At 66.4% G+C, this 57671-nt stretch carries 44 protein-coding genes (1 of these 44 running past the window's edge); 24 read left to right on the forward strand and 20 right to left on the reverse strand.

All coding sequences use genetic code 11. The annotated features are described in order from the left end of the window. Positions 1-245 precede the first annotated feature (245 nt). Entirely contained in the window at positions 246-905 is a 660-nt protein-coding gene (locus DWA33_RS09885; protein ID WP_244601242.1) for a transglutaminase-like cysteine peptidase, read from the reverse strand. 210 nt (positions 906-1115) lie between these two features. Here DWA33_RS09885 and DWA33_RS09890 point away from each other — a divergent pair, with 210 nt between their 5' ends. Continuing rightward, a complete protein-coding gene (locus DWA33_RS09890; RefSeq protein WP_244601253.1) occupies positions 1116-1775 on the forward strand; it encodes a prepilin peptidase in 660 nt (219 codons plus the stop codon). A gap of 18 nt (positions 1776-1793) precedes the next feature. On the opposite strand, the gene DWA33_RS09895 is transcribed toward DWA33_RS09890, so the two are convergent. Further along, a complete protein-coding gene (locus tag DWA33_RS09895) occupies positions 1794-2285 on the reverse strand; it encodes a tetratricopeptide repeat protein (RefSeq protein WP_114357931.1) in 492 nt (163 codons plus the stop codon). A 39-nt stretch (positions 2286-2324) separates the two neighbouring features. After that, entirely contained in the window at positions 2325-4730 is a 2406-nt protein-coding gene (gene gspD, locus DWA33_RS09900; RefSeq protein ID WP_114357932.1) for a type II secretion system secretin GspD, read from the reverse strand. Between the two features lie 287 nt (positions 4731-5017). Here gspD and DWA33_RS09905 point away from each other — a divergent pair, with 287 nt between their 5' ends. The 11 genes from DWA33_RS09905 (at position 5018) to DWA33_RS09955 (ending at position 26900) form a co-directional block, all read left to right on the forward strand. Further along, positions 5018-6706, forward strand: coding sequence for a GspE/PulE family protein (locus DWA33_RS09905; protein ID WP_114357933.1), 1689 nt, complete (start codon positions 5018-5020; stop codon positions 6704-6706). Positions 6707-6709: 3 nt separating this feature from the next. After that, positions 6710-7921 (forward strand): type II secretion system F family protein, encoded by a 1212-nt coding sequence (locus DWA33_RS09910; RefSeq protein WP_114357934.1) that lies wholly within the window; start codon positions 6710-6712, stop codon positions 7919-7921. A 16-nt stretch (positions 7922-7937) separates the two neighbouring features. Next, entirely contained in the window at positions 7938-8408 is a 471-nt protein-coding gene (gspG, locus tag DWA33_RS09915; protein ID WP_244601244.1) for a type II secretion system major pseudopilin GspG, read from the forward strand. A gap of 37 nt (positions 8409-8445) precedes the next feature. After that, positions 8446-8862 (forward strand): type II secretion system protein GspH, encoded by a 417-nt coding sequence (locus DWA33_RS09920; RefSeq protein WP_244601254.1) that lies wholly within the window; start codon positions 8446-8448, stop codon positions 8860-8862. After that, entirely contained in the window at positions 8843-9235 is a 393-nt protein-coding gene (locus DWA33_RS09925; RefSeq protein ID WP_244601245.1) for a prepilin-type N-terminal cleavage/methylation domain-containing protein, read from the forward strand. The genes DWA33_RS09920 and DWA33_RS09925 overlap by 20 nt, the downstream gene beginning before the upstream one ends. Further along, a complete protein-coding gene (locus tag DWA33_RS09930; protein WP_114357936.1) occupies positions 9235-9924 on the forward strand; it encodes a prepilin-type N-terminal cleavage/methylation domain-containing protein in 690 nt (229 codons plus the stop codon). Before DWA33_RS09925 ends, DWA33_RS09930 begins: the two co-directional genes overlap by 1 nt. 1 nt (position 9925) lies before the next feature. Then, entirely contained in the window at positions 9926-10858 is a 933-nt protein-coding gene (locus DWA33_RS09935; RefSeq protein ID WP_114357937.1) for a type II secretion system minor pseudopilin, read from the forward strand. After that, on the forward strand, positions 10855-11940 hold the full coding sequence (locus tag DWA33_RS09940; protein ID WP_114357938.1) for a PilN domain-containing protein: 1086 nt from the start codon (positions 10855-10857) through the stop codon (positions 11938-11940). The genes DWA33_RS09935 and DWA33_RS09940 overlap by 4 nt, the downstream gene beginning before the upstream one ends. Positions 11941-11942: 2 nt before the next feature. Beyond that, positions 11943-12491, forward strand: a complete 549-nt coding sequence (gene gspM, locus DWA33_RS09945; protein WP_167443173.1) for a type II secretion system protein GspM — start codon at positions 11943-11945, stop codon at positions 12489-12491. Then, positions 12488-13273, forward strand: a complete 786-nt coding sequence (locus DWA33_RS09950) for a hypothetical protein (protein ID WP_114357940.1) — start codon at positions 12488-12490, stop codon at positions 13271-13273. The genes gspM and DWA33_RS09950 overlap by 4 nt, the downstream gene beginning before the upstream one ends. Before the next feature lie 193 nt (positions 13274-13466). Next, positions 13467-26900 (forward strand): filamentous hemagglutinin family protein, encoded by a 13434-nt coding sequence (locus tag DWA33_RS09955; RefSeq protein WP_147270233.1) that lies wholly within the window; start codon positions 13467-13469, stop codon positions 26898-26900. 193 nt (positions 26901-27093) lie between these two features. Here DWA33_RS09955 and DWA33_RS09960 read toward each other — a convergent pair whose 3' ends face one another. From DWA33_RS09960 to DWA33_RS09975, 4 genes are all read right to left on the reverse strand, one after another. Further along, positions 27094-27795 (reverse strand): FkbM family methyltransferase, encoded by a 702-nt coding sequence (locus DWA33_RS09960; RefSeq protein ID WP_114357942.1) that lies wholly within the window; start codon positions 27793-27795, stop codon positions 27094-27096. A 159-nt stretch (positions 27796-27954) separates the two neighbouring features. Continuing rightward, positions 27955-29274 carry an acyltransferase family protein gene (locus DWA33_RS09965; protein WP_167443174.1) on the reverse strand — a complete coding sequence of 440 codons (1320 nt, stop codon included), beginning with the start codon at positions 29272-29274 and terminating at the stop codon, positions 27955-27957. Positions 29275-29320: 46 nt separating this feature from the next. Next, positions 29321-30577: a glycosyltransferase family 4 protein gene (locus DWA33_RS09970; RefSeq protein ID WP_114357944.1), complete on the reverse strand. Its 1257-nt coding sequence runs from the start codon at positions 30575-30577 to the stop codon at positions 29321-29323. A 44-nt stretch (positions 30578-30621) separates the two neighbouring features. Then, positions 30622-31608 carry an NAD-dependent epimerase/dehydratase family protein gene (locus tag DWA33_RS09975; protein ID WP_114357945.1) on the reverse strand — a complete coding sequence of 329 codons (987 nt, stop codon included), beginning with the start codon at positions 31606-31608 and terminating at the stop codon, positions 30622-30624. Positions 31609-31921: 313 nt separating this feature from the next. Between DWA33_RS09975 and DWA33_RS09980 the strand changes: the two genes are divergently transcribed. Both DWA33_RS09980 and DWA33_RS09985 read left to right on the forward strand, forming a co-directional pair. Then, complete coding sequence (locus tag DWA33_RS09980) at positions 31922-33271, forward strand: polysaccharide biosynthesis protein (RefSeq protein ID WP_114357946.1); 1350 nt, start codon at positions 31922-31924, stop codon at positions 33269-33271. Positions 33272-33284: 13 nt separating this feature from the next. Next, positions 33285-34046 carry a class I SAM-dependent methyltransferase gene (locus DWA33_RS09985; protein WP_116080212.1) on the forward strand — a complete coding sequence of 254 codons (762 nt, stop codon included), beginning with the start codon at positions 33285-33287 and terminating at the stop codon, positions 34044-34046. A gap of 128 nt (positions 34047-34174) precedes the next feature. Here DWA33_RS09985 and DWA33_RS09990 read toward each other — a convergent pair whose 3' ends face one another. The 5 genes from DWA33_RS09990 to DWA33_RS10005 form a co-directional block, all read right to left on the reverse strand. After that, the gene (locus DWA33_RS09990; protein WP_114357948.1) at positions 34175-36016 is read right to left on the reverse strand and encodes a carbamoyltransferase family protein; all 1842 of its coding nucleotides are present in this window, start codon (positions 36014-36016) and stop codon (positions 34175-34177) included. Between the two features lie 13 nt (positions 36017-36029). Continuing rightward, positions 36030-36182: a DUF5989 family protein gene (locus DWA33_RS25155; RefSeq protein ID WP_165825180.1), complete on the reverse strand. Its 153-nt coding sequence runs from the start codon at positions 36180-36182 to the stop codon at positions 36030-36032. 7 nt (positions 36183-36189) lie between these two features. Beyond that, positions 36190-36624, reverse strand: a complete 435-nt coding sequence (locus DWA33_RS09995; protein ID WP_114357949.1) for an SxtJ family membrane protein — start codon at positions 36622-36624, stop codon at positions 36190-36192. Beyond that, entirely contained in the window at positions 36621-37676 is a 1056-nt protein-coding gene (locus DWA33_RS10000) for an SGNH/GDSL hydrolase family protein (protein ID WP_114357950.1), read from the reverse strand. Before DWA33_RS10000 ends, DWA33_RS09995 begins: the two co-directional genes overlap by 4 nt. Before the next feature lie 171 nt (positions 37677-37847). Then, the gene (locus DWA33_RS10005; protein WP_167443175.1) at positions 37848-40052 is read right to left on the reverse strand and encodes a glycosyl hydrolase family 28-related protein; all 2205 of its coding nucleotides are present in this window, start codon (positions 40050-40052) and stop codon (positions 37848-37850) included. 277 nt (positions 40053-40329) lie between these two features. On the opposite strand from DWA33_RS10005, the gene DWA33_RS10010 reads away from it, so the two are divergent. The 3 genes from DWA33_RS10010 (at position 40330) to DWA33_RS10020 (ending at position 44369) form a co-directional block, all read left to right on the forward strand. Next, positions 40330-41268, forward strand: coding sequence for a peptidylprolyl isomerase (locus tag DWA33_RS10010; RefSeq protein WP_167443176.1), 939 nt, complete (start codon positions 40330-40332; stop codon positions 41266-41268). Positions 41269-41611: 343 nt separating this feature from the next. Next, positions 41612-43180, forward strand: coding sequence for a substrate-binding domain-containing protein (locus DWA33_RS10015; protein WP_114357953.1), 1569 nt, complete (start codon positions 41612-41614; stop codon positions 43178-43180). Positions 43181-43424: 244 nt separating this feature from the next. Next, positions 43425-44369 carry a hypothetical protein gene (locus DWA33_RS10020; RefSeq protein WP_114357954.1) on the forward strand — a complete coding sequence of 315 codons (945 nt, stop codon included), beginning with the start codon at positions 43425-43427 and terminating at the stop codon, positions 44367-44369. A 105-nt stretch (positions 44370-44474) separates the two neighbouring features. Here the strand turns inward: DWA33_RS10020 and DWA33_RS10025 are convergent, their stop codons facing one another. From DWA33_RS10025 to DWA33_RS10045, 5 genes are all read right to left on the reverse strand, one after another. Further along, positions 44475-45332, reverse strand: coding sequence for a class I SAM-dependent methyltransferase (locus DWA33_RS10025; protein ID WP_114357955.1), 858 nt, complete (start codon positions 45330-45332; stop codon positions 44475-44477). 24 nt (positions 45333-45356) lie between these two features. Continuing rightward, the gene (locus DWA33_RS10030) at positions 45357-46274 is read right to left on the reverse strand and encodes a glycosyltransferase family 2 protein (protein ID WP_114357956.1); all 918 of its coding nucleotides are present in this window, start codon (positions 46272-46274) and stop codon (positions 45357-45359) included. A gap of 5 nt (positions 46275-46279) precedes the next feature. Beyond that, complete coding sequence (locus DWA33_RS10035; protein ID WP_114357957.1) at positions 46280-47452, reverse strand: glycosyltransferase; 1173 nt, start codon at positions 47450-47452, stop codon at positions 46280-46282. Between the two features lie 75 nt (positions 47453-47527). After that, on the reverse strand, positions 47528-48610 hold the full coding sequence (locus DWA33_RS10040; RefSeq protein WP_116080215.1) for an O-antigen ligase family protein: 1083 nt from the start codon (positions 48608-48610) through the stop codon (positions 47528-47530). Positions 48611-48989: 379 nt separating this feature from the next. Continuing rightward, a complete protein-coding gene (locus tag DWA33_RS10045) occupies positions 48990-49274 on the reverse strand; it encodes a hypothetical protein (protein WP_147270235.1) in 285 nt (94 codons plus the stop codon). 166 nt (positions 49275-49440) lie between these two features. Here DWA33_RS10045 and DWA33_RS10050 point away from each other — a divergent pair, with 166 nt between their 5' ends. Both DWA33_RS10050 and DWA33_RS10055 read left to right on the forward strand, forming a co-directional pair. Then, positions 49441-49656, forward strand: a complete 216-nt coding sequence (locus tag DWA33_RS10050; RefSeq protein WP_114357960.1) for a hypothetical protein — start codon at positions 49441-49443, stop codon at positions 49654-49656. Between the two features lie 357 nt (positions 49657-50013). Beyond that, positions 50014-51123 (forward strand): polysaccharide biosynthesis/export family protein, encoded by a 1110-nt coding sequence (locus DWA33_RS10055; protein ID WP_114358077.1) that lies wholly within the window; start codon positions 50014-50016, stop codon positions 51121-51123. 25 nt (positions 51124-51148) lie between these two features. Here DWA33_RS10055 and DWA33_RS10060 read toward each other — a convergent pair whose 3' ends face one another. After that, on the reverse strand, positions 51149-51430 hold the full coding sequence (locus DWA33_RS10060) for a hypothetical protein (RefSeq protein ID WP_114357961.1): 282 nt from the start codon (positions 51428-51430) through the stop codon (positions 51149-51151). 418 nt (positions 51431-51848) lie between these two features. On the opposite strand from DWA33_RS10060, the gene DWA33_RS10065 reads away from it, so the two are divergent. The 3 genes from DWA33_RS10065 (at position 51849) to DWA33_RS10075 (ending at position 54058) form a co-directional block, all read left to right on the forward strand. After that, the gene (locus DWA33_RS10065; RefSeq protein ID WP_244601246.1) at positions 51849-52130 is read left to right on the forward strand and encodes a hypothetical protein; all 282 of its coding nucleotides are present in this window, start codon (positions 51849-51851) and stop codon (positions 52128-52130) included. Between the two features lie 20 nt (positions 52131-52150). After that, positions 52151-53056 carry a lytic transglycosylase domain-containing protein gene (locus DWA33_RS10070; protein WP_347337890.1) on the forward strand — a complete coding sequence of 302 codons (906 nt, stop codon included), beginning with the start codon at positions 52151-52153 and terminating at the stop codon, positions 53054-53056. Between the two features lie 231 nt (positions 53057-53287). Then, the gene (locus DWA33_RS10075) at positions 53288-54058 is read left to right on the forward strand and encodes a Hint domain-containing protein (protein WP_114357963.1); all 771 of its coding nucleotides are present in this window, start codon (positions 53288-53290) and stop codon (positions 54056-54058) included. Positions 54059-54216: 158 nt separating this feature from the next. Here the strand turns inward: DWA33_RS10075 and DWA33_RS25645 are convergent, their stop codons facing one another. Both DWA33_RS25645 and DWA33_RS10085 read right to left on the reverse strand, forming a co-directional pair. After that, complete coding sequence (locus DWA33_RS25645; protein WP_347337891.1) at positions 54217-54510, reverse strand: FecR/PupR family sigma factor regulator; 294 nt, start codon at positions 54508-54510, stop codon at positions 54217-54219. Then, entirely contained in the window at positions 54461-55114 is a 654-nt protein-coding gene (locus DWA33_RS10085; RefSeq protein WP_114357965.1) for an RNA polymerase sigma factor, read from the reverse strand. The genes DWA33_RS25645 and DWA33_RS10085 overlap by 50 nt, the downstream gene beginning before the upstream one ends. Before the next feature lie 392 nt (positions 55115-55506). Here DWA33_RS10085 and DWA33_RS10090 point away from each other — a divergent pair, with 392 nt between their 5' ends. Both DWA33_RS10090 and DWA33_RS10095 read left to right on the forward strand, forming a co-directional pair. Further along, entirely contained in the window at positions 55507-57147 is a 1641-nt protein-coding gene (locus DWA33_RS10090; RefSeq protein WP_114358079.1) for a ShlB/FhaC/HecB family hemolysin secretion/activation protein, read from the forward strand. Then, a protein-coding gene (locus tag DWA33_RS10095; protein ID WP_114357966.1) for a DUF2341 domain-containing protein crosses the window boundary here: on the forward strand, positions 57147-57671 show its 5' portion. It continues 1503 nt past the right edge of the window; 525 of the gene's 2028 nt are visible here — the first part of the coding sequence; the start codon lies at positions 57147-57149; its stop codon lies off the right edge, out of view. Before DWA33_RS10090 ends, DWA33_RS10095 begins: the two co-directional genes overlap by 1 nt.

The raw sequence follows: 57671 nt of genomic DNA on the forward strand, positions 1-57671 counted from the left end.
GCCGATGTGATGTCGCACAGCGCCCAGGTCGGCGGCAGCGTGGTGGTGACGCTCGACGCCGACAACAGCATCACGCTGGCCAACGTCCAGATGAGCTCGCTGACCGCGGACGACTTCCGCTTCGTCTGACGCGGCGGTTCGACACAAAACAAAGGGGAGCGCCCGGCCGGGCGCTCCCTCCTTAGCCTTTCAGGTCTGATGTTCGGGCAGCAACGGGCCGCGCTACCGGCAGCGAGACGCGCGTATCAGCGCTGCGCCAGCACCGGCCCCGGCAACGCCTTGGGATCGACCAGCGACACCCACAGGTTGGGATCGGACGCGCTTTGCCGCGACAGGAAGCGGTAGTCGGTCTCGTACCAGAACAGAATTTCCGGCGACTGATTGTCCAGGATGAACTCGCCGCGGTCGGTGCGCACGGTCAGCACGGCGTGCAGGCTGCCGGTGAGCTTGGGGTCCTCGACCGTGGTGATCAGCAGTGCGCCGACCGGCCAGCCGGCCTGCTCCAGCATCCGCCGCTTCAACAGCACGATGTCCTCGCAGTCGCCGCGGTCGAGCGGCATCGCCCAGCGCTCGGCCTTGCCGTAGCGATCGAGATCGCTGGTCCACTTCACCCGATCGTTGACGAAGGCATTGATGGTAAAAAGCTGCTGAAGCAGGTCGGGCGTCAGCTTGACGTCCTGCTGCGGCTCCGGCGAGGCGCGGCATTCCGCAGGATTCTCCGAGCAGAATTGCAGCCAGCCGCTCGGGGCTTTGGTCACGCTGCCGACCGAGGCGAAGATCACCGGTCGCGCCAGGAAGGCCTGCGCCGGCACTGCCGTGATCAGCAGCGTCAGCACCGGCAGCAGCCGCGCCAGGGTCGAGACCATCGCCGTGCGAGGCCCGTTGGTCTTGTGAACTGTCGCCATAACATTCCCCCACATCCAACCGGGGGAAGTCTCGCAGCGAGAGTTCGAAATACCGCTAAGCCACTCGTTCAACTTGTATCGATCTGGCCGAAAGAGCCTGGGAAACCGGCTCGAGCGATACTTGATGGCCGGTACGGTATCATTTTTGTTATCGAGCGGCGAGTATCGTCCGCCCGCGTATGCGTTCACAGCCGAGATCATGTGGCCGTCATGATGCAGGGTGAAAATGATGCGAATGCGGACTGCGCGCCGCCGCCACGATATGTCGCCGATCGGGGGCGGAACCCTGTTTTGAACCGACGCTCCCTCTCACTGCCGACGGATGATGGACCGCGGATCGCGGCGGTGATCGCCCTCGGCGCCATCGGTGTCACCGCGAGCCTCGCCGCCGAGGCTGGGGTCGCCGGCTGGCTCGGCTCAGGCCTCGCCCTCACGATGCTCGGCATCGCGATCATCGATGCGCGCAGCTTCATCATTCCGAACTGGTTGAATGCTGTGGCGTTCGGGCTCGGCCTGATCGCGGCAGCGGTGACGGCCGCGACGGGTCAGCTCTGGCTGACGTGGTTGGAGGCGGGGGGGCGCGCGGTTGTGCTGGTGCTGCTGTTCGGGGCGCTCCGGGCGGGGTATTTCCGGCTGCGCGGCCGTCACGGCATCGGACTCGGCGACGTCAAGCTCGCCGCCGTGGCGGGCTGCTGGCTGGGGTGGAGCATGATCCCGGTCGCGATCGAGATCGCTGCGCTGTCCGCGCTGGCGGTACAGATGCTGCGCGGCCGGGTGCGGCCGACCACCCGGCTACCGTTCGGCCTGTATCTGGCGCCGTCGATCTGGATCGGCTGGCTGCTGCAGGCGACGGTCTTTCGCGGCTGGTGAATGCCCACCCCGCGCAGATCAGCGGCGCGGCGCCGCCGCCCAATCCAGCGCCTGCCATTGACCCTCGGCGATCTGCCGGCGGTTCATCTTCGAGGCCACCGCGTCGCGCAACCGCAGGTATTTGTCGCGCAGCGGTTTCGGCGCGCTGGCTGCGGCCAGATTGAGCCATTTGTAGGCGGCGACCTCGTCGAGCGGAACGCCGTGGCCCTTGTCGTACATCAGGCCGAGCAGATACTGCGCCGTGCTGTCGCCCTGTTCGGCGGAAAGCCGATACCAGTAGGCGGCGGCGTCATAGGCCTGCGTGACGCCCTGGCCGGTGGCATACATGAAACCCAGCATCGCCTGCGCCCGCCGGTCGCCGCGTTCGGCGAGCGGCGGCAGCAGCGCCGCCGCCCGGACATAGTCGCCGCGCCGGAAGGCGGCGTGCGCCGCCGGATCGGCCGCAGCCGGAGCGGTCGCGGTCAGGATCAGCAGGGATGCGGCGAAGGCGATCGGCAGCGGTCCGGGCATGGGTCACTCGCTCCTCGCGGCCATCACGGAAAGGTTGCCTCAGCGGTATCGCGGCGGCGCCGTCTGCCGCGTTCCGACGGCGCCGATCGTGCCGCGCAGTTTGGTCCGCAGTTCCTCGGCGACGAAGTGCGCGTCGGCGCCGTCGCGAATGATCTGCGGCCGGATGAAGATGATCAGCTCGGTGCGCTTGACGCTGATGTCGGTCTGCGCGAACACGTCGCCCACCCCCGGGATCTGGTCGAGGCCGGGAATGCCGTTGCGGTTGCGATTCTGAGTGTCGCTGATCAGCCCGGCCAGCAGAACGGTCTGGCCGCTCGCGACCGCGACCGAACTCTGCACCTTCCGGGTCGACACCGTCGGCGTCAGCGAATTCGTCGAGGTCGAGGATGACGACGACGAGGTCGACGAACCGCCGACCGGATTGCTGATCTCCTGCTCGATATCCAGCCGCACGTTGCCGTTGGCGTTGATCCGCGGCATCACCCGCAACATGATTCCGGTGCTGCGATAGTCGGTGGTATTGGCGATGGTGTTGCTGCCGGTGAGCACGGTGGCGCTGCCGGTCTGGATCGGGATTTCGTCTCCGACCTGCAGGGTGGCGACCTGATTGTCGATCACCACCAGCGACGGATTGGACAGCACCTTGACGTCGGTCACCGCGTGCAGCGCGCTCAGAATCGCAGTGGGAGTGGTCGACGAGCCGGCCAGGAAGTTGAAGCCGGGAATCGCCCGGCTGAGCACCACGTCGCCGGCGGCGCTGATGAGCGAACTGGCCGCCGAATTCGAAACCGACCCGATGTTCGGCTTCAGTCCGAGATTCTTGCTCGTCAGATAGGCCTGCACGCCGTACTGCAACTGATCGGTGAGAGTGACCTCAGCGATCGTGGCGTCGATCGCCACCTGGAGCTGCGGGTGGTCGATCTGCCGGATGGTGCGCTCGATGATGCTGTACTGTTCCTGGCTGGCGTAAATCAGCAGCGAGTTGTTGACCGTGTCGGGCGTGATCCGGACGCCTTCCATCAGTCCGGCGGCGCCAGCGCGCGTGCCGCTCGTGCCGGCGCCGGCCCGGTCGAACAGACCGCCGCCGCGGTCGAGCAGGCTGGCTGCCTGTGGGGCCGCGGCGCCAGGTGCGGACGACGCGGTGCCGCCGGTGCGGGCGCCGGAAGCGGCGCCGGCCGAACCCGGCTGCGTCACCGACAGCCGGCTCAGCGCAGAGCCGCTCTTGCTCGAACTCGAACTCGAGGCGAAGCCGGAGCCCGGCGCGATCTGGCTGGCGGCGCTGTCGGCCGCCGATGTCCCACCGGCACCGCCGCCGCCGCCGAACAGGTCGTTCAGCACGCGCGCGATCTGTCGGGCGTCGCCGTATTTGATGCGGTAGACGTGGATTCCGGTCCGCCCCGTATCTGCGGTGTCGAGGCGCTGGATCCAGGTTTCGACCTGGCGCAGCAGCGATGTCTTGCGAGTGACGGCAAGGATCGCGTTCATCCGGCTGATGGTCTGAAACTTGACGGCGTCCTGCGCGATGCCGCCTTCGCCTGAATCGATGATCTTCTCGATCTCGGCGATGATCGGCTCTGGATTGCTGTTCTGAACCGGAAAGATTCCGACCGCTTGGCCACGCATCCAGTCGGCGTCGAAACTGGTCACCAGATCGACCGCGTTGCGGCGCTCGCTACCGGTGCCCTGCACCAGGATCAGGTTTCGGACCGGATCGGCCCGGACCATTCCGGGCTTGGTGCCGAAGCTGTCGACCAGCTTCATCAGCGTTTGCGCGGAGACGTGTTGAAGCGGCACGACCGAGAGGCCGTAGCCGGGCTGGGTGCGTTCGGCGTAGTCCGCCGGGCCCGATCCTGCAGCGTCGCCCTGCGGCATCAGGCGGTAGGCCAGATTGTCCCGCACCAGCGCGATCCCTACTACCCGCAGAGCGTTCTCCAGAGCGAACAGGATGTCGGCTTTGGGCACCGGCCGGCCGGACGAGAGGCTGATATTGCCCTGCACCCGGGCGTCGATCACATAGCCGACACCGAGAATGTCGCCGAGCACCACCTTGGCGACCGACGCCACCGGCGTATTCTCGAAGTTCAGTTCGTAGACATCGCCGCCGGCCGACCGAGCGTCAGCAGGGGGCGACGCCGCGGCCGCTTTGGTACCCTCCGAGGTTTCGGCCGGGTAGATGATCGGCTGGCTTCGGCGCCCGGTCGACACTTCGGCCTGCCGGACCTGGGTCGGATAGCGCGGCAGCAGGTCGATCGACCGCACCTTGTCGAAGACGTCCGGCTCTCGGTTGTCCAGAGGTTCGGTGGTGTTGCAGGCCGCCAGCAGCCCGCCCAGCAGCGCGAACGGGAGCAACAGTCCGATCCTGCCTAACACCGGGCCCACGATGTGCCTCACTCGAACGACGCCCGCGCCGCATATCGTGCGGCGGTGGGACCCTGCGAGACTCATAGAGCCGCTGTGTGACAGCAATGTGTGATATGATGCGAGCCGCCTCGACAGTAACGTTGTCCATGATAGTCCGTGCGGCGGGCGACAAGTGGCTTGTCGACGCGGCCAACGGCAGCGGCCCCGGTGCCAGAGGAGCGGATCCTTGGTGCCGCGTTGCCGCGCAATATCATCATGCGCGACGTGGATTGCGACAAAATGGTACACGTCACATTACTTATAGCAAAGGCAGCGTAAAACGCCGGTTCGTTCACGCCGCCGGCTCGGCGCGCGATCCATGGTAGATTTCGATGAGTACGCCGTCCGCTCACGCGTTTGCCGCACATCTCCGCCTGAAGGCGGGGTTGCCGGCAGGGCGTGACGATCCCGAGGCCGGCCAGGCGGAGCCGCTCGCGACAATTCCCGGCCTGCGCGAGCTGTGGGAGGCGAGCGAGCTGTCGGCAGGGGAATTCGCCGACGAGGTGGCGCGGTTCTACGGCATCGGCCGCGTCGCCTTGCCCGACCTGCTCGCCGCACCGCCCCTGGTGCAACGGTTCTCGCGGCGCTTTCTCCGCGAGATGTCGGTGTTTCCGTTCGAACTGCCGGACGGCTCCGCCGCCGTCGCTCTGGCCGATCCCAGCGACAGCGCTTCGCTGCACGCGACCGTGCTGGTGCTCGGCGATGCGGTCACGCCACTGGTGGCGTCTTTCGAGGACATCGGTACTGCGCTGGACCGGCGTCTGGGCGAGGACCAGCCAGCCGCCGACACGCCGGCCGCGACCATCGCGGCGCACGACGACGACATCGACAATCTGCGCGACCTCGCCAGCGGTGCGCCGGTGGTCAGGGCGGTCAACGATCTGTTCGAGACCGCGGTCGAGTTGCGTGCCAGCGACATCCATATCGAGCCGGCGCGGAACTCACTGGTGGTGCGGATGCGGATCGACGGTCTGCTGCGGCCGGTGCAGAGTTTGTCCGGTGCTCCGCCGCAGGCCGTGATCTCGCGCATCAAGATTCTGGCAGGCCTGAACATCGCGGAGCGCAGGCTGCCGCAGGACGGCGCAGCGCGGATCCGGTCGGCGCGGTCGGAGATCGATATGCGCGTCGCGATCATGCCGACCCAGCATGGCGAATCCGCCGTGATCCGTCTGCTGCCCAAAGATCGCGGCCTGCTCTCGATCGAAAAGCTCGGCTTCCTGGCGCACGACGAGGCGAAACTGCGGCGCCTGTTGACGCTGCCACACGGCATGATCGTGGTGACCGGCCCGACCGGAAGCGGCAAGACCACCACGCTGGCGACCGTCCTGTCGCTCCTCAATGAGCCGACCCGCAAGATCCTGACCATCGAGGATCCGGTCGAATACGAGATCCCGGGAATCTGCCAGTCGCAGGCCAAACCGTCGATCGGTTTGACTTTCGCCACTGCGCTACGCGCTTTCGTCCGCCAGGACCCGGACGTCATCATGGTCGGCGAAGTACGTGACGCGGAAACCGCCCATATCGCCGTCCATGCCGCGCTGACAGGCCATCTGGTGCTGACGACGCTGCACACCGAAACGGCCGCGGCCGCAGTGCCTCGACTGCTCGATCTCGGCATCGAGGCGTTCCTGCTGCGGTCCACGCTGCGCGGCGTCGTCGCTCAGCGGCTGGTGCGGCAGCTCTGCGACCGCTGCAAATCGTCGCGGCCGCTCACCCGAGCCGATCTCGATGCCGATCCCCGCTACGAGGCGGTCGGGCTGGCAGCCGGCGAGACCATCTTCGAGCCGGTCGGATGCGAGCGTTGCGGCGGCACCGGCTATCGCGGACGCAACGGCGTGTTCGAGATCCTGGAGATCGACGAGGAGGTCCGCCACCTGGTCGATTCCGAAGCGGACTGGGCGTCGATCGACAAGGTCGCCATCCGCAACGGAATGACGACGATGATCGATGACGGGCTCGCCAAGTGCAGAGCCGGCATCACCTCCGCGGCGGAAATCCTGCGGGTCACCACTGTCAGGTAGCGCATGACCAACTTCCGCTATCGGGCACTGACCGCCAAGGGGGACGTCGTCTCCGGATCGATTGCCGCCGCCAGCACGGCCGATGTGCTGCAGCGCATCGAATATCTCGGGCTGGTCGCCATTGATGCCAGTCCGGAGACGACGAAACAGGGCGTTTCGCTGTCGCTGGGGGCGCTGTCCGGTCCGCGCCCGGAAGACGTCACCGTCTTCACCCGCGACCTCGCCTTGCTGATGAAGGCGGGCGCGCGCCTCAACGACGCCCTCGAACTGCTGGCCAGCGACATGGACGTCGGGCGGCTCCGCCCCGTGGTGCTCAAGATCCGAACCGCAATCCTGTCCGGCGAGAGCTTCGCCGATGCGCTCGGCCGGCATGCGCCGCTGTTTCCTCCGATGTACCTCGCCTTGATCAAGGTCGGCGAGATGTCCGGCACGCTCGACCACATTCTCGAGACGCTCGGTAACGAGCGCGGCCGCGCCGAAGCGATGCGGCGAAAGGTGACGGACGCGTTGCAGTATCCCGCCTTCGTGCTGCTGGCGGCGGTCGGCGTGCTCGGGTTTTTCGTCACCTTCGTGCTGCCGCAGTTCTCCGCGGTTCTGCGCGACTTCAACGCAAAGACCGATCCGATCATCGAGGTCTTCATGGCGCTGTCGGATCTGCTGCGCGACCATGGCGTCGAGGTCGGTTCGGCAGTGCTGGCCGCCGCGCTCGGCGGATGGCTGCTGTGGCGGCAGCCGGGCGTGAGGGCCGCCACCATCGTACAGCTGGCGCGGCTTCCGCTGGTGTCGTCGGTCGTCGAGTTTCACCGCACCGCATTGTTCTGCCGCAACCTCGGCATTCTGCTGGGCAGCGGCGTCAATCTGACGGCGACCCTCCGTATCCTCGTCGACATCATGGCGGTGACCGGAAATCTCCCGGTCTGGACCGCGATGGCGGACCGGGTCCGGCACGGCGGCAAGCTGTCGGATGCGCTGGCCAAGGCCGCGGTGCTGCCCGGTGTCGCGGTGCGGATGCTGCGGCTCGGCGAGGAGACCGGGCAGCTTCCTGTGCTGTCGGCGCGGGTCGCGGACTTCTACGAAGTGAAACTGCAACGTCAGCTCGATCGCATCGTCGGCGTGATCGGCCCCGCCGCGATCGTCACGATCAGCGTGGTGGTCGGCGGTCTGATCGTGTCGGTGATGACCGCGCTGCTGTCCGTCACGCAGGTGGTGGGCTGAGACAATGGAGGCGCCGATGAAGATGATCCGGAAACAACAGCAAAGCCGACGCGCGGCCGTCCGCCTCGCGCGGGACGGGGAAGCCGGATTCACGCTGGTGGAGATGCTGGTGGTCATCACCATCATCGGCATGATCATGGCGCTCGTCGGGCCGAGGGTGCTGAACTATCTGACGGAGTCCCGCGTCAAGGCCGCCAAGATCCAGATCCAGAGCTTCTCCAGCGCGCTCGATCTGTTCTACCTCGACGCCGGCCGCTATCCGACCTCCGCCGAAGGATTGTCGGCGCTGGTGCAGCGGGTCAGCGGCGTGTCCGCGTGGAACGGGCCGTACATCAAGGGAAACACCATTCCCAACGATCCCTGGGGCAACGCCTATGTGTACCGACAGCCGGGAGAGCACGGTCCCTACGATATCCGCTCGTTCGGTTCCGACGGGCAGGAGGGCGGGACCGGAACGGCCGCCGATCTCGCCTCCGCCCAGGACTGAGCGCGACGGCGGGGAGGCGGGATTCACACTGCTCGAGATCGTCTGCGTGCTCGCGATCGTGGGATTGCTCGCCGCGATCGTGCTGCCTCGCGTTCCGGTGTCGACGTCGCGGGCACGGCTGGAGGCTTATGCGGTGGAGATCGCAACGTTGCTGAAGGCGGATCGCAACGCCGCCATCATGAGGCAAGGAACGGTGGCCGCGGAGGTCGACGCGCCGTCGCGAACGGTGAGCTCCGGCGCCAGCGATCGGGTGATACGCGTTCCGGACGACGTGACGATGGAGGCGCTGCTGCCGCGACAATGCAACGGACGGCTGGCGCTGTCGGCGATCAGCTTCTTCGCCACCGGCATGTCGTGCGGCGGGGCGATCCGTTTGATGCACCCGAGCGGCGGGTTCGAAGTGCGGGTCAATTGGCTGACCGGAGGGATCGACATTGTCGGGCGCAGCCTCTGATCGCAATGGCGAGCGCGGCTTCACCATGATCGAAGCGGTGGTGGCGCTGGCGCTGGTGATGGTCGTGCTCGGCGCGATCGGCTCGGTCGTTGCGACCAATGTAAGGGGCGTATCGAAGCTCGAGCAGCGCGTCGGTCTGGTCGACGCCGCGCGCCTGGTGATCAGCGGCATGCCGCGGGGCGAAGCGGTCGGCGGGCGCCGCGGAGAGATCCTCGGCCATCGCTGGCAGATCGCGAGCTCGCCGTTCGTCGGCGGAGCCGGCGTCGCCGGTTCGCGTTTCGTGCCGGAGCGCGTCGAGGTGCGGCTGCAATCACCGTCCGGTGCGATGCTGTCGCTCGAGACCGTCCGGCTCCGAACCAGGGACGGCGAGTGATGGTTCGGCGTGCGCGGCGGAGCGATGCGGGGTTCACGCTGTTCGAAGCGCTGGTCGGCGTGGCGCTGATGGGCTTGATCCTCGCTGCGCTCGGCGCCGTTACGGCGCAATGGTTGCCGGGCTGGAATCGCGGGCTGCTCCGCGTTCAGCGCAACGAACAACTGGCGGTCGCGCTGGACCGGCTGTCGGCGGATCTCGCCGCCGCCGAGTACGTCGCCGCCAGACGCAACGATCGAACGCCGCTGTTCGAGGGCGACGACGGCGCGGTGATCTTCGTGCGCCCGGCGCTCGGGCCGAATACGGCGCCGGGTCTCGAATTCGTTCGGGTCTCGGAGCGCAGCGATGCCACCGGAACCATGCTGGTGCGGATGCGCGCGCCGTTCGTGCTGCTGCCGATCGGCGATCTGGCGCTCGATCGGATTCCGTTCGCCGATCCGGTGGTGCTGCTACGTGCGCCGTATCGGCTGACGTTTTCCTATCGGGCCGAAACCGGCGGCTGGAAGTCCTCCTGGCGCAACCAGGGCAGGTTGCCGAGCGGAGTCAGATTCAGCATCAGCGACGACCGCGACGATCACGGCGTCGTCGTGGCATCGGCGACGCGGCTGCACGCCGATATGATGGCGCCGCTATCGGAGCCGCCCAGCCAGGACGCGTCGCCGCCGGCCGGCGCAGCATCGGGAGCGAAGTAGCATGCCCGGGGTGGCCCGAGTTCATGCGATACGCCGCCGGGGACGGGACGGCTTCATCGTCGTGGCCGTGCTGTGGCTGCTGGCGGCGCTGGCGGCACTCGCGGTGACCGCGTCGCACTACATGGCGCAGTCGGCGACTGCATTGAGCCTCGGCGGCACCACGCTGCAATCGGATCTGCTGATCGATGCGGGGCTGGAGCTGGCCGCCTATCAGCTGTCGATTCCGGCAGGTGGGGGGCGTCCGAGCCGCGGCGGCTTTCGTTTCAATCTCGCGCGGTCGGCGATCGATGTCGAATTCATCGCGGAGTCGGCGCGGATCAACCTGAACCTGGCGCCGAAGGCTCTGATCGCCGGCCTGTTCGTCGCGCTGGGAACGCCGGCCAGCGCGGCCGAGCGCTACGCCGACCGCGTCATCGGCTGGCGCAGCCCGCCGCGCTCGACCGGCGTCGACGAGGAAGACGCGCTCTATGCCTCCATGGGCTATCCGCCGCGGCGCGGAGCGTTCAACACCACCGACGAACTCTGGCTGGTGGCCGGCCTGCCTCCGGCCCTGATCGAGCGGACGCTGCCGTTCGTCACCGTCTACAGTGAGATGGCGGAGGTGAATATTCTCGATGCACCGCCGGAAGTGATTGCCGCGCTGCCTGGAGTGACGCCGCTGCTGCTCGATGCGCTCATCACGCGCCGCGACTCCGGCCCGGTGGACCCGCAGTTCCTGTTCGGGATGCTGGGGGAAAAGCGGGCGGGCGCGACGTTGAACAGCAGCAACGCCTATCGCGTCCGCGTCCGGGTCGCCGCCGGCCGACGCCAGAGAATTGCCGAAGCGGCGATCCTGATCTCCGGCTTCGGTGACCAGAACCCGTACCGCGTCATGTCGTGGCGGGAGATCGATCCGGCCACCGGACAGCCTGCGGAACCGGGGAAGGCGCGATGAGCATGCTGGAAACGATTGCGGCCAGTTTCTTCGCCTGGATCGATGCGGTGGTAATCGGCCTCGCTGCGCTGGCGCGCAGGATCAGGCCGGTTCGGCGGATTTGCGTGGCCGAGCAGGAAGACGGAAGTTTCATGATGAGCATGGCGGATCCGGCAACGCGCGGCGGCAAGCGCCGCGATGCGCCCGCGGCTCGCCAACTCCAAATCATCGGGGCGACGTTCAACGAGCCGCTGCCGGCGGAGTGGACCAAGCTGATGCGCGGCAGTGAAGTCGAGCTGATGATGCGCTCGTCCCGCTTCCTGTTCCGCCCGCTCGAACTGCCGAACCGGGCCACCGAATTCCTCGAGGGCATCGTTCGCGCGCAGATCGACCGGCTGACGCCGTGGAGCGCGAGCGATGCAGCGTTTCGATGGACGCGCCCGCGCCCGATCGCCGGCGAGCGCATCGCAATCACCATTGCGGTGGCTCCGCGGAGCGCGTTCGATGCGTTGGCGCAGATCTTCGCCGATCTGGGCGCGGCGGCCGTCGCGATCACGACCGAGACGCCGGACGGACAACGCGTCGCGGTTCACGACGCCAAGGCCGCGGCCGACGCCGCTCGCGGCAACCGCTTGCGCGTCGCCGTGCTCGGCATCTGTGCGATCTCGGCGCTGGCGACGATCGCCTCCTCGGTGGCGGCGACCATCCTGGTCGATCAGCTCGGGGCGCAGGAACGGCAGATCCATCGCAGGATCGCGGAGCGGCGAGCCATCCTGCGCGGCGATGTCGGATCGCCCGGCGGCTCGGCGTTGGAGCTGCTTGAACAGCGCAAGCAGAACACGCCCGCCAGCGTGATGGTGATCGAGGCGCTGGCCGCCGTCCTGCCCGACCACACCTACGCGACCGAACTACGCATCGACGGCGACAAGGTGCAGGTGGCCGGCGTGACTCGCGATGCGCCGTCGTTGATCCAGCTCCTGGAACAGTCGCCGAGTTTTGCCCGGGCGGCGTTCTTCGCGCCGACGACGCGCGCTGCCAACGAGACCGGCGAGCGGTTTCACGTCGAAGCCAGGATCAATCCCTATTTCGGGACCGCGCCATGACGATGATCGATCGGCTCAAAGCGAAGCTCGCGCGATATCCTTATCTGGCCGTGCTGCTGTTCACTGCCGTCGTCGCGATGTGCGCGCTCGCCACCGCCGGCAACGTTCTGGACATTCTGCAGAGGCGGGACGCCGTGATCGCGGCGTCGTCGATCCTCGAGAGGTTGGAAGCGCGGCGGCCTCCGCCACAGGCGGCGACCGCCGATGTCGGTGTTCCCCGGGGCTCCTCTTTCGTCGAGGGACCGAGCGCGTCGGTCGCCGCCGCAGCGCTGCTTCAGCGCCTCACCGGTGCGATCCGCCGCCTGCGCGGCAATATCCTGTCGTCGCAGGTCGATCTGCAGGGGCCTCAGGCGAAAGCCGGCTTCCTGATGGCCTCGGCGAGTTTCGAGCTCGAGCAGGTCGCTCTGCAGCCGCTGCTCTACGACCTCGAGGCCGGGATGCCGTTCTTGTTCGTGGAGCAATTGGTCGTGCAGGCGCCGCAGGGGGTCTCGGAGGGCGGCAAGCTGAAGGGGACGATCTCGGTGTCGGGCAAATGGCGGGGTAGCAAATGAGGGTCTCGGCCGGGATCGGTTGGCTGGCGGCACCGCTGCTGGTGCTGTTCGGTTCGGTGGCGCTGGCCGCGGTGCCGCCGGCGGTCGCCGACCCGCGCGACGACACGGCCGCCAGGCCGCTGCCGACCCGCAGCCGGGCCGCCGCTCCGGCGCCGTCCCAGGTCCCGGCCGCGCGGACGAGCGGCAATCCTCTGTGGGCCGTTCCGCTGCGCAAGCTGAACGCCTCGGTGGCGCGTCCGCTGTTTGCGCCGACACGCCGGCCGCCGGCCGCAGTCGAAACGAAAGCCGACAAACCCCCGCCGCCGCCGCCGCCGAAACCGCGCGAGAAGGAACGCCCCCATTTGATGCTGCTCGGCACGGTCGCCATGGACCCTTCGTCCGGCATCGGCCTGTTCGTCGACCGTGGCGACAAATCCGTGGTCCGGCTGCGCACCGGCGACGATCACAACGGCTGGGTGCTGCGGAGCGTTGCGCCGCGGCAGGTCGTCCTCGAAAAGGGCGACGAGAAAATCGTGCTCAGCCTGCCGCCGCCGGAAGCCGCGGGGCCGCCGGGGCCTGCACTGCCCGCGAGCGCCCCGGTCGCTGCGTTCAAACCCAATCCCCCCGCGCCGGTTGCGGCTCCCGTCGGCGGCGCGCCATCAGCGACGGCACTTCCGGTTCCGCCGGCCGCAGCTCCCGGCGGCCCGCCGCCGGCTCCATCGGGAAATCCGTTCAGTGGCATGGTGCAGCACTGGATGAATCGGATTTCGGGGCAGCCCGGCGCCGGTGCGGCGAAGCCTTGAGTCATGTTACGATAGTAACGTTATCGTTCTCATTGACATCGATCTGACATGAAGCTGTCAGTTAATAACAGGTAAACTTCTCCCGCAAGTTGCGGCGATGTCACTTTGCTTCGGATGCTCCAGGTCGTCGGGGCATTTCGGCCAGATGGCCGGCCGCGCTGCGTGTTGTGTATTGCGGCTGGGAGTCTCTGCCTTGAAGCGCGTTCGCTCGATATCCGTCCGTACCGGATCGTCGCGTCTGGCGTACCGGTCGGTGATGCTGTGCGGAGCCAGCCTGTTCGCCCTGATGGTGACGTGCGCAGACGGCGAAGCCCGCAGCATCAATTCGATCGGTGGCGTCGCTCCCACCGCGGCCGCGCAGGACGCTGCGAACGCCGCCGCCGCGCAGGCGGCCGGTGCAGCCGCACAGGCACGGCAATCGCTCGATCGAGCGGCTGCGGCGCTCGCCGCGATCCGCAAAGCGCAGCAGGAGGCCGCCGCGATCGCCGCGCAGCCGACGCTGGCGAACGGCGCCCCGATTCCGAGCGGCGTCGCCGATGGCGGTCTGATGCCGACCGGCGGCGTCAGTGTCGGCGGGTCCTGCGGCGCGTCGTGCACGACCCTGAATCTGAGAACACCGGAATCGTTCAACGGCGCCAGTTCGAAACTGACTCAGACCGTCAGCGGCGGCAAGACCAACGTCAACGTCACCCAGACCGCGAAGCAGGCGATTCTCAACTGGGACAGCTTCAACATCAGCTCCGATACGCTTCTGAATTTCGATCAGCAGGCGTCGGACTGGATCGCGCTGAACCGGGTCAATCCGGACACCTCGCCGAATCTGTTCCTGCAGAACGCGCGGGCCAACAACGGCTGGACCAATCCGTCGTCGATCAACGGCCAGATCAACGCGCCGGGCGCGGTCTATGTGATCAACCGCAACGGCATCATCTTCGGCGCCGGCGCGCAGATCAACGTGCATTCGCTGGTGGCGTCGACGCTCGACGTCGGCAAGCTCGGCGACGACCAGGCCGCGCGCGACGCCTATTTCCTCAACACCGGCATCGGCAACCCGTTTTCGTTCTCGCTGTTCGTCGCCGAGCGGACGCCGACACCCGGCAACTCCGACCCGGGCGGTGCCGCCACGACGCTGGTCCCCGGCAACGTCACGGTCGAGGCCGGCGCCGCGATCAGCGCCAGGATCGCCACCGACGTGGTGCCGCTGGGGTCGCCTGGATTCGTCTATCTGTTCGGCGCCAATGTCGCCAATTACGGCACGCTGACCGCGCCGCAAGGCCAGGTCGCGATGGCCGCCTCGCGGGCGATTACCTTGACGCCGGGCACCTACGCCGCGGCGGAGATTCCCAGCAGCGTGCTCCCGAGCGGCGTGACCTTCCGCGGGACCGGATTGCAGTTACAGAACTACTCGGAAAGCTATCAGACGACCGCCGGTCAACTCGGCAATCCGACCAATCTCGCCTACTACCGCAATGAAGCCACCGGCGTGGTCACCGGCGAAGTCACCCATGGCGGCCTGATCGAGACCCGGCAGGGCGTCACCACCCTCGCCGGCGACCGGGTCGCGGTCGCCAATCTGCTCGACGCCGACGGCAATCCCGTCCGCGACGCCGTGGGCGGGCTGGTGCGCGGGGTGATCTCGGCCGACACCAGCATCCTGCGCAACAGCATGGTGCTGCTCCACGCCGCCACCAGCGTCCGGATGGACGGCATCATCAGCATGCTGCCGTATGACGACGGCAACACGCTGCCGATACTCAGCGGCGGTTCGAGCGACGGCAACTCCAGCACGGTGCAGAGCTTCATGCCCGCGTTCGTCGAACTGGCGGCGCAGCGCGAGGTCGGCATCAGCGCGAACGGACTGATCTCGGCACCGTCCGCCACGGTATCGCTGAAGGCCGTCGCGCTCGGTGGCGGCGGCGTGACGCGCCAGCTCTTCAACGGCAATGGCACCACCAATGCGAGCGCCAAACCGACGCTCAGCGGGCCGCAGCAGGTCGTGCTGGCCGGCCGCGATGCGGACGGGCCCGGCGCGACCATCGACGTCGCCGGCTTGCAGGACGTGGTGTTGCCGGCTTCGTACAATTTCGTCTCGTTCCAGCCGCGCGCCGAATTCGCCGACATGCCGCTGCAGCGCGACGGCGTTCTGTACGGCGAGACGCTGTGGATCGACATTCGCGCGACCGGCACGCGCAGCGACGGCACCACGTGGGTCGGCACCCCGCTTGCCGACGCCAGCGGCTATGTCAATTCGAAGGGGCGTAGCATCTATCAACTGATGACCGCCGGCGGCCGCGTGGATTTCGGGACCGAGCTGAGTGTCGACGATTCCGGCACGTCCGGCAGGCAGGTCGTGCTGAATGCCGGCTCGGTGGTCAACGTCGCCGGCGGCAAGGTCACGTTCCTGCCGGGGATGGTGCCGACGACGCGGCTGATCGGTATCGACGGACGGATCTACACCATGGCCACCGCCAGTCCCGACATGATCTATGTCGGGATCTTCGGCCGTTTCACCGTCGATCATGAGCGGTGGGGGGCTCCGGAAAGCTGGACGCTCGGGGCGCAATCCTATCAGACCGGCTACACCGAGGGCCACGACGCCGGCGGCGTCAAGGTCACCACCATCACCCCGCAAATCGCCCTCGGCAACGAGTTCTATTTCGGCTCGGTCGCCGGGCAGCGCCAGATCAATCTCGGGCGCGCGCCGTCGGACACCACCGACTACACCAGCGGCAGCGCAGTGACGCGGCCGACCGCGTTGCAGGCCAGCGGCGACGAATTGCCGTCGCAGGGCTATCTGATCCTCAACACGCCCTCCAGCGTGCAGATCGGGTCGACGCCATCGGCCAATTTCGTCACCAACAACGCCAAGACCCTGCTGTCGGACGAAACGCTGTCGAGCTACGGGCTGAGCGCGCTTTCGATCACCAGCTACGACCTGGTGCTGTCGTCCGGTAGCGCCGTTCGGCTCGCGGCGGGCGGTCGTTTCGACGCGCTTGCCGGCGGTGCGATCGACATCGCGGGCTCGATTACCGCACCGGGCGGCGTGATCGACCTCACCACCAAACGCTGGCAAATCGCGAAAGCATTCCAGGACACGACCCTGCCGCTGCAGGCGCCGACGCACAACGGCCAGGTAATCGCAGCGGACGTGTTCGTGGAAGGCCTCCTCGACGTCAGCGGCCGCTTCGTCAACGACAACGCCAAGTTCGAGCTCGATGCCGCGGGGCCGGCCTTCATCAACGGCGGCTCGATCTCGATCACGACCAACAAGGACAGCGACCGTCTCAGTCGCCAAGACACCACGGGCAGTATCCGTTTGTCGGCGGGCAGCGTTCTCGATGCGTCGAGCGGGGCCTACATCTCACCTCGCGGCAAGTTCAAGACGGCCTCGAACGGCGTCATCGCCGGCAAGGGGGGCAGCATCTCGCTGGTACTCTACAAGGGGTCGTTCGAGCCGCCGAACCAGCCGGACGCGGGCAACAACAATCCAATCGCGCCGTCACCCGACAGCAGCCTCGCGATCCTGCAACTCGACGGCACTTTGCGCGCCTACGGCTTCGAATCCAACGGCAGTTTGCTGTTGGGGACGGTCGGCACGGTGCAGATCGGCGGCGTGCTGCCGGCGGGGCAGACCTCGACCGTCAGAGTCGGCGGCGATCCGACGTTTCCGATCGCGCTGCTCAACAATGGCGGCTTCGGCTCGTACACGCTCGAGACCGTTTCGGACGTCAGGTTGAAGGCCGACGGCAGTGCGGTGGCGGGCGGCCAAGCGAGCATTGTCGTCGCGTCGGATCTGACCTTGCAGCAGGTCAACTATGCGGGCGACGTCGACTACGCAGAGTTGGGAACAGGCACCAAGCTCGGCCGCGAGGCGTCGCAGTCGCCGGACACTCGGCTGGCTGTTCTGCCCGACGATCTGCGCAAGCCGGTCGATCTGACGCTGCGCGCCGACAACATCCTGCTCGACCAGGACGCCTCGATCGTCACTGATGCAAAGGCGAAGCTCAATCTGAGCGGCAGTCCCGACCGATCACTCGCGTCCGGTGCCGCGTTGTACGGCCGCGACACGCTCGCTCAGAACGTCCTGCTCCGCGGCAGCATCGTCGATCATGGCGGCAGCCTGACCATCAACGCGGTCCGCACCTGGCTGGAAGCCTGGAATCAGCAGCAGGCGCGGATCGACCTGTCCGGCACGTATATCGCCAATTCGCGGTTCGGCCTGCCCGGCGGACCGGCGGCCAGCGGCACGATCATCGGCGGCGGCACTCTGACGATCGAGTCCGGAGCGCTCACTACGGTCACGGGAAGCAATAATCCCGTTCCCGCCGTGCCGGCCGCCGGATCGTCCTATGTGGTTGCGCGCGACGGACTCCAGGTCGATGTCTCCGGCTATGCCGGTCTGGTTTCTTATGTGAGCGGTCGGACGGTCACGCCGTACTGGTCGTGGGCAGACGCCGGCTCGGTCGAGATCGACTCCGGCGCATTCCTGTGGAACGGCTCGTTCGCGGCGCTGGGCGGCCGCTACCGCGACGCCGCCGGCAACTTTGCCGCGGACCCGCGTGCCAATGGCGGCACCATCGTTCTCGGCGGCGGCGCGATGACGCTGGCGCAGAGTTTCGATGCGCTGCGGCTGCCCAATGCGCCGGCCGCCGCGACCGGCCTGATGTCGCTGGCCCAGCTCTCGCAGAGCGTCGGGACCGCACTGACCGTGTCGGCGGCGGTCGACAGGCTCTCGGCGTTCGAGAACGTGTACCTGTATGCGGGCGGCGCTCAGGGTGGGGCGGCGCGAATCTTCAACGACATCGCCGGCAATACTCTGAATCTCGGCGCGCTGGGATTGCAGACGCTCATTGTCTCCGGATCGCTGAACTGGTCGGTCGCCAACCGGCTCGAAATCGCCGCGTCCTCGATCCTGAGCTTCGGCAACGGCAGCAACGTGACGCTGTCCGCGCCTTACGTGCTGCTCACCGGCGGCGGCGGCGCCGTGACCCAGGGGACCAATACAATCACGGTCGCCGCGCGGATCCTGGACGTCGAGGGCGCCACCTTCGCCGGCTTCCGTCAGGTCGATCTGCTGAGCTCCGGCGATCTGCGTCTCAGCACGCCGAAGGTCGCCAACAAGCTCGACACCACCACGGGGCTGATCAGCGGTCCGTCCGAATTCGCCGGCACGCTCGCGACCTATGGCGACCTGCTGCTCTCGGCGCAGCGCGTCTATCCGGTCTCGGCAGTCGACTTCACCATCAAGAGCACCGCCGGCGATGTCGCCTTCGCAGCGCCCGCCGGCAGCCAAACCGACATTCCGCTGTCCGCCGGCGGCAGCGTCACGGTAACGGCCGCGAACATCCGGCAGGGCGGCAATCTGTTCGCACCGCTCGGACAGATCACCCTGACCGGCGGCACCGGCACCAACGCCGACGGCAGCCGTCAGGGCGTTGTCCTGCAGCCGGGCAGTCTGACTTCGGTGACGCTGGCCGACACCACCGTGCCCTATGGCGCCACCCTGGACGGCAAGGGGTGGTACTACAATGCGAGTCTCAGCCCGCTGACGGCGCCGCCGGCCAAGGGCCTGACGCTCGGCGGCGCCAGCGTCGCGGTGGCGGAAGGCGCGGTGATCGACGTCCGAGGCGGCGGCGATCTGCAGGCGACCGAGTGGATCCAGGGCAAGGGCGGCTCGTACGATACGCTGGCCACGATCAATGGCGGTCTGAAGAACGCGACCGGAGCCGGGCCGGTGGTTTACGCCCTGGTGCCGAGCAGCAGCGACCCGGTCGCCGCGTTCGACATTCACTTCACCACCGCCAGAAGCCTCGACGCCGCGGGCCAGTCCGGCGCCAAGTTCACGCTGCCGAGCGGGCAGGTGTTGTATCTGCAGTCGGGCGACATCTATCCGCTGGCCGGCACGCAGATCACCATCGCCGGCGGCGATGGCATTCCGGCCGGCACCTACACGCTCTATCCGGCGCACTACGCCACTCTGCCGGGCGCGATGCGGGTAACCTATTTCGGCGATAATCTCGGCCGCAGCATTCCGTCGGGCACCACGCTGCCGGACGGCACGGTGCTGGTCAGCGGGCATTACACCCAGTCGACATCGTCGCAGAAGCAATCGTCCGGCGAGGCGCTGTTCGCGATCCGCAGCAATTCGGTCTGGCAGCGTTACAGCGAGTATGCGTTCAACGGCGCCAACGCCTATTTCACCCAGCGCGCGAACAGCGACGGCACCAACGTGCCGCGGCTTCCGATCGACGCCGGCCGCATGGCTGTGCTGGCGCAGCAGGAGATCCTGCTCGCCGGCATGGCGCTGACCCGGCCGGCTGCCGGCGGGCGCGGCGGCGAACTCGACATTTCGGCCAACAAGCTCGCCGTGGTCGGGCACAGCCAGTATCTCGACCGGGCCAATCCGGCGAGCGTGCCGGCCGGCTACGTCGCGCTCGACGCCACCCAGCTCAACAGTTTCGGCTTCGGCAGCATCCTGATCGGCGGCCTGCGCAGCGACGTCGATCCGGCGCTCGGCACGCTGATCACCCCGACGGCGACCAACGTGCTGGTCGATACCCGCGGCGAGTCGTTCGCTGCGCCGGAAATCCTGCTCGTCGCCAGGGCCGGGCAATGGCAGACCCTGAACACGCTGCTGGCGGTCGGCAACGGCTACGTCAACGTGCCGCTCGCGGTCTTCGGGCCGGCGCCCGGCGAGGGTGAGGTCACGATCAGGTCGGGCAGCGTCGTCGAGAATGTCGGCGCGTTCGAAGGCGGTTCGGGGCGTAACTACTACTTCGCCAAGCCGGACGGCGCTTATCTGCTCGCGGAGCAGATCGCGGCGGCGGTCGGCGGCACGCTGGACTCGACCGGGACGGTCATCACCGGTGCGGATCTCACCAAGCTGAACTCGACCTGGTACTGGAACAACTTCCAGAGCTCGAAGGCGCAGAGCGGCTTCCTCGGGTCCTATGTCCCAGGGCTCGGCGCGCTGTTCGCCGCCACCACCGACGGCGCACTGAATATCTCGGGTCCGACCGGCGTGACCACGCCGGAGCTGACGATCCGCTTCGCCGATGTTCCGGCCGGTTCCATCGCCGGCGTGCCGGTGTCGGGCGCGGTGACCTCGACCAGCGGCGGCGTCGGCCAGGTCGTGCTGCCGGCCGCCGACGCCGGCAGTGTGACGATCGAGGCGGGCGCCCGGGTGTCGGCCGGCACCGTGACGATGCAGGCGACGAGGTCGAGCAGGGCGATCCAGTTCGCGCCGGGCGACCTGCATGCCGACCGCCTGACCCTGGCGGCGCGCACCATCGGACTCGGCACCGCTTCGGCCGCGGTCGCCGTGGCGTTGCCCAGCGGCGCGCTGTTCGACGTCCAGGCGCTCACCCTGAAGACGCTGCTCGGCGGCGCGGTCGCCGTGTACGGCGATTTCAGACCGGGAGGGCGCGTCAACAGCTTGACGATGGACACCGCCGCGATCGTTGCGGCGTCCGGCGGCAACGCGCTGATCTCGCTCGATGCCGGATCGATCACCCTGTCGAATCTCGGCGCCGGCGGCCCGCCGGCGAAACTGCCCTCGGCAGGCGGCGCAGGCCTGACGCTGGCTGCCGACAATATCGTGTTCGGCACCGGCGTGCAGCGCATCGCCGGCTATTCCAGCGTCGATTTCGTGGCGCGTGACGGCGTCACGATCGCCGGCAGCGGCAGCCTGACGCTCGGCACCGGGCTCGATCAGGTCGACCTGTCGATGTACACCCCGATCGTGCGGGTCGGCAGCGCCGCCGCCGACGGTTTCACCATCTCGGCTACCGGCAGCGCCTCGCTGCTCGATGTCGGTGCGCGCAACGGGGCGACGGCGCGTCCGGAGGACAGCGACCAGCTCGGCGGCAAGCTCGTCGTCATTGGCAACCGCGTCGCTGTGGGCACGACGATCCAGGCCCAGGCCGGCACCATCGTGCTGGAAGCCACCGGCACCGATCTGGTCAATCCCGACGGCAGCACCACCGAGGCGGTGCGGCTGCTCGACGGCGCCTATCTGGCGGCCGGCGGCTACAAGAGGGTTCTATTCGACTCCGACGTCTATGTGGCCGGCGGCAAGGTCTTGCTGCAGGCCGACAGCAGCGGCGCCGGCAGCGTGCGCACCGCCGCCACCAGCACGATCGACGTGGCGCAGCCGGCGGAGGGTATCGGTTATGGCGGCGAGATCGAGATCTCCGCGGTCGCCGGCCGCGCGGTGCTGCTCGGCGACCTGCAAGGGCAGGGCGGGCCCGGCTTCGGCGGCCGTTTCCAAGTCGACGCCAAGTCGCTCCAGCTCGGCGCGGGCTATAGGGACGATGTCGTGCTCGATGATCTGGCGGCCAGACTGCTGGCCGGCGGCCTCACCGGCGCGATCGACATTCACACTCGCACCGGCAATCTGACGCTGTCGGCCGGCTCTACGCTGAAGGCTCATGCGGTCACGCTCACTGCCGACGACAGCACGTGGGACAGTGCCAACCCATCCCGGCAGTTCGGTCAGCTCAACATTTTCGGCACCATCGACGCCAGCGGCTATGCCGGTGCCACCCCGGACGGCACCGGTCAGGCCGGCGGCCAAATCGGCCTCTATGCCGCCAATCAGGTGACGCTCGGCGGCACCTCCTTTATCAACGCCTCGACGCAGCATGCCGACGAACGCGGCGGCGACGTCACCGTCGGGATTCCGTGGGCGGCGGCGGGCAAGATCCGGCTGCAATCCGGGATGCGGATCGACGTCTCCGGCGGCACCAAGGGCGGCCTCAGCGGCGGCACGGTGACGTTCCGCGCGCCGGTCGACGGCAACGGCGACGCCAAGATCGTCGCCATCGACGCCGCCGGCAACGAACGGCCGACCATCAGCGGCAGCGACGTCCTCATCCGCGGCGCGCGCGCCGTCACCGTCGAGGGCTTCATCGCGTTCGACACCGTCGGCAGCAAATACGGCATCGACGGCTCGAGCCTGGGCTGGGACGGCGTGATCGATCCGGCCGGTCTGTACGACGCCAACGGCAACCGCGTGCTGAGCGGCACCTGGACCGGGGTCACCGGACGCGCCGTGGTGATCACCAATCCCGGCAGCGGCTATACCAGCAAGCCGGTGATCCTACTCAACGGCACGCCGTTCGTGATCGTGGCGATCATGGGACTGGACAACAACATCAGGCTGAACGCGGCCGGTCTTCCCGCCAATCTGTCGAATGCGCCGGTGACCTTCGCGGCTCCGACCGACACTGCCGCCGGCGTCACGCGTGTCGCGGCCCAGGGTGTCGTGAGCACCGACGCGAGCGGAACGCCGACGCTCACCATCACCAATCCGGGCAGCGGTTATCTCAGCCGGCCGGCGACGGCGACGATCACCGTCGCGCCCGGCGTTACCGTGACCGCGACCGTCAGCGCCGGCGGCATGCAGGTGGTCGGCACAACCCCGGTTCCCACGGGGACGACTCCGAACACCGTCAATTTCGTTTCCGGCACCGCCCGGATCGAGGTGCAGACAGGCAACAACTACACCGGTACATCGAACGCGGCCGGTGTCTTCACCCCGATCGGCAACTACGTCCCGGTCGGAACCTATAATTCCGCCACTTACGACCCGAACAGCACCACCCAAACAGCGGTGTTCCGGGCCGATGGCCTGCACGGTCAGTTCTTCGGCAAAACTCTGGTGCAATTCGCCCAGGGCGACCTGATCCTCAACGGGCAGAACTACGGCTTCGACGGTCTGATCAGCCGGCTGTCGCCGCTGGCGCAGGATCTCGGCGCCGGCGTGGTCCATGTCCGGCCGGGCGTCGAGCTGGTCAATTCCAGCACGTCGAAGAATGCCGGCGACATCACCGTCAAGCAGAACTGGAATCTGGCCTCCGGCGTGGCCTACAATCTGCAGACCAACGGCAGCAACGGCAGCAAATACGTCCACACCTACGACAACGCCAATGTGGCGCAGCAGAGCTACGTCACCTTCGACTACCGTCTGGTCGCCGACTACGGCACCGGCGGCAAATCGATCGAGGCCGGCGCGCTGACGCTGCGCGCGGTCAACGACGTCAGGGTCGATGCGTCGATTTCGGACGGCTTCTTCCAGTTCCGCAACTATCAGGACAGTACCTACGTCGCCGCACTGGCCAGCTATCTGGCGACCTACAAGCGCGGGACCGACCAGACCCTCGCCGACTGGAGTTCTCCCGGCTATCTGTTCTGGCTGAATTCCTACGGCGCGGTGCCGATCGCGCCGTATCGTGCTCAGGCCAACGGCGTCAGCCCCGGCTCGGTCGACCTCGCCGCAGCCGACCTGTTCCCCAATCAGCTTCGGGTCTGCGTGGCGAATTGCGGCAGCCCCAACAGCGTCGGTACCACCCCGGCGAACGCCGAGATCGTCACCGTCACCGATCCCGGCTCGTGGAGCTACCGGCTGGTCGCCGGCGCCGATCTCGCCAGCGCCAATCCGGACGCGGTGCAGCCGCTGTCGAGCTCGATCTACGCGCCGAACGCGGCGCAGTCGAACACGGTCCGCAGCGTGATCGTCGACAAGCACACCTCGTATACGCAGACGCTCTATACCGGCTCGGGAACGACGACCGCGACGGTCGATCTGTCGACCATGGTGCGCACCGGCACCGGCAACATCACCGTCGCCGCCGGCAACAGCGTCGTGATGGCGGATACCGCTGCGCCCGGTGTGATCTACGCCGCGGGCGTCAACACCCCGCGGCTGATCGATCCGCAGTACACGACCGTCAACGGCGCGGTTGTGGTCGGCAACACCGCGAGCAACCCGGATCTGCTGTTCTTCGAGCCGCAGTTGCTGCTGAACGGTTCGTCGAGCGCCGCCGCCTCGGTCGCCTATGGTCCGCCGACCGCGGCGGCGTTCCCGCACAAGGGCGGCGACGTCGTGGTCGAGGCGCAATGGGACATCATCGGCTACAGCGGCACCGGGACCCGATCGAATTATCAGTACTACAAGCCTTGGCTGGTTGCCGATATCGAATTGTCGCCGGCCGGCAGCGCTTCGGCCGCTGCGGCGATCGACCTCCGCGGCCAGGGCGTATTCCAGCCGATCGGAACCAGTATCGCGTCTCAGACGGCGTGGTGGCTCCAGTTCGGCAGCTTCCAGCAGGGCATCCTCAGCGCCGGCGGCAACGTCACGGTGCGGGCCGGGCGGGACCTCAACGACGTCTCGGTGTCGCTGCCCACCACCGGCCGCGTCTCCGGCGGCCTCACCGCAACCTCGACGCCGATCACTCATATCTACGACAGCGGCAATATGAGCGTCAGCGCCGGCCGCGATATTCTCGGCGGTTCGTTCTATGAGGGCTCCGGCCATGCCGTCATCAAGGCGGGCCGGTCGATCGGCGCCGCCGCCACCAGGCTCGCCCGCGGCAACGTGGTGTTCGACAACGTGCCGCTGCTGGCGGTCGACCTCGGGCAGATCCAGATGGTGGCGGCAGGCTCGCTGTCGATGGGCGGCGTGATCAACCCCGCTGCGCTGCACCGCCAGCACAGCACTTATGCCAGCACCAGCTCGGCGATCTATATGGACACTTATGGTCCCGACAGCGCGGTGGCGCTGATGTCGGCGAGCGGAGACGTCTCGATCGGCATCGCCTTGCCGACGATTACCACCACCGGAGTGACGGCCAACGCCTCGGGCGTGTATCCCGCCAACCTCGAGGCCATCGCCGCCAGCGGCGACATCGTCACCCGCGGCCTGGAGGTGACAGCAAGCGGCGTCCAGTTCGGCCTCGCCGGCATGATTCTGAGCGGCTCCGAGCATGGCGAATTCGAGCTTCTGGCGCAGGGCAGCATCGACCTGACCTTCGGCGTCACCATCGCGTCGCGTGCTCCGGTTATTTCCGCCGGCCCGTCGTTGCTCGACAAAGCCTTCAACCCGTTCCGGCCGGCAGAGTGGTTCGGCACGCATTCCGGCGACCGCAGCTATGGCGGAACCTACAGCGAAGCGGTGCTGGCCCATGCCGACGACGACGCGATCGCCCGCATCTACGCGCTGACCGGCGACATCAAGGCTGCCGCCTACACCAATGTGACAACCGGCAGCATCAACCGGATCGAGATCAACCGGCCCACGCAGATCAGGGCCGGCGGCGACATCGCCGATCTCAACCTGCTGGCGCAGAACATCCGCCGCAGCGACGTCAGCAGCGTCATCGCCGGCGACGACCTGTACTACACCGGGAAAAATATCGGCGGCGGACTGCAGATCGCGGGACCCGGCTATTTCGTCGTCGAGGCCGGCGGCGATCTCGGCCCGTTCCTACCCGCCGCGGACAACGTCCAGTCGAAGGTGATCGCGCAACAGGGTATAGTCTCGCTCGGCAATGCCAGCGCCAGTCCGGTCGGCAACGCCGATCGCCTGACCAATGCGAACGGCGGACCGACCGGAATCTACAACGCCGCCTTGCTCGGCCCCGCCGCGAAGCCGCGTCGCAACGCTCTGCTCGGGTCGGAAGGGGCCGATCTGATCGTCCGGTTCGGCGTCAAGAACGGCATCAACTACGACGGCGTGTTCGCCACCTATGTCGATCCGGCGGGCGCGTCGCTGGTCGCGCACAACTACTTCACCGAGATGGTGGCGTTCCTCGGCCGCATCGGCCGCGAGCCCGGCGACGATCCGGTGGCGACCTTCAGGGCGCTGCCGCAGAGCCTGCAGCAGGTGTTCCTGGGCCAGGTCTATCTCGCCGAGCTGAAGGCCGTCGCCGCGAGCGGCGATGCCGCGCAGGTCGCGCGCGGCTACCGGGCGATCGAGACCATGTTCCCGTCCAGCTACGGCTACGGCAACCAAGCGGTGACCAATAATCTCGACCTGCTGCACGCCACCATCCAGACCAAGCTCGGCGGCGACATTTCGATCTTCGGTCCGCAGGGCGGCATCATCGTCGGCTCGCTGGTGCCGGAGCCGAATCCGCTGCTCAAGCTCAGCGATCTCGGCATCCTGACGCTGGGCGGCGGCAATATCAGCACCTTCACCGACGGCAGCGTGCTGGTGAATTCCAGCCGCGTCTTCACCACCCAGGGCGGCGACATCCTGATGTGGAGCTCGAATGGCGATCTCGATGCCGGCCGCGGCTCGAAGACCACGCTGTCGCAGCCGCCGCTGCAGGTGATGTTCGACGCCAACGACTACCAATCGATCGATCTCGGCGGCTTCGTCAGCGGCGCCGGCATCGGCGTGCTGAAGAGCTCGAAGGTGGCGCGCAGCTCGAACCTGTACCTGCTGGCTCCGCGTGGCCGGATCGACTTCGGCACCGCCGGCGTTCGCTCGTCGGGGGAGGTGTTCGTGGTGGCGCCGGTGGTGCTGAATGTCAGCAACATCGCTGCGGCCGGTCCGGTCACCGGCGTGCCCTCGGTGTCGCTGCCGAGCCTCAGCGGTTCGCTCGCGACCTCCTCGAACGCCGCCGGCGCCGCCGCGCGCACCGAGCAGCCGACCGCCGGCGGCAGCCGCGGCCAGGCTTCGATCTTCATCGTCGAGGTCGTCGGCTATGGCGGCGGCGATGGTGGTGCGACCGGGGCGGTGCCGTCCGCCGAGACGCCTTCCTCCTCGACGCCGCAGGCGACGGGTGCGCCATCCTCGCGTTCCGGCAGCGGCCGGGACCAGGATGAAGAAGAACGGCGGTAGGGCGCCGACACCGATGCGGTGGTGTCCGTTGCGGCGGTGTCCGTTGCGGTGGTGTGAGTCGTCACGTTGCCAGGTGCAGTCGAGCCGGCTGCAGGTCGCCCGGCGACATCGGCGCGGACCGCGAGGAAAGGCGATCCGGAGCGGGATCGGGCTGGGGCAGGCTGATGCCGACGATCCGGTCGGCTCGGCGTCGTCAGGCGTGCTCGTGGCGTAGGCTCGCGGCGGCTTCGCCGCTGGCGCTCGCAGCGGTTGCCCGGGGCGACCGCGCCGAGCGGACGTACAGGAAGTCGGCCTGGGTCGGTCCGATTCCCGGCGAGAAGAAGTGATTGTAGACGCCGCGCAATGCGAAGCCGTGCTGGTCCAGGAACGTGGTGATCTCGGTTGCGAGCGGCTGCTGTTCGTACAGCGTGACGAACGAGACTTCGGTATAGATCGCGTCGATCAGCGGCAGGACGCTTGCTGCGCCCGCGATGACGTCGAGCTCGCCGCCCTGCACGTCGAGCTTCATCAGGATCGGCCGCGGCAGCCCGGCGACGTCGAGCACATCGGGCAGCCGTTCGACCTGCACGGTGATCGAACCGGTCCGCGTCACGCCGCTGGCGGCCTGCTGGGTCGCGCCCGGCAGTAGCAGCGACGAGCTGTCACGCTTGGAGGTGACGTGAAACGTCGCCTGACGTCGGGTCGCACCGAGCGCGACCGGATGACAGGTCAACGGCGCGGACACCACCGCCTGCAGCCGCTCGCGTTCCGGCGCCAGCGGCTCGAAGGCGTGGATCCGCGCTTTGGGAAAGCGGTGCCGCACCAGCAGCGAGAACTGGCCGCGATTGGCGCCGACGTCGATCAAGGTCGCGACGCTGACATCGTCGAACAGCCGGCCGTGTTCCAGCGCCGGCATCACCCGACGCCGCAGCGCCGGCCAGTAGGCCGGCTGGCAGGCGGCGAGGGCGTATTTCAGATAGTTGTGAATGGGTCCGCTCCCGCATCGACGATCGCCCCTGCGGATGCCGGGGCTAACGTGCGGCCACCGTCTGCGCGTCCGGGGCGACGACCGGATCTAGTTGACACGTTCGTGCAATCGTTCGGTAACGGCCAGCGCGACCGGCTGCGCATCGGCGGCGTTCGGCGTCGTCGCCTGACGTCGCCCGAGACGGCGGACGCCGGCCAGGACGCGACGAGCGGCCATCGCCAGTTCGGAGGGCCAATTCGGCCGCATGCACGGGCGCTCGATCAATGCGTAGAACACCAGGCCGACGGCAATGCAGGCAGGGACGAGGATCGCCCAGCACAGCGCCGTTGCGACGATCAAGGAGTCCGGCTGAAACTGGCGCTCCAGCACCGCCGCCATCGCGTGCATCAGCGGAAGATGCAGCAGATAGATCGAATAGCAGGCGCCGCCGATCAGCGCGACCCAGGGCGATGCCAGCAGCACGCGTCCGACCGGACCGCGTGCGGCTCCCAGAAACACCAGGAAAATGCAGCTCGCGCGGGCCAAGGCGTTCAGGCTGCCGGTCGCGATCGCGAGGGTGGGCTCGGAATAGCCGAATTGGATGTTCCTGAGTTCGGCGGTGCCGGTGAGCATCATCCCGATGTATCCGACCACGAGCAGGACGTCGTAGCGTCGCCGCGGCGGCTGCTCGAACGGTCGCACGGCGACCGAATAGTCGCAAACCAGGACGCCGAGGATGAAGCCGTAACTCTCGCCGAACAGGGTATGCCGAAGCGGATGCTCGAACGGAAGCTGGTGCCGCAACGTCTCGCCGAGCACGATCAGCGCCAGCAGCGCGCAGCCGCCGAACCAAAGCCGCAGGGCGCGGTTCTTGATCGACAGATACGCCATGATCAGGAACGGAGCGAGCAGATAGAACTGCACCTCGCGTTCCAGCGTCCAGGCCGGCGGATTGAGCCGCGGGCTCTGGCCGAAAATGAGTCCGTGCGAGTAGGTCAGGCTCGCGGCCAGGCTCTGCCACAGCGGAGCCTCGGTGAAGGTGAAGTTCGGCGCGCTGACCGGGGTATAAAGGCTGAGGATGACGAAGCAGCCGATCATCACCACGAAGTACGGCGGCTCGAGTCGCAGCAGGCGCCGCCTGTAGAAGTGCGACAGCTTCGGCGGTCGCCCTGCGAGAAACGGATAGGCGATGATGTAGCCGCTGATGAAGAAGAACAGCGTCACGGCGAAGCCGGCGAACGGAAACCACGCCGTGATCGTCGCCTCGCCGGCGACCGGATCGGGCATCATCCGTCCGGCGCGCAGGCCGGAGTGGAAGAACAGGATCGGCATCACTGAGAGAAATCGAAGCCCGTCGATCTGGGGAACGTAGGCGCCGCCGGACGTCACGCGTCGCAGTCGCTGGGGCAGCTCCGACAATATGCTCATGAGGCCGTCCGCTTGCTGTATTCGTGCCGTTCCGAGAGCGAGCCGCTCAGCGCGGGCTGAGCGCGGGAAGATCGACCCGGCCGTGCCGCGCGTCCCTGCGCTGGTCCGCGCGCACCGAGCCGATGATCGCGTCGAACCGGTCGGCGATCTTGCCGATGTCGAAGCTGCGCTCGGCATAGGTGCGGCCGTTGGCGCCGAAGGCGGTGCGGCGGTCGGGATCGTCGAGCAAGGTGTTGATCGCGCCGACGAAGCCGGCGACGTCTCCGACGGGCACCGCGTAGCCGGCGTTGGCCCGCTGAATGGTGCGCGACGCGAGATTCGCGGGCGGGGCGCTCAGCACGATCGATCGTCCGGAGCACAGATAGCTGAGCACCTTGGAGGGGACAGAGAACGTCCCGGCGTCGCTTTCCAGGATGGCGATCAGCACGTCGGCGCTGCCGAGCACGTCGGAGTACGATTTGAAATCCTGGAACGGCAGGACCAGCAGCGGCGCGCCGGGCAGCTCGGCGGCTTGCTGCGCCAGCCAGTCGGCGTGTCGTCCTTCCGAGGTCACGACCATCCGCGTGTGCGGGCGCAACGCGATCGATTTCGCCACCTCGAGGATCAGCGCCGGATCGTGCTTCAATCCGATCGTGCCGGTGTACAGCACGACGTCACAATCATCCAGGCCGTGACGACGGGACCAGTCGTTGCTCTTCGGCCGCGGCGAGATCTCGTCGAGAGGCGCCCAGTTCTCGACGGTGTGAATGCGCCGGCCGTCGACGCCGAACTCGGCTTCGAGCGTGTGCCGAAAATCGTCGGCGATCACCACGATCGCGGAGCTGCGCGCCGCGGCCTTGCGCTCCAGCATTTGATAGTATCGACCGATCAGCCGGCCGGCCATGCCGAGACGCTCGCCGAGCAGGTCGCCGATCGCCTTGCTGTAGATGTCCTGCTGCCAGAACACGAACGGCCGCCGCTGCCGGTCGCAAAGCGTCACCACCGCGTCGAGGGCGTCGATCGGCAGATTGCAGCCGATCACGATGTCCGGCTCGAACTCGCCGATCCGCTGCGCGATCAGCCGCCCGACGCGGATCTCCTGAAAGCGCCGCTTCACCAGGCCGTATTTCGAGAACGGCTTGCCGAGGCTCAGCGGCGTGATCTCCAGCGTCGGCGGATCGCCGGGGCCGAGCTGCAGGCTGCCTTTCGGGGTCTGAAAGTCGGAAAAATACGCGTGCACCACGCGATTGCCGCGCCGCGCCAACTCGCGGCTGAGCTGGACCTGAAACGGATGACCGGAATATTCACAGACGTAGATACGCATGCACTTGCCCCGTCCACCGGCCGGTTTGAAGGATGTCGCGGCGGTCAGGCCGCCATGCTGTTGACGCTCGAGGTCGCATGCACCTGCGCCTCGATCCACTGGTAGGTCTTCTCCAGTCCGACGATCAGCGGCGCCGACGGCTCCCAATCGAGCACACGCCGGATCAGTTGGTTGTCGGAGTTGCGGCCGCGCACCCCGGTCGGACCCGGAATGTGGCGCTTGTGCAGGGTCTTGCCCGCGATCGCCATCGCCATGTCGGCGAGCTGATTGATGCTGACCATTTCCTCGGATCCGATATTGACGGGCCCGAGATAGTTCGAACGGGTCAGCTTGAGCACGCCGGCCAGGCATTCGTCGATATACAGGAACGAGCGGGTCTGCTCGCCGTCGCCCCAGATCTCGATCTCGTCGCCGTCGCGGGCGGCGGCGACCTTGCGGCAGATCGCCGCCGGCGCTTTCTCGCGACCGCCGGTCCAGGTGCCGAGCGGTCCGAAGATGTTGTGGAAGCGTGCGATCCGCACCTCGAGACCGAGGTTGCGATGATAGGCGAGATACAGCCGCTCGCTGAACAGTTTCTCCCAGCCGTATTCGCTGTCGGGATTGGCCGGATAGGCGCTGGACTCGGCGGTGATCGGCGCCAGCGGATCGCGCTGATTGTGATCCGGATAGATGCAGGCCGAAGACGAGTAGAAAATCCGCCGGCAGTTGCGCTTGCTGGCCGCATCGAGGATGTTCAGGTTGATCATCGCCGAATTGTGCAGAACGTGGGCGTCGTTCTCGCCGGTGAAGATGTAGCCGGCTCCGCCCATGTCGGCGGCGAGCTGGTAGATCTCGTCGAACCTGCCGTCAATGATGGCGCGGCAATTGGCAGGGTCGCGCAGATCGGCGATGGCGAAATCGTCGGCATCGGTGGTGTTGTACTCGGGATATTTCAGGTCCGCGCCGCGAACCCAGAACCCTTCACGTTTGAGTTCCGTGACGAGGTGGTTGCCGATAAAGCCGCCGGCGCCGCAAACAAGAGCTCGCTTCATTGAACCACCCCTCACCATTCGCACGCGACGCTATCAATTGGTGAACATCACGTTATCATGCGATGCGATATACTAGTTATTATAACTCGGCGCAAGCGCATTCCGGATGCAAGAAACAGCCGCCGTGCGGCAGTTTTTTTGAGCTGTCGCACATCGTTTGTCGTATCACCGAACTGTCTTTTTGGTATCATTCGTTTGTCGTGATGATATCGTCAAACGGAGGGCCGCGCCGACCCGAACCCGCGTGCGGCGCCTGTGCCGTGGCGCCTGCCCGACAACAGGCGGAGTCGGATCACAATTGGCGAGGGGCTCGATGGGCGCGCGCGGCTTTCGCCTCGGCAACAGCAAGGAGCCGGTCAGGGAGCATGCCCAAGCGCCGGAGGCGGCTCGGAAGCAATGGCGACGGGTCGCCAATGTCGGGTTGCTGGTCGGCGGCTACGGCATCGGCCAGGGCGCGATCTTCGCGGTGCAGACATGGCTGTTCGCGCAGGGCAAGTTCGATCTGCTGTCGGCATTCGGCACGCATTTCTCGTTCCTGATGCTCGGCATCTTCGTAATCGACGCCGGTTCCACCACCACGCTGGCGCGGCAGGTCGCGAGATTGCCCGCCGACGGATCGCGCACCGCGATTTGGCGGTTGTTTTGGGACACCGCGGTGGTTCGGCTGTCGACAGCGGTCGTCATGGCTGCCGGCGCATTGATGGTGGCGCTGCTGCCGATCTCGGATCCGCTTTCTCGGACCTATCTACTGGCGAGCGTCCCGGGCCTGCTGATCTGGTCGGCGAACGCGGTCGGAATGCTCGACGGCCTGAAGCTCAGCGGGCTGAGCGGCCTGACCGGCGCGATCGCCTTCGCGACCTCGGCGTTCGCACTCGCCTTGACGGCGGATGCTTCGCCGGAGACGGCGGGCTTCGTTCTCGGCGCTGCGTTCTCGCTCGGTCACGCCGTGACCGTGCTTGCACAATGGATCGTGCTGATACGCCTCGGCCGCGGTCCGCGCTGGAGCCGGCCCTGCCGCGAGGGCGTGGTCCGGTCCGCCAGGGACGGTTTCGCACTGCTGCTGCAATTCATCCCCGGCCAGCTCATCCTGCGCGCCCAGCTGCTGCTGAGCGCCACGTTTCTCGGCACCGAAGCGACGGCGCTGTTCATCTACGCCAAGCAGATCGTGGTCGCGATGACGATGCTGGTCGGATTCGTCACCCGCGTGGACTTTCCGGCACTGGTCGAGCGCGCCGCAGCGTGCGAGCATCTCGGTCTGTCCGCTATTCTTCGCTCGCAGGTCACGTCGATCGTTTCGGCGGTGACGCTCGCGCTGGGAACGCTGCTGGCCTGCCTGGCGGCACTGACCGTTCCGCAGTACGGCTTCAGCAACGCCGCGCATCTGCTGGCGGCCTATTCACCGTCGATCGTGACGATCTCGGCGTTGCTGATCATGATCCAGGGGATGGCGGCGATGGCCGACTACGCCGCCAGCGCCAAGATCGTAGCTGTCAGCACGCTGGTCGGAATCGCCGTCAGCTACGCGATGATCGGACCCTGCGGCATCTACGCCTTCGTGATCGGCGAAATGAGTTTCCATCTGCTCGGTTCCGCTCTGATGTATCTCCACCTGCGCCGCCGGGCGTTCGCGGCGGCGGCGAAGCCGGTCCACCACCCCGCCTGAGGCCTCGAAGAGAATGACGATGCAGGTCACCGCCAGACATCTGATCCATCGCACCGCCAAGGAAGTCGTCCGCCATGCGCTGACCCGGCTCGCCATGCACCGGCTGGTCGATGGCGTTCGGAGCGCCAAGGGCTTCTCGGTCGGGCACTTCCGCAACGGGACGCTGGCCGCGCGGTTCGGCGAGATCTACGACGTCGGGCTGTGGACCGGCGGCACCGGCGACGTGCCGCTGTCCGGCACCGGCTCGACGCTCGCCGCGACCAGGAGCGTGCGCGAAGGACTGCCTTCGCTGCTCGGAGCCATCGGAGCGGAGACCCTGCTCGATGTCGGCTGCGGCGACCTGACCTGGATGAGCACGATCGACCTCGGCATCGACTACATCGGCGTCGACGTGGTCGAGAGCGTGGTCAGGCGCAACATCGAAATGCATGGCTCGGCGCGGCGGCGCTTCTACTGCCGCGATGCCATGATCGGGGAGTTGCCCGACGCCGACACCGTGCTGTGCCGCGAGGTGCTGTTTCACCTCGGCTTCGCCGAGATCGCGGCCGTGCTGCGAAACGTTGGGGCGAAGCCGCGACGATGGCTGATCGCCACGACCGACGCCTCGACACTGTTCAACGCCGACATCCGCTGCGGCGACTACCGCGTGCTCAACTTGCAGCTGGCGCCGTTCCGGTTTCCCGAACCGGACCATTGGCTCGACGATTCCGCACAGATCCCCGGTCGGCGGCTGGCGGTGTGGTCGTTCGATCGACTGCCGGTCTGCAGCCGCTGAGCCGCGCCGGCGACTTTTCTGCGGATCAGGACCGTTCTGCGTTCGATGGAATCGGGACCGATGCTGGGGGGACACGCGCCAGGAGAACTTGGTAGCGATCTCGCTGCGGCCGATCGATGGGAGGGCGGTTAGTCCAGCTCGAACGCGGTCTCGTAATTCAGCTTCAGTTTCGGATCCTGATCCGGCTTGCGCAGAATGCAGTTTCCCACCACCAGCAGTTCGATCTCGCTGCCCATGAAGCAGCGAAACGCATCCTCGGGCGAGCACACGATCGGCTCGCCGCGTACGTTGAAGCTGGTGTTGACCAGAACAGGGCACCCGGTGCGCTCCTTGAAGCGCGAGATCAACCGGTGATAACGGGGATTGGTCTCCTTGTGCACCGTCTGAATTCGCGCCGAATAATCGACATGAGTGACGGCCGGAATGGTCGAGCGGGGCACGTTGAGCTTGTCGATGCCGAACAGCGCTTTCTCCTCCTCGCTCATGGTCTTGCGATGGCGCGCGGCGACGTCGGCGACCATCAGCATATACGGGCTGTCGTCGTCGTAGTCGAACCAGTCCTGGACGTCCTCGCGCAGCACCGAAGGCGCGAACGGGCGAAACGATTCGCGGTACTTCACTTTCAGGTTCAGGGTCTTCTGCATCGTCGGGCTGCGCGGATCGCCGAGAATGGAGCGGCCGCCGAGCGCGCGCGGGCCGAACTCCATGCGTCCTTGCATCCACCCGACCGCCTTCTCGTCGATCAGCGCCTGAACCGTTTCGTCGATCAGTGCGTCGTCGTCCAGCACGGTGAACCGTCCGCCGACGCTGCTGAGCCGCGTTTCGATCTCGGGTTGGCTGAACCCGGGGCCGAGATAACTCCCGGACATTGCGTCGAGCTCGTTCGTGACGACCCGCGGCTTCTCGAAATTGCCGTGATAGGCAGCGAGCGCCGCGCCGAGCGCGCCGCCGGCGTCACCCGCCGCCGGCTGCACCCAGATGTCCGAAAAAATGCCTTCGCGCCAGACCTTGCCGTTCGCAACGCAGTTGAGCGCGACGCCGCCGGCGAGACACAGCTTCGACAGGCCGTATTCCCGGCGCAGCGAGCGGCACAGCCGCAGCACGATCTCCTCGGTGACGGCCTGCACCGACGCCGCCACGTCCATGTGGAATTGCGTCAGCGGCTGATCCGCCGAACGCACCGGCGCGCCGAACAGCGCCGCGAAACGGTCGTTCGACATCGTCAGGCCGGTGCAGTAGTTGAAGTAGTCCTGGTTCAGCCTGAACGAGCCGTCGTCCTTCACGTCGACGACGTTCGACATGATGGTGTCGACGAAGCGCGGCTCGCCATAGGGCGCGAGACCCATCACCTTGTACTCGCCGGAGTTGACCTTGAAGCCGGTGTAGTAGGTGAAGGCCGAATACAGCAGCCCGAGCGAGTGCGGGAAGTGAATTTCCTTGGTGACTTCGATCCTGTGGTCGTGGCCGATCGCGACCGACGTGGTCGGCCACTCGCCGACGCCGTCCATGGTGAGGACCAGCGCCTCGCGGAACGGCGAGGGATAGAATGCGCTCGCGGCGTGGCTGAGATGATGCTCCGAGAACAGCAGCTTGCCGTCCAGAACGTCGGCGGGAAGCGCGTCGCGCCTGCGCAGCTGCTCGCTGAGCAGCCGCTTTTGCATCAGCTTTTCCTTCATCCACAGCGGCATCGCCATCCGGAACGACTCGAAGCCGCGCGGCGCGAAGGCGACGTAGGTCTCGATCAGGCGCTCGAACTTCAGGAACGGCTTTTCGTAGAAAGCGACGTAGTCGACGTCGGTCAGCGACAGGCCGGCCGCGTCGAGGCAATAGGCGACGGCGTGGTCGGGAAAACCAGAATCGTGCTTCTTGCGCGTGAAGCGCTCCTCCTGTGCCGCCGCCACGATGTGTCCGTCGACCACCAGGGCGGCGGCGGAGTCGTGATAGTAGGCGGAAATGCCGAGCACGCGCATGAGATCATCGCCCTCAGAAGAGCGTGTAGATGAAGGGCGCGATCGCCGATCCCTGAGTCAGGATCAGCAGGCCGCCGAACACGATGGCCATGACGACGATCGGTGCCAGGAAGAACTTGCGCCGAACTTTCATGAAGGCCCACAATTCGCCGATCAAGCTCGCCATGACTGCCTCAGAACTGGTTTTGGAAAGTGGCTGGTTTCGGCCCCGGCGGATCGCGAGCGATCCAGTAGGTGGTCGCTTCGGGGTCGAAAGCGAGGTTCAGCGGCCGCTTGCCGCGCAGCCGCATCACCATCGCCGTCGGCGTCACGACGCCGAAGAAGATCAGCCCCATCACCAGGGGACTGACGATCTTGTGCAGCAGCAGGCCGAACCTGAACCAGAGCCGGTTGAACGGGCCTAGCAGCCGCGGCGCGATCAGCGTCACCGCCACAGTTGCGGCCGAGGCACCGAGCCAGACCGACATCCACAGGTCGAGACCGTGGCGGAAGCGCAGCAGCCCGAGGATCAGGAACACCGCGGCGAACACGAAGCCGAAGCTGCGGTTCGAGCCGATGCGGACGTCGTCCGCCCGCTTCAGGGTCTCGTGGAAGCGATTGCTGCTCATTGCACACCGGCGGCTTGGCAGTTCATTCCCGCGGCGACCCCGGGGAACGAGCGGCGGATGAACATCGCCAGTTCGGCCGCGGCGAGGTGATTGCCGGGCCCGGTCAGATGATCGGTGGGATCGAACAGGCTGGGCGTGCGAATAAATCCGCTGGCGTCGCCGGCCACGGTGATCCCGCGCGCCTGCAATGCTTCGGCGATCGCCTTGTGTTCGTCGGCCAGGGCGTTGGCGCCCCCTTCAAGCGCCAGACCCGACGGCAGCACGAATACCGCGAAGCTGATGCCACGGCTCTTGGCGAAGGCGGCCATCGCTTCGATGTCGTCGAAGGTCTGATGGCTGGTGCCGCCGATCAGCCAGCGATACCATTGCAGCGTCGGATTCATGCCGCCGAGCAGGGTGCCCTTCTCGAACCGGTACGCAACCTTGCGGATGAAGAACGGCAGCTTCAGCAGCGGCGGATGATACATCCGGTACAGACCAGCGTCGGCGCCTTCATACGGTGTTTCGCGGCGGGCGAAGTCGTTGAGGTTGAGCAGATACACCGCGGCGTCGGGCGAGGTGGCCGCCGACTTGACCTGGAACTGCTCGCGGATCTCCTGCGCGCCGTAGCCTGGAACGCCGAAATTCAACAGCTCGGCACCGCGGCCACAGCCGTTCTGCAGTTCGACGCCGGTGAGATGCGGCAGCGCTTCGGCGTCGGCGTGCCAGATGCCGAAGGTCACGGAATCGCCCAGGATCGCGATCCGCGGGCGATCCTTGACGGGGGTCAGTTCCGGCCCGCGCAACCCCAGCGAATTGATGTGCAGATCGCGGCCGTCGTGACTGCCCTGATAGCCCGGGGTCAGTTCGTAGACCAGGCGCGGGTTGTCGGAGGCCCGGTAGTAATGGCCCGGCTCGGCCTTGGTGGCGTCGAGCTGCGGCTTCACGACCAGATAGTAGAACGCCGACGCGGCGATCTCCGCGGAGACGAGCAGCACGATCAGCATGGCGACCGCGCCGATGATCTTCACCCGGCGGGAGGTCGTGGTCGGTATGGTTTGCGCCAACGTCATCCGAACTAGCCGTCCAGTCAGGGCGTGACGAGGCAAGCTGCGATCGGGGCGCCTCGGGTGCGGGCGATATGATGCACCGCAAGCAAGGTCAATATCGTTGCAATGTTACAACGATGTGATAATCGGCGAAGCGTCACGACGACCGATCACACCAGCCGTCGCGGTTTCACGTCATTTCGTGATCCTTCGCTCGATCAGATTGTTGCGTTGAAGGATCGCGGTCACGCCGCGGTCGATATGAATTCCGATGCGCGACGCGCCGACCACGTTGTCCTCGATCACCACGTCGCGAACCGCAGGGTGGATCGAGGGCGAGGACTTGATTTCGAGATGCGCGTCTTCGTCGAGCCGGTTGCCGCGCACGATCACCGCCCGTGTCAGCACCGTCTCGCTCGACGCGGCTCCGATGCGATAAGCGTGCACGCCGATCGCGGATTCTTCCGACAACACCGCGCGGCTGGTTCCGGCGCGATAGATGTTGCCCTCGACGATGTGATTGTCGAGCAGCTGGATCTGCCATCCCGGCTGGACATGCGAATACACAAGACCGATCGCGAAGAACCCGCCGGTGCGGATCGAGATGTTGTCGGCTATGACGTGGTTCAGGCCGGTGCCATAGCTCTGAGCAGCGACGCCGCAATCCTCGAAGCGGTTGCCGACGATGAGGAAGTTCTCGCGCGCCAGCGTGACGTCGATGACCGAGGTCTGGTCCAGCGGCACCTGCAGCGGCCGGTCCAGCCGTAGCCGACGCTCCGACGCGTCCGCCGATCGCGCGGTGCCCACGACGCGGGCGGTCTGACCGACGCCGCGTCCCCCGACCACCATGATTGCGGCACCGGCCCAATCGGGCCTTGCAGGCACCGGAACGGGGATGTTTTGCAGGGACAATTGCCGCGCATCGATCGACCTTGCGGGCCCGAGATACAATCCGCCGGGCCCGTCCGCGGTGACCGCTTCGCGGTCGGCGCCGTACAAGCCTTCAAACCGGTTGCGCCCGATGAACACGTTTTCGGAGCCGTTCAGCGTGCTGAACAGCGTGTTGATGCCGCCGCCGGTGCCTTGCAGATCGGCTGCACGGACGGTGTTGTTCTCGAAGATCACGCGGTTGGATCCGGTGATCGAGTACCAACCATACCGGCCGTTGGCGATGATGTTACTCGCGATCACCGCGTCACTGGCGTCGAGCAGCAGCAGGGCGCTGCCCGATCCAAGGACATCGTTGTCGGTCACGGTGAGCCGGCGCCCGCTGAGACGGATGGTGTGGGGACCCGTGCTGGGAAACTGCCGCTCGATGTCCTGCATCCGGCGGTAAGTCGCCTCCGGATCCATCAGGCCGCGATACGCCGACGCGCGAATGCGGACGCGGCGGACCGCAATGTCGGACGCCTCTTGTAAAGGTTTCCCTCCGGAGAATCCGCCGAGGATGACGTGCCTGTGGTTGGAGGCGTAGATGGTCAGATCTTCGATCGCGAAATGGGTCGTTCCGCTGATCAGCGCTTCCGGCGGGTCGGCGAGGTCCGGCCACGCCAGGTTCACCAAATGGGTGGCCTCGCCCTTGAGCGTGACATTCGGCGGCACCACGATCGCGCCGCGTACGAGATAGCGACCGCGTGGAAGATAGACAGTGCCGCCGCCGGCCTGCGCTGCTGCCGCCAGTGCGCGGCCCATCGCCATGGTGTTGTCGCTCCGGCCGTCGCCGTTGCCGCCATAGGCGCGAATGTCGAACGACGTTGCGGTGAAAGCCCGGCGCGGCTGGATCTCGAGCGTCCCGGCGTCGATCGTGGCGCTGTCGCCACCGTCGCCATTGGACAGCCGCAACCGGTAACGGCCCGGCGCGAGGTCGCCTGGGATCGCGAAATGGGACTGCCAGAGATCGCCGTCGCTGGCCCGCAGCGATGCCACGGCGTTGCCCGGGCTGCGATCGTCGATCAGGTCGAGCCGCGCGTGATCCCTGCGCCGCAGGATGTTGCGCCCGAGCGCCCGCAGCCAGCCGCCCGGCGACGCCGCCGTGCCGAGATCGCCCTGGATCCAATACACCGTCGGCAGGTTGGCGCGGATGCCGATCCGGCCGTCCGGTGACGACAGTTCGAGAGCGAAGATCCCGGGCGCAAACTCCGCCGGCACCACGACCTTCAACGATTGCGCATCCTGCTGCAGGATTTCGACCGTCTTATTCTCCGGCGGTGAGCCGCCGGAGTCCGGGATACGCCCGACCGTGACCTTGCTGACCTGATCGAGATCGGCACCGGTGACGAGGACCGTTTGATCGGGCCCGACCGGATCATTGAACCAGAAGATCGCCGGTGCCGCCGCCACCTCGTTGCAGGCCAGAATGGAGACGAGCAGCGGCAGCGCTCGCCGAAAGGCCCGCCACAATCCCGGCTCTCGACGCAACGATCGGGGGCCTGCGCCCCGACGGGAATCGCATCGTGCCTGCCGCGCGGCTTTTGTCGTCTCGTTCGTATCGTCCGGCCATGCTGTGACGATCATTGGGATGTTATAAATATCGAGTTTAACGTCCGGCGTCATCTCGGCGGTCCCCATAGCAATCGGGGTCTATCAGGCCGAGGCGTGAGTTGTGTGACCCGGCCACTCGGTCGCCGGGGCGCCAGTGGAAATGGTCTGGTCAGTGATGTCAGAGAGGACTTTCGCCATGCGCATGCGCACCTTGCTCGGGATCCTGCTTCGCGGAACCGCCATGGCGGTGGTGTTGACGGCTGTCTCCACCGCCGATCTCCGGGACGCCCGCGCGGCGGCGCCGGCGCCGGCGCCGCAAGATCAGGCGGACGATCCCGTCGTGGTCCGCGTGGACGGCGTCGAGATCCGTGAGAGCGATCTGCAGGCCGCCGATCGCGCGATGGGCCGCAATCTGTCGATGCAGCCCGAAGGTCGTCGCGACGACGTGATCAACTTCATGATCGACACCCTCCTGTTCGCGAAGGCGGCGCCCGCCCGATCGGCGTCGGAGCAGGCGGAGATCGAGCGCCGCGTGACGATCGCGCGCAATCGCATCGTCATGGAGCAGATGCTCAAGGCCGCGGGCGACGAGGCGGTGAACGAAGCCGCAGTGCGCAAGACCTACGACAGCCTGATCGCGTCGATGACGAAGGAACCGCAGTTGAAGCTCCACATGCTCGACTTCATTGTCCCGCCGTCCGCGGCTAAGTCCGATCAGGGGGCCGTCGACGCCGCCGCGCAGAAGGCCGAAGCCGCCTATGCGCGGATCGCCAAAGGCGAAGCGTTCGACGTCGTCGCGCGGGAGCTGTCGGAGGATCCCACCACCAAGAAGAACGGCGGCTACCGCGGCTTCGTCACGCGCGCGATGATGGGCAAGGACATCGCCGACGTCGCTTACGCGCTGGAGCGAGGCAAGGTGTCGCGCCCGATCAGGACCGCCGCGGGTTGGCATCTCATCATGGTCGACGGCGAGCACGAACTGCCGAAGCCGGATTTCCAGCAAGTGCGCGAGCGGATCGAGATGAACCTGGCCAAGCAGGCGCAGACGGCGCTGATCGAACGGCTGCGTGCCAACGCCAGGATCGAACGGCTGGACACCAAGCCCACTCAGGCCGACGCGGCGCCGAAGCCGTAGGCATCGGCGTCAAGTCCGCGGATTTGCGTGCCGTTCCGTCGCGTCCTGATGCCACGACGCTCGCCGTGAACATCCGTTCCGATCGCGAATGCACGGTTGTGGTCGCTGACCGCCACCAACGGTTGCGGGCCGCTATGCGGCGTAGCGATCGTTCGACCGTTTGGTCCGCGACCATGATGCGTCATATGAGATGATGTGGCGTCGTCGATAACATAAGTCACAAATCGAAGACGTGAATATCATAATTGCCGGCTACGATGCGCTCACCCTAGCCGGCTTCAAACCCCGGGCGGGGGCGACACCAGTCATCTTCAAAGAGATCAGATAACCTGGAGGTTATTCCATGCGCCGTCTCGGCTATTTACTCATCACCTCGGCCATCGTCGGCCTGGGTGCCGCTCCCGCGCAAGCCGCGGGTCCCGTCGATCCGTATCCGGATCCGGGCTTCTACATCAACATCATCGGCGGCGGCGCCAGCTTCCCGTCGATCGCGTATCGCGAAGTGTTCGACTGCCAGTATCATCCGCTCGGGTACGACAACGTTACCGGTCCGGGCCCGCGTGCAATCAACACGAACTGCCCTTCTGCGCCTTACGGCACCGCGACCGGCAAGGGCTACATCTTCGTTTACTACGCGCCGACCGGTTCCGGTAACGGCAAGTCCGCGCTGAAGGCCAACAACAACAACACGCTGACCAATCCGATCAGCACCACCATCCCGTACACCTCGGGTCAGCTTCCGAACTATCCCTATCCGCAGTCGGCCGGCTATCATTTCTCGGGCAGCGACGACGTCTGGAACCTCGCCGACCAGATTGCCTGGGAAGCTCCGAACGGTCCGAAGAGCAAGTACGGCAACATGATCCAGCTGCCGGGTGTCGGCGGTGCGGTCACCATCGTGCTCAACGGCAAGGACGGCGCGGGCAGCCCGCTGAACCAGAACGGCGCGGCCGTGTCGGGTTCGACCAGCTCGATCAACATCACCCGTCAGGCGATGTGCGGCATTTTCGCCGGCAAGATCACCACCTGGGACAACCCGCTGCTGACGGCGTCGAACGGCGGCGTGGCGATGGGGTCGGGCCAGATCACCGTCGTGCACCGCTTCGACGGCTCGGGCACCAACTTCCTGTTCACGCAGGCGCTGGTCGCGCAGTGCGCGACGGTCACCGGTCCGGACTACAACGTCGCCGGCACGCCGACCGTGTCCTACGCCTTCCCGTGGGGTGACCAGTCGGTGTGTCCGGCGCTGCCGCGCGGTGCCAACCGCGTAAACTGGCCGGATCAGTTCCCGACGGTTTGCGGCAGCTCCAACCCGGTGCCGACCGGTGCAGCGTTCACCAACCCCGGCGTGAACGGCAGCCAGGCGCAGGTCAACCAGGTGGTCAATACCAACGGTGCGATCGGCTACGTCTCGCCCGACTTCACCCAGCCGGCGGTGCCGACCGGGCCGATCACCGCCAACCTGCAGAACGAATGGGACGTCAGCACCAACTCGTCGGGCTCGCCGACGTTCGTAGCGCCGACCCTCGCCGCGACCGCTGCGGCGCTGAGCTCGGTCACCCCGGTGTTCGACAGCACCAGCATCGGCAACCCGCTGGCCTGGAGCCTTCAGGGCGTGATGCCGAACCCGACGCTGCCGGCCGCCTATCCGATCGCCGGCTTCTCGTGGCTCGAACTGTATCAGTGCTACAACTCGGGCGCCAACATGCCGGTCCAGATCGCCGACGTTCTGTTCGGTCTGTACGGCAGCTCGGCCGTGGAAGCGATCATCAATTCCAACGGCCTGGTCAAGGTCCCGAACGTCTGGCTGACCGAGATCTACAATCTGCTCGGCAACGACAACTACCGCCCCCAGAACACCTGGGAAAACAACCCGGGTAATCAGTGCGTCGGCAAGGTCGGCGCTACCTGATCTCGGCCGCACGGCCGCAAACGGCCGCTTGCAATGATCTCGTGCACCCGGCTCGCCGGGTGCACGTTCCATTTTCGGGTCTCGTCTGGTCTGCGCAAATTTCCGAGGGCAACGAGAACGTCGCAATGCAAATGCTAGTGTGGCGGGCCATGACGCTTCCATCGTCACAGGCGGCTGCGAAGGCCGATGGCCGAAAGCACACCTGCGGCACGGCTCCGCTGTCGTGCCAACGAGTTGATCCAAGATGAGCCAGCAATCGAATTCGCAGGACGACCGGATCGGACCGATCGGACGCATGCTGTATCTGGCCGGGGTGCTCGGCATGCACGTCGCCCGGCTGCGCGCGGCCGACAACTTCGACGTCATTCTCGACGACCTCGCGTTGTACGAAAACGTGCTGCTCCGACATGGCGGCAAGCGGCTCGCCACCGCCACCGCGCTCGAGATCGGCTACGGTCAGCGCCCGTTCCGGCTGATCGCGCTGAACTGGATCGGCGCCAATGCGGTCGGGATCGATCTGGACGAGCCGGTCTACCGTCTCGATCTGCCTCGGATCGTCAGGTTGCTGCGGGCCAACGGAATGGTTCGCACCGCGAAGTCGCTGGTCAGGCGGGTGATCTTCGATCCGTCGGAATATCGCAAGCTGGCGTCGGTCCTGCGGTCACGGTACGGCGAGGGGCGCCCATTCGACGCGCGTCGGCTCCTGAGCGGCGACGCCTCCGCTGCTGCCGCCTGGTCAGCGATCCCCCGCGAGCTCGATCTGGTGCTGTCCGAAGACGTCTTCGAACACATTCCGCCGGATCGGATTCCGCCACTGCTCGATATGATGGCCGAGCGCATGCGCGGCGACTCGCTGGCGATCATCGCGCCGATGATCTTCACCGGCATTTCCGGCGGTCACGATCTCGACTGGTATCCGCACCGCGTCAACGAGCCGCTCGACGGCCGTACGCCGCCCTGGGGGCATCTCGTCGGGCAGGCGCGGCCGGCCGACACCTATCTGAACGAGCTACGCCGCAGCGACTATCGACGCTTGTTCGAGCGGCGTTTCGAGATCCTTGAAGAGGTCGATTCGTATCATCGACTCGGCGAGCAACATCTGCCCCCTCAGCGCCGCGCCGAGCTTGCCGGCTACTCCGACGAGGATCTGTTCGCCAACAAGGTCCGGTTCGTGCTCAAGAAGCGCTGATCGGCGCGGAGTCCATTGGACGTTCGTCGCCGGGAACGCGCTGTTCCTGCAGCCGCTCGTTCCGGAGACCGCGCCGGCACCGAACGAGCGGAACTGTTCGCCGCCTCACACCGGCCGGCGGCATTCGACGTACAGCGAATTCGGCTTGTACTCGCCTCCGCTGCCGTCGACTTCCAGCCCGGTGGCGGCCCAGCTCTCGATCGCGCTGTCGTTCCAGCTTCGAACCGTGATGTCGGTGAACCCGGCTTCGCGCAGCACCGTTCGGATGTTCACCCGGTCCCACATCCAGCGATGGATCTCGCCGCGGGCGCGCGCATCGCCCAACACCAGCTTCTGCAGCCGAGGACCAAAGCCGGTTCTGCGACCCACACCCGCCGGCTCCTGCCGGACACACTGCTCGAACATCGCGGCCACCGAGACGTCGTGCCGCTGCGCCGCCGTGTCGGTGAGGTCGTCCGCGGCAAGCGATCGTTCGTAGTCGCGCACGAGATGCTCGAGGTCGGGGAGGCAGATCCGCTGGACCCCGCCCGGCTTGAGAACCCGCAGCACCTCCTTCTGGAAGCCGACCACCGCTTGGCGTGGAATATGTTCCATCACGTGCGAATGATACACCGCATCGGCGTAGCGGTCCGCGAACGGAATTCCACGGGCGAGATTGTGCCGGATCACCGGGCCACGCATCGCGCGGACCCGGTCGGCACGTTCGCGCCCGATCACCGGCGTCGCCAGCGGCAGCAGCCAGGAATTCCTGCGCAGCAACGCGTACATCGAGAAGTCGACGTTGATGCACCGCTCCGAAGTTTTGGTGCCGCAACCGAGGTTGACGATCACCGCCGTGGCCGACCCGGCCGGAACCCTGTCCAGCGCCTGCGTCGACGCCGCGAGGTGGGAGCCGGGCGCGGCGTCGACGGGGGGCAGCGCGGCGGTCTTGCGAAGGCTGGCTTGGCCGGATTCGTTGGACACTGTCGGTCGCTCCAATTGAACGCGCTAGAGGTCGAGGCGAAATCCGGTGCGTCGGCGGATCTCGGCGCGAATTGCCGCGGGGTCGTCCAGGCCGGCGAGCGCAGTCTCGAGCTCGTCGACCTTGGCACCGACCAGCAGCCGGTACCAAAGCCCCTGCAATGCGTGGTAGAGCAGGCCTCGCTTGCCGTCGAGAAAGCCGAAACGAAACACCACCCTGTACAGGAAGTAACCGGAAGCGCTGATCAGATACGGCGTCCGGTTGTAGATCTTCTCTTTGACGAAGCGCTTGAAATCGGCCTGCAACGAACTCTTTTCCGAGCCGGCTCCGTCGCCGTCCCGGGGCAGGAAGCGCCGACGCTGGTTGATGATGTCGATCGCCTCGCGCGTGGCATATTTGTTGTGCTTGTCGATGAAGAACGTCAGGTCGTTGAGGTTGTCGTCGGCGAAGCCGCCATCGAACACGACCGTCTTGCCTCCCCAAACCACCATGTGCTCGTCCATCCAGCGGCTCTCGATGCGGCCCTGGCCGCGCCGCCAGATCCGCAGCAGCAGCATGGGATATCGGCCGCCATGTCGGACCCACTTGCCGAGAAACATCGTCTTGCGCTTCAGCGTGACGCCGGCGACATCGGCGGGCAGCGCAGGAAGCTCACTGCGAATCCGCGCCGCCAGATCGGGCTCGATGATCTCGTCGGCATCGAGCCGCATGATCCACGAGGCGGTGATCGGCAGGTTGTCGAGCGCCCACTGAAACTGCTTGGCGTAGTTGATGAATTCGTGCTCGACCACGGTCGCGCCGTGGCTCTTGGCCAACTCGGCGGTGCGGTCGGTCGAGTAACTGTCGACGACGAATATCTCGGATGCGATCGGTGCGACGGATCGCAATGCCCGCGCAATGTGGCGTTCCTCGTTGAAGGTCAGCACGATCACGGCGAGGGACATGTCGGCTACCTCGATCGGATCTGCCTGGCCGCCGCGTTGCGGCTGCGGGAGAGCGATGCGGCATCCGGCTCGGGGAGCTCCAGCAACCGGCGATAGAGCGAGGCCTGAGCGAACCCGTGCGACGAATAACCGTATCGTGCTGCGGCTCTCAGCGCGTTGCGCTGCAGCTCCGCGTAGCGCTCGGGAGCGAGGCTGCAGCACATCTCGAATGCATCGAGCAGCGCATCGGCGCCGTTTGCAATCACGATGCCGCTGCCGGTTTCGGCGACATCGTCCGCAACGCCGACCCGTTTCGTGACAATCGCGGGAATGCCGCGAACCAGCGCCTCGGCCGCCGCCATGCCGAAGCACTCGTACTCGGATGCCAGCACCACAAAGTCGACTTCGCGAAAGAACTGCTCACGGCGCTGGCCGGTCACGAAGCCGACCCAGCTGATCCGGCCGCTGCCGTCGTCCAGCGCGCGAAGCTCGCTCTCATAGTCTCTGTCGCCGCTGCCGGCGAGCAGAAGCTGGCTGCGTTTGGCGCGCACCGCCGCGGAAATGATGTATTCGAGATGCTTTTTCGGATGAAAGCGGCCGAGATAGCCGAACCGGATCTGTCCGGCCGCGGCGAAGCCGTCGCGCACACCACGAGGCGGCGCCGATTCCAGATCGTCGTAGACCGGATGCGGGATCACCACCGCCATCCGGTGGGCGGGCGAATCCCGCGCTTCGAGCGCTGACGAATAGATCACGCAGTCGCACAGCTTGACGTAGAACCAGACGATCAGCCGCTTGATCTGTTTTCGTAAACGCGATCGGGTCCGTCGACGCTCCTCGTAGGTCAGCGTCTCGTGCGGTGTCACGGCGCTGCGACGACCGGACAGCCTTGCGAGCGCGACCGCAAGAATGCTGATCGGCACCCAGCACCCGTCGACGTGGATCACGTCGAACCGGCGGACGTGCCGCAGCAGAAACAATGCGGCACCGAACAGGCCTCCCTTGGCGTGAACCGCGATGCCGCGGGCCACCAGGCGCCGATGATCGGGGAATCCGGCGATGTCACGGCCGCGCGTGCGCAGGGTGAGGCATTCGATCGAGGCGTCCGCCGCCGCGGTGGCGATCACCGCGGCGCTGAAGACGCTGGGAGGGCCACCCGTCGCCGGGTCGAGGCTGCCCAGAACTCTTAGAACACGCATCCGCCGCCCCTGTCTGCCGGAGACGGATGTAGTCAAGCTATGTGATGATTTAATGATATCGGCGGTTGAACGTTATCAATATAACATTCGATTTGGACGGTGCGGCCGGACGCCGAACAACAGCAGCATCATGGCGAGGCCGTGGATGTCGCCGAGATTGAACAATTGCGGCTGGAAGAACGAGGCGAACGTCAGTGCCGCGAGGCCGCCGGCGCGGGCCGCCGCGATGCGCCGGCCTTCCGGATCCCGGCTCGCCGCCGGTTCGGCCAGCGCCTTCACCACGATCACCGCCAGCGCTGCAATCATCAGGCTGCCTCCGACAACGCCGAATTCGATCAGGGTCCGGAGAAATCCGTTATGGCCGGCTTGCTCGGTGTCGGGTCGCTTGAAACCGAGGCCGAAAGGAGACTCGGCGATTGCGGCCATCGCGCGTGCCCATTGCTCGTCGCGACCGGTGAAGCCGGAATTCAGGTTGCGCTCGGGATCGTCGAGGGCGAGCATCCCGAACAGCACGTCCGGGAACAGCAGCGCCGCCGCGGCGGCTGCGAACGCCAGCAGTGCGAGCCGCCCGCCGAGCCGTCTCGATGTCACTTCGAACACCAGGAACGCCAGCGCGCAGCCGACCATGGCGAAGCGGGAACTCACGGCGGTGGCGAGCACGAAACATGTGAGCCTCGCCGCAACCATCACATATCCGCGGCGGAACTGGGAAAACACGAATCCGGCGAGCATGACGGAACCCAGCATGTTCGGATGAATGCCGCCGAGGCGGCGGTCCACCGGCCAGCCGTGTACGGCGATCGCATAGGCGCAGAAGATCAGAACCGTGACGGCGATTCCGCCGAAGCAGTCGGCCAGTTCATGGTCCGGCACGGTCCACAGCGCGGAAAAGCACACGATCACGGCAAGCAGCAGGAGCGTGTAGACCGTCCCCTCGAGCACCGCAATTTCCCGACCGTGGAGCTGCAGGCCGATCGACAGCAGGATGACCGCGAGGATCGCGGCCTGGAGCGGGTTGTAAAGCGCCAGCGCTCGTACAGGGCGTGCAGGGCCGGCGACCAACGACACAAGGATGAACTGCGACAGGCCCGCGACCTGATACATCTGGTACAGCGGAATGGTGGCGCCTTCTGCGGCCCAAACGTCGACAGATGCCAAGGGGAAGAACAGACAGGCGCACCAAGCCCACAACGAAAGGGAGAGCGCGGTGGAGCGTCGTCGGCCCGGCAGCGGTGTCGCTGTCGAGACCGCGGTGCGCATTTGATCTGTCGCAGTCACGGCCTTCGATGGCTGGCTTGCTGGCACGACAAAAGGTGTCGGGCGCTCCGGTTACAACTCAGGGAAATGTGCCTGGCCGGCAAGTTTCACCGAAGTGGCTGCTACGCGTGCGAAACCCGCGTGTGCACCACGACATGATGTAGCAAGAGGATGAAGCGCGCGTGACGGCTGCGCGCCACTGCGGCGACGCCGACGCCGACACCGACACGACCGACGCGTCGGTCGGAAGGCGTGATACGTCGAGCCGGGCGACGTGGCGTCAGCTGGCTGCCTGATATTTGGGCGCGGCCGAACTGCGGATCTCCATCCGCTCGCGCATCGCGCGCAGGTTTCCCGCGCATGTTGCGAGCTCGCGGTCGAGCCGCTTCTGGAGCAGCCGATCGAAGAACACCTCGGTCAACCAAGGCGACAATTTGGCGCGGGTGTGACCGTCGCGACTTTTGCGGCAGTCGAGAGGGATCGCGGCGACGGCCTCGCGTGCACCGGCGTGATCGCATCCCATGATTTCAGCTAGTTCGTCGTAAGTAACCCAGATCTGCGGCACGCTTCTGATCTCCGGACCCATTGTTACGATAACGTGCGGTCCCCTAAATTTATTTTAATGAAGTCACAGCAATGATAAGAAACATAATTAGCGTCCCGGCCGGAAGAACGATCGGAAGAGCACCTTTTGTGCGGCTTTCGCTCAGTCTCGATGGCCGGGGGGTCATATGCGTTCGGACAGGTGTTTCAAGTCCAACTATCTCGTCTCTTCTTCGGCGCTCGGTCGGAGTACGACGGTCTCCGAGTTTGCGCTCGGGGCCACCAGGTCAGCCGTTCTGGCGCGCCTCGAGGAACTGGTCCAGGAGAATGCTCTTCTCGACAGCATCGCGACCGAAACCCGGCTGGAAATCCTCCGGCTGCGGCGGCTGCTGACCGAAACCTGAGCTTGCGCTCCCTCGCCGAAATTCGCCGGGCCGGTGCGCTGGCGACATGACATTCGGGATTCCGTTGCGATGGCTGTCTTAGCGGCCGCCCCGCTGGCCGACCGGTCGGGCCGGTGGCGCGCCGGCTTGCATTTCGCTGTTGCCGGGGCCGCGACGTCTATTGAATCGGGGAGCCGACGACGGACAAGCACAGCGTCTCGGCCGAGGGCTCGAACCGCCGGCGCACACAGCGATGGCGGCGAACGGCCGGTGCAGTTCGCAATGTGCTGGCCTGTCATGATGCGAATTCGCTTGGTAGTCGCGGTCGGTCTCGGTGTTCTCGGGGCCTCGTCGCTCGGCGGCTGTGGGTTCATTCCGATGTCGGGCCCGTCCAGCCTGGAGATTCGCAGCGAGCAGGCTTCGACACTGCCGTTCGCCGTGGTCAAGCTCGACGCGCGGGCGGTCGAGGTGCTGCAGGCGCATGAGCCGAATGTTCTGGGGGGCGTCTTCACCGATCGCCGTCCTCCGAGCAACATCCGCTTCGGTGTCGGCGACGTGCTCGCGATCACCATCTTCGAGGCGTTCGCCGGCGGATTGTTCATTCCCACCGAGGCCGGCGTACGTCCGGGAAATTTCGTCAATCTGCCGGATCAGGCGGTCGACAACAACGGCAACATCAGCGTGCCCTATGCGGGGCTGGTCCGCGCCGCCGGCCGAACCAATGTCGAAGTCCAGAACGCGATCGTCGAGCGGATCAAGAATCGGGCGATCGAGCCGCAGGTGGTGGTGACGCTCAGCCAGCAGCGAACCTCGCTGGTCAGCGTGTTCGGCGACGTCCGCACGCCGGTGCGTCTTCCGATGCCGGCAACCGGTGCTCAGGACCGCATCACCGACGCAATCACCCGGGCAGGAGGCATAAGCGCCAATGGCTGGGAAACCTGGGTAATGCTCGAACGCAACGGCAAGCGGGCGACCGTGCCGTTCGCCAACTTGGTATCGATGCCGTCCAACAACATCTATGTCCAGCCCGGCGACCGGATCTACGTATATCGCGAGCCGATGAAGTTCCTCGCCTTCGGCGCCACCGGCCTGCAGGGCGAGTTCAATTTCGACGCATGGCGGATCAACCTGGCGCAGGCCGTCGCCAAGGCAGGCGGATTGTTCGACCTTCAGGCCGACCCCGGTTCGATCTTTCTGTATCGCCGCGAGCCGCGCGATGTCGCAGAGCGGCTCGGCGTCGACTGTTCGCGCTTCGCCGGTGGATTGATACCAATCGTTTACAACGTGAGCTTTCAGGACCCCGCCGGCTTCTTTCTGGCGACCAAGGTCGACATGCGTCCCTTCGACGTCATCTATGTCGCGAACGCGCCGCAGGTCGATATCACCAAGGTGCTGAACTTCATCAACACGGCGGTGGGGACCGCAGACAGCGGCGTCAATCTGGTCAATGATATCTATGTCGCGCGTTTGAACAGCAGGCTCCGCTGAGCTGCCCGGTTCGCAGGTGGCCGGGTCAGATCGGCAACGCCGGCCGTTGTTGCACCGGTTCTTCTGCGGCGGTTCGGACCCGGGCGCCGACCATTGTGACGCGGACGGCGAGGCCGAACAGATATCCGATCTGCAGCGCGACCGTGATGCCGAGCATCGCCAACAACGCCGCACCGAGCTGTACTCGCGCCGCCGCCGCATGGATGCCGACGGCGCCGATACACCCGATCGCAACCGGGACCAGACTGAACACCCTGTATCGGGTGCCGAGCACCGCGCCGATCAGAAAGCCGAGGATTGCCGACATCGTGGACTCCACCTTCGGCTAACATCCATTGCAATTCTTGCATCGGAGTTAAGAGATTGACCGGCCCGGCGATGTGATTCACATTATCGTTTGTGGTTGGACGGTCCGGGCCTGCGCGATGGCACGTGAACGGAATCACATGATCTGTTGCATGGCCTGTCACATGTCTGATTGTCGGACGCAGGACGATACGGGCTCTTCACCGCCCGGCGTGACATTCGGCCCGACAAGGGAATGATCGCCCGTCGCCCGGTTCGCGCGCCGTCGGATTCGGAAAGGACTTCTCATGAACGCGGGAATGCACCGCTCGGCATGCGACTTGATCCTGGGCGCCGGACTGGCTTGCGGTCTCGCGGTCGGACCTGCGGCGGCGCAGGCGCCCGGCGGCGCTGAGCCTGGTAACCGGCCGGCCTCGATCATGATCGGCGGCGCGTCTCCGCCGGCACCACGGATCGAGCGCTGCGTCGAAGTGGAGATCGGCGGGGCCAATGCGCTCGGCTGCCTCAATCAGAAACTGCAGCGTGAGGTGGCGAAGGTCAATCCGACCATCAACCTTCCACCGCTTGACGCGCGCTCCGCCGACGTGCGCATCGGCAACGTCAACGAAGCCGCGGTCAGGCAGCAGTATGGTGCCAATTATGGCCAATCTGTCGTGCCGTTCCGGCCGCCTGCGCCGGTCTATTTCGTGCCGGGCCGGTGATGCCGGTGAGGTGGTGCGTCGTGTTCGCCGGAACGCATGCGAAGGGCGGTGTGTGCCGTCGCCGGATGCCGACCTTTCGGCGGCTCACTTCGGCCTTGGGGCTGCTCGCCGCCTTGACGGTGTCGGCAGTCGCCGATGCGGACGTGGAGAACCTGCCGGACGGCGCGGCGGACGAGCAGGCGGGGAATCCGGCCTCGGCCGTCGCGCTGTCTGCGTCGACCGGACAGCCTTCGTCGACGCCACAAGACGATGACGAACTGCCGCCGCTGGTGTTCGATCGCGTCGCCGCGCGGCCGCTCACTGTCGCGGATCTGCCTCCTGCCAACGTTCTGCAGGGCGGCCGAGCTCCGGCGCCGCAGGTCAGGGCCGTCTTCGGGCGCGACTGGCAGGCCGGCCGCGAGACATACCGTCCGATCGTCGAACGCGAGGCGGCCGCATGGGGAGTGCCTGCCGCGCTGCTCGATTCCGTGATGGCGGTCGAGAGCGGTTACAATCCGGGGGCGGTCGGAATGGACGGCGAGATCGGACTGATGCAGGTGATGCCGGCGACGGCAAGGATGTTAGGGTTCTCCGGCACGGTCGCAGACCTCGCTGTTCCCGAGGTCAATATCCACTACGGGGCGAAATACCTCGCGGGTGCCTGGCGCAAGGCGAGCGAGGACATCTGCACGGCTGCGATGAAATACCGCGCCGGCCATGGTGAGACGAGGTTCTCGGTGCTTTCGGTCGAATACTGCATCCGCGTCCGCAGCCACTTGGCGGCGCGCGGCGTTGCGGTCCATGGTCAGGTCCCGACACCGACGTTCGGCGCCGCGATGGCGGGGCGGGGATCCCTGCGCCGGCCGTTGTCCGGCGGCTCGGTGAATTTCGCCGAACTCAACACCTTGCTGCGCGGGCTCGCCGCGCGGCCCGCGCCGGTCCGGTAGATTGGAGCGGCTCGCGTCTCTCCAGCGGATCACGACGCGCTGCGGCGTTTCTGCCGGGTGTCCGGAATCGTTGCATGCTCGCCTGTGACGAGGTCGATCTCTTCCGCTGCACGGCCCAGCGCCACGCCTTCGTGCGCACGCGAGATTTCATTAACATTTCGTATTATGTTATGCTATCCTAAGCTGTAACAAATTGAGTTGCACCCATCGCTGCAATTTGGAGGCTTGATAATGAACCAGAACCGGGACGAAACGGATACGCCAGCCGGTACCACCCGGCGCACGCTGATAACCAGTCACGCCAAAGCCATGGTCGGGATCGCGGCCGGTGTGGTGGCGGCCAGCTTGGCCCGAGTGACATCGGCGCATGCAGTGGTGCGGCCGCCGTGCTACCTCAAAGGCACCAGGATCAGGACGGTCGACGGCGACCGCGCGATCGAAGAACTGTCGGTCGGCGATCTGCTGCCGACCGCGTTGGCCGGCGTGCAGCCGATCGAGTGGATCGGGAGCTGGCGGCACAGCAAGGCCGCGGGTCGGTCCTGGCCCGACTCGGCGCGGCCGGTTCGGATCGCCAAATCGGCACTCGGTCCGAACGTGCCGGGTGCCGATCTCTACGTGACCCAGGGGCATGCGCTGTATATCGACGGCGTGCTGGTCACGGCCGGCAGCCTGATCAACGGGACCTCGATCGTCCTCGATGCCGGAGAGCGCTTCGCCGAACTCGAATACTACCATATCAAGCTTCCCGGCCACGCCGTGATCTTCGCGGAAGGTGCGGCCTGTGAGACGCTGCGGCAACTGCCGGCTCCGGCATCCGGTTACGATACGAATGTGCGAAGCGGCGCCGTATCGCGCCAGGACGAGACTTGCGCGCCGGTCCTGTATTCCGGGACCAGCGGCGAGATCCGTGCCCGTCTCCGCAGCATGCTTTCGCCGATGCTGGGACCGCAGAAGCTGGATCTGATCCGCGCCCGTCTGGCCGAGGCCGCAGTCGCGCTCTGATCCGGACCCTCCGGCTCGCACGACGGCTCCCGGCGCGCCGGGAGCCGGGTGGTACCCTCGCGGTCGGGTGGGGCGCTACACCAGCGTGTCCGCCCGACTGGGCCGACGTCTCGATGCGGCGGACATCGACCCCTCGAGAACCCACCTGTGACGAGAAGCTAGAGCTTGGAATCGGGAGGGCAGCACTCGGCGCGGGCTTCGGTTTCGTCCGCGCAGCGGCTGTCGATCTCGCACCGCATTCGGTAATCGTCGCGCAGCGCGGGCGCCAGCGCCCGCCAGCATCTGACGGCCTCGCGGTACGCCCGCTCCCGCTCAGGAGAACTGGCTCGCCAGACCGCCAGCCGCTCCGAATCGTCCTGCGTCGCGTCGCCGGAGGTCAGGCGGAGAATCCAGCCGAGCGCTTCACGGATCGAAGGATCCAAGAATCCGGCGGTGGTGATTGGTCTCGGCACGTTCCTGCGCTTTCCCTCGGACGCCGGTCGTCAGACGACGGCCGCCGCGTCTCTGATCGTAAGACGATCCAGGAGCGGGGAATCCGAATTTACCGGGAACCGGACGTTTCAGACGTTCGGCGCAGTGCTCGACGGCCTGCTTGAGGTCGGTCTCGACGGTGCGCACCGTGACGCCGAGGCGCTCGGCGATCTCGCGATGAGGGCGTCCGTCGATCCGCGACAGCAGCAGCACGCGGCGGCGGCGTTCGGGAAGTTCGGCGATCGCCTCGCGCAGCAGGCCGACTTCGGAGCGATCCTCGATCACGCGCGCCGCGTCGGGCCGGTCGTCGGGAATTTCGAGCAGAGCGTCGATCTCGGCGGTGGTGAGGCGCCGCTGCTCGGCGCGGCGACGATCATGCGCGATGTTCAGGGCGATCCTGAACAAGTACGCCCGCGGACTGCGCACGGCGCCGACATCGCGAAGCCGCTCCAGCCGCAAATAAGTCTCCTGCAACACGTCGGAAGCGAGATCCGACGACCCCAGCCGGCGCGTCAGGCGCCGGTCGAGCTCACCGTAATCCGCGACCAGCAATGCGCGGAGCGCCTCTGCCGTCGTGGTACTCATAACGTTATCCCACTCCCTCGCCGGGAGCCTCACATTTCCGGGGGACCATATTCAGCCGGGGCAACGTTATTATGACGTCATCTTAACATGCGGTGTCGTGGTGTGCGGTGCCGCGAGTCACGATCAAAGATGTCGCACCAGTTTGTTTTCGCAGTATCCGCTACCGCCACGTCTAACATGAGGGACGTGATGCCGCCGCCGGCGGCATCCGTCACATGATACTGACGACCAGCGAGTGATCGAGGGCCGGTGTGATTTGTTATCGTATTCAGCGTCGAACCCAGCCACCGCAGTGGCGGCGGGGGCCGGCGGACGTGACCTGCTCCACGATCGGTGGGGCCGGGCGGTCGTCGTCGTCCGCGCTGGTGACGTGTGTTGTGTGCGGCGCCGCGATGCTGATATTCGGGGTCTCGTCCGCGGCCGCCGAGGCAAAGGCCACATCGACGGCTGCGGCCCCGGCCAAGCCGGCCGCCGCGGACGGCGCCAAGCCGGCGGCATCCGGCCCGGCGGTCCGGTTCGACATCGACGAATTCCGCGTCGAAGGCGCTGATCATCTGCCGCAGATCGAAGTCGAAGCGGCGGTCTATCCGTTCATGGGGCCGGGCCGCACCGCCGACGACGTCGAGAAGGCGCGCGCCGCACTGGAGAAGGCCTATCACGATCGGGGCTTGCAGACGGTCGGCGTCGCCGTGCCGCAGCAGGACGCACAACGCGGCTTCATCGTCCTGAAGGTGACCGAGAACAAGGTCGGCCGGCTGCGGGTCAAGGGTTCCCGCTATTTCGATCTCGGCAAGATCAAGGGGAGTGCCGCCTCGCTCAAGGAGGGGACGCTGCCGAACTTCAATGAAGTCACCAAGGACATCGTCGCGCTCAACCGCTGGCCCGACCGTCGCGTCACGCCCGCGCTGCGCGCAGGTGTGACTCCGGGAACCGTCGACGTGGATCTCAACGTCGAGGACACCTATCCGCTGCACGGCAGCGTCGAGCTCAACAACCGGCAGAGTCCGAGCACCACGCCGCAGCGCCTCAGCCTGTCGGCGCGCTACGACAATCTGTGGCAGCTCGGCCATTCGGCCACCTTCACCTTCCAGACCGCGCCGCTCAATCCGAAGGATGCCACGGTGTTCTCGGGCTCCTATATGGCCCGCACCGACTACGACTGGCTCAACGTGCTGATCTACGGGCTGAAGTCCGACAGTTCGGTGGCGACCGTGGGCGGGGCCAATGTGGTCGGCCCCGGCCACGTGATCGGTTTTCGCAACGTCATCACGCTGCCGCCCAAGGGCGAGCTGTTTCACACGCTGTCGTTCGGCGCCGACTACAAGGATTTCCAGCAGACCCTGTCGCTCGCCTCCAACTCGTTCGACTCGCCGGTCCGCTACGTCCCGCTGGTGGCTGCCTATACCGCGAGCTTCCAGGGCGAGGGACGTCTGACCCAGCTCAACGCCACGATCACCACTGGTCTCCGTGGCATCGGCAGCGATCCGAACCAGTTCGACGTCAAACGCTACAAGGCGACCGCCAGCTTCATTTCGCTGCGCGGCGACGTCTCGCACACCCACGATCTGCCCGGCGGTCTGCAGGTGTTCGGCAAGGTTCAAGGCCAGGCCGCCGACCAGCCGCTGGTGTCCAGCGAGCAGCTCAGCCTCGGCGGTCAGGACACCGTTCGCGGCTATCTGGAGTCCGAAGTACTCGGCGACTACGGCGTCGCCGGCACCGTGGAGCTGCGCTCCCCGAACATCGCTCCCTACATGGAGCAGACCTACGACGTTCCCGGCCGCCAGCCGGTCAAGCTCAACATCTTCAATGATTGGCGGTTCTTCGCCTTCGCCGACGCCGGCTACGCGCGGATCCACGATCCGCTGCCGGACCAGCAATATCAGTTCGATCTGGCGAGCTACGGCGTCGGCATGCGGATGAAGACGCTCGATCATCTCAATGCCATCGTATTCGTCGGCATGCCGCTGACGACGCAGCAAGTCACGGTCTCGAACCATCCGCGGGTGAGCTTTCGAGTTTGGGGAGAATTCTGATGACGCTCGGGACCCGCAAGGGAATCCAGTTGCGGATCGCGCAGGCCGTCGCCGCGCTGGTCCTCGTCGTCGCGCTGTGGCCGCAGCAGGCCGCGGCGTGGTGGAACGACGAATGGAGCATGCGCAAGAAGATCGTGTTCGACACCGGCGCGTCCGGCGCCGCCGTCAGCGACGCGATCGGCACCACGCCGATGCTGGTGCGGCTGCACGTCGGCAACTTCCGCTTCGGCTCGGCCAAGGAGGACGGCGGTGACCTGCGCTTCGTCGCCGGCGACGACAAGACGCCGCTGAAGCATCACGTCGAGAAATACGACTCGCTGATCGGCGAGGCGCTGATCTGGGTCGCGGTCCCGGATCTGAAGCCGGGCACCAAGAACGAGATCTGGCTGTACTACGGCAACGCCAAGGTGCCGGCCGCGGTCGACGCCAAGAACACCTACGATCCCAACACCCTGCTGGTGTATCACTTCGCCGAACGCGGCACCCCGCCGCAGGACATCAGCGCGTGGGGCAATTCGGCGACG

The organism is Rhodopseudomonas pentothenatexigens, assembly GCF_900218015.1.
GTDB lineage: Bacteria > Pseudomonadota > Alphaproteobacteria > Rhizobiales > Xanthobacteraceae > Rhodopseudomonas > Rhodopseudomonas pentothenatexigens.

Coding starts and splice junctions, on each gene's coding strand:
- DWA33_RS10090 (WP_114358079.1), top strand. CDS start 55,507: ATGCTGATATTCGGGGTCTCGTCCGCGGCCGCCGAGGCAAAGGCCACA.
- DWA33_RS09885 (WP_244601242.1), bottom strand. CDS start 905: ATGGCGACAGTTCACAAGACCAACGGGCCTCGCACGGCGATGGTCTCG.
- DWA33_RS09970 (WP_114357944.1), bottom strand. CDS start 30,577: ATGCGTATCTACGTCTGTGAATATTCCGGTCATCCGTTTCAGGTCCAG.
- DWA33_RS09895 (WP_114357931.1), bottom strand. CDS start 2,285: ATGCCCGGACCGCTGCCGATCGCCTTCGCCGCATCCCTGCTGATCCTG.
- DWA33_RS09960 (WP_114357942.1), bottom strand. CDS start 27,795: ATGCCGGCGCTGGAACACGGCCGGCTGTTCGACGATGTCAGCGTCGCG.
- DWA33_RS10060 (WP_114357961.1), bottom strand. CDS start 51,430: ATGTCGGCAATCCTCGGCTTTCTGATCGGCGCGGTGCTCGGCACCCGA.
- DWA33_RS10030 (WP_114357956.1), bottom strand. CDS start 46,274: ATGTCCCTCGCCGTGATCGTGCTGACCTTCAACGAGGAACGCCACATT.
- DWA33_RS10010 (WP_167443176.1), top strand. CDS start 40,330: ATGCGCATGCGCACCTTGCTCGGGATCCTGCTTCGCGGAACCGCCATG.
- DWA33_RS09950 (WP_114357940.1), top strand. CDS start 12,488: ATGAGGGTCTCGGCCGGGATCGGTTGGCTGGCGGCACCGCTGCTGGTG.
- DWA33_RS09985 (WP_116080212.1), top strand. CDS start 33,285: ATGACGATGCAGGTCACCGCCAGACATCTGATCCATCGCACCGCCAAG.
- gspD (WP_114357932.1), bottom strand. CDS start 4,730: ATGAGTCTCGCAGGGTCCCACCGCCGCACGATATGCGGCGCGGGCGTC.
- DWA33_RS10035 (WP_114357957.1), bottom strand. CDS start 47,452: ATGCGTGTTCTAAGAGTTCTGGGCAGCCTCGACCCGGCGACGGGTGGC.
- DWA33_RS10050 (WP_114357960.1), top strand. CDS start 49,441: ATGCGTTCGGACAGGTGTTTCAAGTCCAACTATCTCGTCTCTTCTTCG.
- DWA33_RS09940 (WP_114357938.1), top strand. CDS start 10,855: ATGAGCATGCTGGAAACGATTGCGGCCAGTTTCTTCGCCTGGATCGAT.
- DWA33_RS09905 (WP_114357933.1), top strand. CDS start 5,018: ATGAGTACGCCGTCCGCTCACGCGTTTGCCGCACATCTCCGCCTGAAG.
- DWA33_RS09890 (WP_244601253.1), top strand. CDS start 1,116: ATGATGCAGGGTGAAAATGATGCGAATGCGGACTGCGCGCCGCCGCCA.
- DWA33_RS09995 (WP_114357949.1), bottom strand. CDS start 36,624: ATGAGCAGCAATCGCTTCCACGAGACCCTGAAGCGGGCGGACGACGTC.
- DWA33_RS25155 (WP_165825180.1), bottom strand. CDS start 36,182: ATGGCGAGCTTGATCGGCGAATTGTGGGCCTTCATGAAAGTTCGGCGC.
- DWA33_RS09990 (WP_114357948.1), bottom strand. CDS start 36,016: ATGCGCGTGCTCGGCATTTCCGCCTACTATCACGACTCCGCCGCCGCC.
- DWA33_RS09930 (WP_114357936.1), top strand. CDS start 9,235: ATGGTTCGGCGTGCGCGGCGGAGCGATGCGGGGTTCACGCTGTTCGAA.
- DWA33_RS10075 (WP_114357963.1), top strand. CDS start 53,288: ATGAACCAGAACCGGGACGAAACGGATACGCCAGCCGGTACCACCCGG.
- DWA33_RS10015 (WP_114357953.1), top strand. CDS start 41,612: ATGCGCCGTCTCGGCTATTTACTCATCACCTCGGCCATCGTCGGCCTG.
- DWA33_RS10020 (WP_114357954.1), top strand. CDS start 43,425: ATGAGCCAGCAATCGAATTCGCAGGACGACCGGATCGGACCGATCGGA.
- DWA33_RS10055 (WP_114358077.1), top strand. CDS start 50,014: ATGTCGGGCCCGTCCAGCCTGGAGATTCGCAGCGAGCAGGCTTCGACA.
- DWA33_RS10065 (WP_244601246.1), top strand. CDS start 51,849: ATGATCGGCGGCGCGTCTCCGCCGGCACCACGGATCGAGCGCTGCGTC.
- DWA33_RS09965 (WP_167443174.1), bottom strand. CDS start 29,274: ATGAGCATATTGTCGGAGCTGCCCCAGCGACTGCGACGCGTGACGTCC.
- DWA33_RS10085 (WP_114357965.1), bottom strand. CDS start 55,114: ATGAGTACCACGACGGCAGAGGCGCTCCGCGCATTGCTGGTCGCGGAT.
- DWA33_RS09935 (WP_114357937.1), top strand. CDS start 9,926: ATGCCCGGGGTGGCCCGAGTTCATGCGATACGCCGCCGGGGACGGGAC.
- gspM (WP_167443173.1), top strand. CDS start 11,943: ATGATCGATCGGCTCAAAGCGAAGCTCGCGCGATATCCTTATCTGGCC.
- DWA33_RS09980 (WP_114357946.1), top strand. CDS start 31,922: ATGGGCGCGCGCGGCTTTCGCCTCGGCAACAGCAAGGAGCCGGTCAGG.
- gspG (WP_244601244.1), top strand. CDS start 7,938: ATGAAGATGATCCGGAAACAACAGCAAAGCCGACGCGCGGCCGTCCGC.
- DWA33_RS09910 (WP_114357934.1), top strand. CDS start 6,710: ATGACCAACTTCCGCTATCGGGCACTGACCGCCAAGGGGGACGTCGTC.
- DWA33_RS09975 (WP_114357945.1), bottom strand. CDS start 31,608: ATGAAGCGAGCTCTTGTTTGCGGCGCCGGCGGCTTTATCGGCAACCAC.
- DWA33_RS10000 (WP_114357950.1), bottom strand. CDS start 37,676: ATGACGTTGGCGCAAACCATACCGACCACGACCTCCCGCCGGGTGAAG.